55 protein-coding genes (1 of these 55 cut by a window edge) are annotated in these 55,366 nt (G+C 72.0%); 24 read left to right on the forward strand and 31 right to left on the reverse strand.

All coding sequences use genetic code 11. The features are described 5' to 3' along the window. Positions 1 to 49: 49 nt before the first annotated feature. The 14 genes from ACH4E8_RS18745 to ACH4E8_RS18810 form a co-directional block, all read right to left on the reverse strand. Positions 50 to 1,042, reverse strand: a complete 993-nt coding sequence (locus ACH4E8_RS18745) for an acyltransferase domain-containing protein (RefSeq protein ID WP_398449489.1) — start codon at positions 1,040 to 1,042, stop codon at positions 50 to 52. Beyond that, a complete protein-coding gene (locus tag ACH4E8_RS18750; protein WP_398449491.1) occupies positions 1,039 to 2,010 on the reverse strand; it encodes an ACP S-malonyltransferase in 972 nt (323 codons plus the stop codon). The genes ACH4E8_RS18745 and ACH4E8_RS18750 overlap by 4 nt, the downstream gene beginning before the upstream one ends. A gap of 103 nt (positions 2,011 to 2,113) precedes the next feature. After that, entirely contained in the window at positions 2,114 to 2,332 is a 219-nt protein-coding gene (locus ACH4E8_RS18755) for a ferredoxin (RefSeq protein ID WP_398449493.1), read from the reverse strand. Continuing rightward, on the reverse strand, positions 2,329 to 3,513 hold the full coding sequence (locus ACH4E8_RS18760) for a cytochrome P450 (RefSeq protein WP_398449495.1): 1,185 nt from the start codon (positions 3,511 to 3,513) through the stop codon (positions 2,329 to 2,331). The genes ACH4E8_RS18755 and ACH4E8_RS18760 overlap by 4 nt, the downstream gene beginning before the upstream one ends. Before the next feature lie 29 nt (positions 3,514 to 3,542). Then, entirely contained in the window at positions 3,543 to 3,803 is a 261-nt protein-coding gene (locus ACH4E8_RS18765; protein WP_398449497.1) for an acyl carrier protein, read from the reverse strand. A 77-nt stretch (positions 3,804 to 3,880) separates the two neighbouring features. Next, positions 3,881 to 5,086 (reverse strand): ketosynthase chain-length factor, encoded by a 1,206-nt coding sequence (locus tag ACH4E8_RS18770; RefSeq protein ID WP_398449499.1) that lies wholly within the window; start codon positions 5,084 to 5,086, stop codon positions 3,881 to 3,883. Further along, a complete protein-coding gene (locus ACH4E8_RS18775; protein WP_398449501.1) occupies positions 5,083 to 6,354 on the reverse strand; it encodes a beta-ketoacyl-[acyl-carrier-protein] synthase family protein in 1,272 nt (423 codons plus the stop codon). Before ACH4E8_RS18775 ends, ACH4E8_RS18770 begins: the two co-directional genes overlap by 4 nt. A 109-nt stretch (positions 6,355 to 6,463) precedes the next feature. Continuing rightward, positions 6,464 to 8,029: an FAD-dependent monooxygenase gene (locus ACH4E8_RS18780; protein WP_398449503.1), complete on the reverse strand. Its 1,566-nt coding sequence runs from the start codon at positions 8,027 to 8,029 to the stop codon at positions 6,464 to 6,466. Beyond that, the gene (locus ACH4E8_RS18785) at positions 8,026 to 8,973 is read right to left on the reverse strand and encodes an aromatase/cyclase (RefSeq protein WP_398449505.1); all 948 of its coding nucleotides are present in this window, start codon (positions 8,971 to 8,973) and stop codon (positions 8,026 to 8,028) included. Before ACH4E8_RS18785 ends, ACH4E8_RS18780 begins: the two co-directional genes overlap by 4 nt. Positions 8,974 to 9,005: 32 nt before the next feature. Then, complete coding sequence (locus tag ACH4E8_RS18790; protein ID WP_398449506.1) at positions 9,006 to 9,254, reverse strand: acyl carrier protein; 249 nt, start codon at positions 9,252 to 9,254, stop codon at positions 9,006 to 9,008. Between the two features lie 14 nt (positions 9,255 to 9,268). Then, positions 9,269 to 9,595, reverse strand: coding sequence for a TcmI family type II polyketide cyclase (locus tag ACH4E8_RS18795; protein ID WP_398449508.1), 327 nt, complete (start codon positions 9,593 to 9,595; stop codon positions 9,269 to 9,271). A gap of 88 nt (positions 9,596 to 9,683) precedes the next feature. After that, complete coding sequence (locus ACH4E8_RS18800) at positions 9,684 to 11,270, reverse strand: FAD-dependent monooxygenase (protein WP_398449510.1); 1,587 nt, start codon at positions 11,268 to 11,270, stop codon at positions 9,684 to 9,686. After that, on the reverse strand, positions 11,267 to 11,836 hold the full coding sequence (locus ACH4E8_RS18805; protein WP_398449512.1) for an NADPH-dependent FMN reductase: 570 nt from the start codon (positions 11,834 to 11,836) through the stop codon (positions 11,267 to 11,269). The genes ACH4E8_RS18800 and ACH4E8_RS18805 overlap by 4 nt, the downstream gene beginning before the upstream one ends. A gap of 63 nt (positions 11,837 to 11,899) precedes the next feature. Then, positions 11,900 to 12,223, reverse strand: coding sequence for a darcynin family protein (locus ACH4E8_RS18810; RefSeq protein WP_398449514.1), 324 nt, complete (start codon positions 12,221 to 12,223; stop codon positions 11,900 to 11,902). 228 nt (positions 12,224 to 12,451) lie between these two features. Between ACH4E8_RS18810 and ACH4E8_RS18815 the strand changes: the two genes are divergently transcribed. Continuing rightward, positions 12,452 to 12,961, forward strand: a complete 510-nt coding sequence (locus ACH4E8_RS18815) for a MarR family winged helix-turn-helix transcriptional regulator (protein ID WP_398449516.1) — start codon at positions 12,452 to 12,454, stop codon at positions 12,959 to 12,961. Positions 12,962 to 13,021: 60 nt separating this feature from the next. Here the strand turns inward: ACH4E8_RS18815 and ACH4E8_RS18820 are convergent, their stop codons facing one another. The 3 genes from ACH4E8_RS18820 to ACH4E8_RS18830 form a co-directional block, all read right to left on the reverse strand. After that, positions 13,022 to 13,807: an SDR family NAD(P)-dependent oxidoreductase gene (locus tag ACH4E8_RS18820; RefSeq protein ID WP_398449518.1), complete on the reverse strand. Its 786-nt coding sequence runs from the start codon at positions 13,805 to 13,807 to the stop codon at positions 13,022 to 13,024. 337 nt (positions 13,808 to 14,144) lie between these two features. Further along, entirely contained in the window at positions 14,145 to 15,341 is a 1,197-nt protein-coding gene (locus tag ACH4E8_RS18825) for a DegT/DnrJ/EryC1/StrS family aminotransferase (RefSeq protein ID WP_398449520.1), read from the reverse strand. Then, a complete protein-coding gene (locus ACH4E8_RS18830; RefSeq protein WP_398449522.1) occupies positions 15,338 to 17,074 on the reverse strand; it encodes a carbamoyltransferase in 1,737 nt (578 codons plus the stop codon). Before ACH4E8_RS18830 ends, ACH4E8_RS18825 begins: the two co-directional genes overlap by 4 nt. A gap of 314 nt (positions 17,075 to 17,388) precedes the next feature. Between ACH4E8_RS18830 and ACH4E8_RS18835 the strand changes: the two genes are divergently transcribed. Continuing rightward, positions 17,389 to 18,447 carry a radical SAM protein gene (locus ACH4E8_RS18835; protein WP_398449525.1) on the forward strand — a complete coding sequence of 353 codons (1,059 nt, stop codon included), beginning with the start codon at positions 17,389 to 17,391 and terminating at the stop codon, positions 18,445 to 18,447. Positions 18,448 to 18,546: 99 nt separating this feature from the next. Next, the gene (locus ACH4E8_RS18840; RefSeq protein WP_398449527.1) at positions 18,547 to 19,623 is read left to right on the forward strand and encodes a methyltransferase; all 1,077 of its coding nucleotides are present in this window, start codon (positions 18,547 to 18,549) and stop codon (positions 19,621 to 19,623) included. Positions 19,624 to 19,672: 49 nt separating this feature from the next. Here the strand turns inward: ACH4E8_RS18840 and ACH4E8_RS18845 are convergent, their stop codons facing one another. Continuing rightward, positions 19,673 to 20,200 (reverse strand): hypothetical protein, encoded by a 528-nt coding sequence (locus tag ACH4E8_RS18845; protein WP_398449529.1) that lies wholly within the window; start codon positions 20,198 to 20,200, stop codon positions 19,673 to 19,675. Continuing rightward, a complete protein-coding gene (locus tag ACH4E8_RS18850; RefSeq protein ID WP_398449531.1) occupies positions 20,197 to 20,835 on the reverse strand; it encodes a transcriptional regulator in 639 nt (212 codons plus the stop codon). Before ACH4E8_RS18850 ends, ACH4E8_RS18845 begins: the two co-directional genes overlap by 4 nt. A 711-nt stretch (positions 20,836 to 21,546) precedes the next feature. Here ACH4E8_RS18850 and ACH4E8_RS18855 point away from each other — a divergent pair. The 7 genes from ACH4E8_RS18855 (at position 21,547) to ACH4E8_RS18885 (ending at position 30,944) form a co-directional block, all read left to right on the forward strand. Next, a complete protein-coding gene (locus ACH4E8_RS18855) occupies positions 21,547 to 23,448 on the forward strand; it encodes a KedN5 family methylcobalamin-dependent radical SAM C-methyltransferase (RefSeq protein ID WP_398449533.1) in 1,902 nt (633 codons plus the stop codon). 23 nt (positions 23,449 to 23,471) lie between these two features. Then, entirely contained in the window at positions 23,472 to 23,756 is a 285-nt protein-coding gene (locus ACH4E8_RS18860; RefSeq protein ID WP_398449535.1) for an acyl carrier protein, read from the forward strand. Beyond that, positions 23,753 to 24,736 (forward strand): glycosyltransferase family 2 protein, encoded by a 984-nt coding sequence (locus ACH4E8_RS18865; protein ID WP_398449537.1) that lies wholly within the window; start codon positions 23,753 to 23,755, stop codon positions 24,734 to 24,736. The genes ACH4E8_RS18860 and ACH4E8_RS18865 overlap by 4 nt, the downstream gene beginning before the upstream one ends. Next, entirely contained in the window at positions 24,733 to 26,421 is a 1,689-nt protein-coding gene (locus ACH4E8_RS18870) for a beta-ketoacyl synthase N-terminal-like domain-containing protein (RefSeq protein ID WP_398449539.1), read from the forward strand. Before ACH4E8_RS18865 ends, ACH4E8_RS18870 begins: the two co-directional genes overlap by 4 nt. Then, positions 26,414 to 28,147 carry a B12-binding domain-containing radical SAM protein gene (locus tag ACH4E8_RS18875; RefSeq protein ID WP_398449541.1) on the forward strand — a complete coding sequence of 578 codons (1,734 nt, stop codon included), beginning with the start codon at positions 26,414 to 26,416 and terminating at the stop codon, positions 28,145 to 28,147. The genes ACH4E8_RS18870 and ACH4E8_RS18875 overlap by 8 nt, the downstream gene beginning before the upstream one ends. 82 nt (positions 28,148 to 28,229) lie before the next feature. After that, entirely contained in the window at positions 28,230 to 29,966 is a 1,737-nt protein-coding gene (locus tag ACH4E8_RS18880) for a B12-binding domain-containing radical SAM protein (RefSeq protein ID WP_398449543.1), read from the forward strand. Between the two features lie 3 nt (positions 29,967 to 29,969). Further along, on the forward strand, positions 29,970 to 30,944 hold the full coding sequence (locus ACH4E8_RS18885) for a Gfo/Idh/MocA family protein (RefSeq protein WP_398449545.1): 975 nt from the start codon (positions 29,970 to 29,972) through the stop codon (positions 30,942 to 30,944). A 346-nt stretch (positions 30,945 to 31,290) separates the two neighbouring features. On the opposite strand, the gene ACH4E8_RS18890 is transcribed toward ACH4E8_RS18885, so the two are convergent. After that, entirely contained in the window at positions 31,291 to 32,073 is a 783-nt protein-coding gene (locus tag ACH4E8_RS18890; protein WP_398449547.1) for an alpha/beta fold hydrolase, read from the reverse strand. Positions 32,074 to 32,264: 191 nt separating this feature from the next. Here ACH4E8_RS18890 and ACH4E8_RS18895 point away from each other — a divergent pair, with 191 nt between their 5' ends. From ACH4E8_RS18895 to ACH4E8_RS18910, 4 genes are all read left to right on the forward strand, one after another. Then, positions 32,265 to 33,485: a bis-aminopropyl spermidine synthase family protein gene (locus ACH4E8_RS18895; protein WP_398449549.1), complete on the forward strand. Its 1,221-nt coding sequence runs from the start codon at positions 32,265 to 32,267 to the stop codon at positions 33,483 to 33,485. Between the two features lie 122 nt (positions 33,486 to 33,607). Next, positions 33,608 to 34,030, forward strand: coding sequence for a GNAT family N-acetyltransferase (locus tag ACH4E8_RS18900; protein ID WP_398449551.1), 423 nt, complete (start codon positions 33,608 to 33,610; stop codon positions 34,028 to 34,030). Continuing rightward, positions 34,027 to 35,109 carry an HAD-IIIC family phosphatase gene (locus ACH4E8_RS18905; RefSeq protein WP_398449553.1) on the forward strand — a complete coding sequence of 361 codons (1,083 nt, stop codon included), beginning with the start codon at positions 34,027 to 34,029 and terminating at the stop codon, positions 35,107 to 35,109. The genes ACH4E8_RS18900 and ACH4E8_RS18905 overlap by 4 nt, the downstream gene beginning before the upstream one ends. Then, a complete protein-coding gene (locus ACH4E8_RS18910) occupies positions 35,106 to 35,375 on the forward strand; it encodes a phosphopantetheine-binding protein (protein WP_398449555.1) in 270 nt (89 codons plus the stop codon). Before ACH4E8_RS18905 ends, ACH4E8_RS18910 begins: the two co-directional genes overlap by 4 nt. Before the next feature lie 406 nt (positions 35,376 to 35,781). Here the strand turns inward: ACH4E8_RS18910 and ACH4E8_RS18915 are convergent, their stop codons facing one another. The 3 genes from ACH4E8_RS18915 to ACH4E8_RS18925 all read right to left on the reverse strand — a co-directional run bounded on the left by ACH4E8_RS18915 (position 35,782) and on the right by ACH4E8_RS18925 (position 38,992). Then, positions 35,782 to 36,183 (reverse strand): S-adenosylmethionine decarboxylase family protein, encoded by a 402-nt coding sequence (locus tag ACH4E8_RS18915; protein WP_398449556.1) that lies wholly within the window; start codon positions 36,181 to 36,183, stop codon positions 35,782 to 35,784. 89 nt (positions 36,184 to 36,272) lie between these two features. Further along, positions 36,273 to 37,730, reverse strand: a complete 1,458-nt coding sequence (locus tag ACH4E8_RS18920; RefSeq protein ID WP_398449558.1) for a class I adenylate-forming enzyme family protein — start codon at positions 37,728 to 37,730, stop codon at positions 36,273 to 36,275. Next, complete coding sequence (locus ACH4E8_RS18925; protein WP_398449560.1) at positions 37,730 to 38,992, reverse strand: aspartate aminotransferase family protein; 1,263 nt, start codon at positions 38,990 to 38,992, stop codon at positions 37,730 to 37,732. Before ACH4E8_RS18925 ends, ACH4E8_RS18920 begins: the two co-directional genes overlap by 1 nt. Before the next feature lie 306 nt (positions 38,993 to 39,298). On the opposite strand from ACH4E8_RS18925, the gene ACH4E8_RS18930 reads away from it, so the two are divergent. Together ACH4E8_RS18930 and ACH4E8_RS18935 are read left to right on the forward strand one after the other, a co-directional pair. Further along, a complete protein-coding gene (locus ACH4E8_RS18930; RefSeq protein WP_398449562.1) occupies positions 39,299 to 40,126 on the forward strand; it encodes an SDR family NAD(P)-dependent oxidoreductase in 828 nt (275 codons plus the stop codon). 64 nt (positions 40,127 to 40,190) lie between these two features. Continuing rightward, positions 40,191 to 40,862 carry a histidine phosphatase family protein gene (locus tag ACH4E8_RS18935; RefSeq protein WP_398449564.1) on the forward strand — a complete coding sequence of 224 codons (672 nt, stop codon included), beginning with the start codon at positions 40,191 to 40,193 and terminating at the stop codon, positions 40,860 to 40,862. Positions 40,863 to 40,972: 110 nt separating this feature from the next. On the opposite strand, the gene ACH4E8_RS18940 is transcribed toward ACH4E8_RS18935, so the two are convergent. After that, the gene (locus ACH4E8_RS18940) at positions 40,973 to 41,719 is read right to left on the reverse strand and encodes an SAM-dependent methyltransferase (protein ID WP_398449566.1); all 747 of its coding nucleotides are present in this window, start codon (positions 41,717 to 41,719) and stop codon (positions 40,973 to 40,975) included. Positions 41,720 to 42,199: 480 nt separating this feature from the next. Here ACH4E8_RS18940 and ACH4E8_RS18945 point away from each other — a divergent pair, with 480 nt between their 5' ends. Continuing rightward, positions 42,200 to 43,576 carry an MFS transporter gene (locus ACH4E8_RS18945; protein WP_398449568.1) on the forward strand — a complete coding sequence of 459 codons (1,377 nt, stop codon included), beginning with the start codon at positions 42,200 to 42,202 and terminating at the stop codon, positions 43,574 to 43,576. Positions 43,577 to 43,591: 15 nt separating this feature from the next. Here the strand turns inward: ACH4E8_RS18945 and ACH4E8_RS18950 are convergent, their stop codons facing one another. Further along, the gene (locus ACH4E8_RS18950; protein WP_398449570.1) at positions 43,592 to 44,065 is read right to left on the reverse strand and encodes an RrF2 family transcriptional regulator; all 474 of its coding nucleotides are present in this window, start codon (positions 44,063 to 44,065) and stop codon (positions 43,592 to 43,594) included. 149 nt (positions 44,066 to 44,214) lie between these two features. Between ACH4E8_RS18950 and ACH4E8_RS18955 the strand changes: the two genes are divergently transcribed. After that, complete coding sequence (locus ACH4E8_RS18955; RefSeq protein WP_398449572.1) at positions 44,215 to 44,961, forward strand: SDR family oxidoreductase; 747 nt, start codon at positions 44,215 to 44,217, stop codon at positions 44,959 to 44,961. Between the two features lie 296 nt (positions 44,962 to 45,257). Then, a complete protein-coding gene (locus ACH4E8_RS18960; protein WP_398449574.1) occupies positions 45,258 to 45,899 on the forward strand; it encodes a hypothetical protein in 642 nt (213 codons plus the stop codon). A gap of 99 nt (positions 45,900 to 45,998) precedes the next feature. Here the strand turns inward: ACH4E8_RS18960 and ACH4E8_RS18965 are convergent, their stop codons facing one another. Continuing rightward, on the reverse strand, positions 45,999 to 46,472 hold the full coding sequence (locus ACH4E8_RS18965) for a carboxymuconolactone decarboxylase family protein (RefSeq protein ID WP_398449576.1): 474 nt from the start codon (positions 46,470 to 46,472) through the stop codon (positions 45,999 to 46,001). Between the two features lie 184 nt (positions 46,473 to 46,656). Further along, a complete protein-coding gene (locus ACH4E8_RS18970; protein ID WP_398449578.1) occupies positions 46,657 to 47,574 on the reverse strand; it encodes an oxidoreductase in 918 nt (305 codons plus the stop codon). A 92-nt stretch (positions 47,575 to 47,666) separates the two neighbouring features. On the opposite strand from ACH4E8_RS18970, the gene ACH4E8_RS18975 reads away from it, so the two are divergent. From ACH4E8_RS18975 to ACH4E8_RS18995, 5 genes are all read left to right on the forward strand, one after another. Beyond that, positions 47,667 to 48,311: a TetR family transcriptional regulator gene (locus ACH4E8_RS18975; protein WP_398449580.1), complete on the forward strand. Its 645-nt coding sequence runs from the start codon at positions 47,667 to 47,669 to the stop codon at positions 48,309 to 48,311. A 266-nt stretch (positions 48,312 to 48,577) separates the two neighbouring features. After that, positions 48,578 to 49,567, forward strand: a complete 990-nt coding sequence (locus ACH4E8_RS18980; protein ID WP_398449582.1) for a siderophore ABC transporter substrate-binding protein — start codon at positions 48,578 to 48,580, stop codon at positions 49,565 to 49,567. 88 nt (positions 49,568 to 49,655) lie between these two features. Then, the gene (locus ACH4E8_RS18985) at positions 49,656 to 50,618 is read left to right on the forward strand and encodes an iron chelate uptake ABC transporter family permease subunit (RefSeq protein WP_398449584.1); all 963 of its coding nucleotides are present in this window, start codon (positions 49,656 to 49,658) and stop codon (positions 50,616 to 50,618) included. Beyond that, positions 50,611 to 51,639, forward strand: coding sequence for an iron chelate uptake ABC transporter family permease subunit (locus ACH4E8_RS18990; RefSeq protein WP_398449586.1), 1,029 nt, complete (start codon positions 50,611 to 50,613; stop codon positions 51,637 to 51,639). Before ACH4E8_RS18985 ends, ACH4E8_RS18990 begins: the two co-directional genes overlap by 8 nt. Then, on the forward strand, positions 51,636 to 52,394 hold the full coding sequence (locus tag ACH4E8_RS18995; protein WP_398449588.1) for an ABC transporter ATP-binding protein: 759 nt from the start codon (positions 51,636 to 51,638) through the stop codon (positions 52,392 to 52,394). The genes ACH4E8_RS18990 and ACH4E8_RS18995 overlap by 4 nt, the downstream gene beginning before the upstream one ends. Before the next feature lie 82 nt (positions 52,395 to 52,476). On the opposite strand, the gene ACH4E8_RS19000 is transcribed toward ACH4E8_RS18995, so the two are convergent. The 4 genes from ACH4E8_RS19000 to ACH4E8_RS19015 form a co-directional block, all read right to left on the reverse strand. Further along, a complete protein-coding gene (locus ACH4E8_RS19000) occupies positions 52,477 to 53,268 on the reverse strand; it encodes a class I SAM-dependent methyltransferase (RefSeq protein ID WP_398449590.1) in 792 nt (263 codons plus the stop codon). Then, complete coding sequence (locus ACH4E8_RS19005; protein ID WP_398449592.1) at positions 53,265 to 54,098, reverse strand: class II aldolase/adducin family protein; 834 nt, start codon at positions 54,096 to 54,098, stop codon at positions 53,265 to 53,267. The genes ACH4E8_RS19000 and ACH4E8_RS19005 overlap by 4 nt, the downstream gene beginning before the upstream one ends. After that, positions 54,095 to 55,048: an aromatic prenyltransferase gene (locus tag ACH4E8_RS19010; RefSeq protein WP_398449593.1), complete on the reverse strand. Its 954-nt coding sequence runs from the start codon at positions 55,046 to 55,048 to the stop codon at positions 54,095 to 54,097. Before ACH4E8_RS19010 ends, ACH4E8_RS19005 begins: the two co-directional genes overlap by 4 nt. 206 nt (positions 55,049 to 55,254) lie before the next feature. Next, positions 55,255 to 55,366, reverse strand: partial view of a helix-turn-helix domain-containing protein gene (locus ACH4E8_RS19015; RefSeq protein WP_398449756.1) — the final stretch only. The gene runs 689 nt beyond the window's last position; the window shows 112 of its 801 coding nt (coding positions 690–801); the start codon falls outside the window, past its right edge; it ends in the stop codon at positions 55,255 to 55,257.

The following is a 55,366-nucleotide window of genomic DNA, read 5'->3' on the forward strand; positions in this document are numbered from 1 at the left end:
ACGAGCACAGCGGCCCGGGAAGCCCCGGTCAGGGGGCTTCCCGAACCGCTCACGGCGCGGGCTGCGGCACCGACCCCGCCAGCCGCTCGACCGCCCCCGTCCACACGGGCCAGGGCTCGCGCGACGCGGGCGCCAACAGCGGTACGACGGAGCTGCGGCCGGCGCGCACCGAAGGGTGCCGGCGCGCCAGGGTCGCCAGCGCCCCCGCGGGGGCGGCGTCGACCACCGTGTGCGCGGCACCGTCCAACACGGTGCACAGCGCCGGCCAGAACCGCACCGGCAGCGCCATCTGATCGGCCCAGAAGTCGGGCCGCACCGCTTCCGCGTCCGACACCGGGCGAGCGGTGCGGGTGGACACGATCGGTATCCGCGGCGGGCTCAGCACCTCGGCGGCGACCGCGGTGCGGAACCGGTCCGCGGCCCGTCGCATCGCCGGGGCGTGCCACGGCTCCAGCGCCCGCACCCGGCGCGCCGTCAGCCCCTGCTCGCACAGGGTCCGTTCGGCCGCCGTCAGCGCCGGCTCCGGGCCGGCGAGCACCGTTTGCGCGGGCCCGTTGTGCGCGCCGAGCGCCACGCCCGTGCAACCGTCCCCGGCCCGCACCCGCTCCAACACCGACTCCGGCGCCCCGGCCACGGCCAGCATTCCGCCGGCGGGCGCGGCCGCGAGCGCCGCGCAGCGCGCCGCGAGGATCCGGGCCGCCGCGGCGGGGGAGAACACCCCCGCGAGCGTCGCCGCGGCCAACTCGCCGACGCTGTGCCCGATCAGCACGGCCGGCCGCACTCCGCGGGCCGCCAGCGCCTCCCCGATGCCGTACCCGATCAGGAACAGCAGGGGCTGCGCGGTGGCGCCCCGGTCGGCGGGCGCGCCGTCGACCAGGCCGAGCCACGTCTGACGCACCCCCGCCCCCCGGGGCCCCAGCGCGGCCAGGAACTCGTCGGCGACCGCGGCGAACCGGGGCTCGCGACGGTACAGCTCCACGGCCATGCCGACGTGCTGGAAGCCCTGCCCCGGCAGGAGCAGGGCGATCGGCTGCCCGGTCACCGGACCAGGGTCCCGGGGGAGCGCACCGCGCCCAGCGCCGCCACGGCCTGCGCCAGCCGCGGGGCGTCGTTGGTGCGGTACACCTCCGCCTCCGGGGAGATCCGCTGGCACAGCTTGCTCAGCGCCTTGCCGGCGCCGACCTCCACGAACCGGTCGACCCCCGCGTCCGTCAGGGCGCGCACGGTGTCCGCCCACAGCACCCGGTTGGTGAACTGGCGGCGCAGACACTCCGCGGCCTGCCGTGCGTCGAGCACCGGGGCCGCGGTCAGCGCCGAGTAGATCGGGATCACCGGGTCCCGCAGATCGAGGTCGTCGATCGCCCGCGCGAACTCCTCCTCGATGCCCGACAGGAGGCTGCAGTGCGCCGGCCCGCCGATGTCCAGGGTGAGCACCCGCTCGGCGCCCTCGGCGTCCGCGTACTTGAGCAGTTGCGCCACCCCGGCGAGCCCGCCGGACACCACGATCTGCCGGTCCTCGTTGAGGTTGGCGATCTCCACGACCTCGCCGGTGTCGGCGGCGGCCCGGGCGCACAGCTCCTCCACCCCGGCGACCGGAATGCCGATCACGACGCCCAGACAGCCGGGCACCGTCCGGTTGACCGAGTCCATCAACTCGCCGCGCAGCCGCACCAGGCGCAGCCCGTCCCGCAGGTCGAGCACCCCGGCCGCGACCATCGCGGCGAACTCGCCCAGGCTGTGCCCGGCCACCACGTCGGGGACGACGCCGTGGCCGCGCAGCACCTCGTGGGCCACGACGCTGGTCAGGAACACCGCGGGCTGGGTGACGGGCATCGCCCGCAACTCCTGCGCCGGCCCCTGCCAACACAACTGCGTCAGCGGGATCCCGAGGATCTCGTCGGCGACCCGGTAGTGGGACTCGATCAGGTCCGGTCGGTCCGCGACCAGGTCGCGGCCCATCCCGACGCGCTGCGACCCCTGTCCCGGGAAGACGAAGGCGGTAGCACTCATCCCGGGCGTCACCCCCTTCTCCTCAGTGGCTTTCCTGCCTGGTTCGGTTTCGTGCGGCACCGCCGTTCCCGGTGGCGCGCAGGTGCGACGCCGCGGGCGGCGCTCAGGCGAACCTGAGCGCCGCGATGGGGCACGTGTGCACGGCGCTGAGCGCCGCCTCCCGCTGGTCCTCCGGCACGTCCCCGGCCACCAGCACGTTCGCGTGGCCGTCGTCGAGCAGGAGCAGTTCGGGCGCCTCCGCCTCGCACAGCCCGTACCCCTCGCACCGTTCGAGGTCGACGGTGATCCGCATCCGGTCGGTCTGCTCCTCGGCAGTGGTCACGTGTGCAGCGTGACCGGCAGCGAAGCGATGCCGCGGATCGTGTTGTGCAACCGCCAGGTGGGCTCGCCCACCTCGATGGAACGGACCTTCGTCGACAGCGCCTTGAGCAGGCTGTGCCCCTCCAGCCGGGACAGCGCCTGGCCCACGCACCCGTGGATGCCGTGGCCGAACCCGACGTGCTGCGCCACCGCGCGGCGGTGGATGTCGAAGGCGTCCGGCTCCGTCCAGTGGCGCTCGTCGCGGTTGGCCGAGCCGTACAGCAGCAGGACGCGCATCCCGGGCTCCAGCGACACCCCGCCGAGCTCCCGCTCCCGGGTCACCAGCCGGGTGAAGCCGCGCAGCGGCGACTCGATGCGGATGATCTCGTTGAACGCCCGCGGGATGTGCGACTCGTCCGCGCGGATCTCCTCCCACTGCTCCTGGTGCGTGCCCAGCAGCCACAGCATGCTGGAGAGCGCGCTGACGGAGGTGTCCATCGACGGGGCGAGGAAGTCGCCGAGCAGCCCCGGCAGCAGGTACTCCTCGATCTTGCCGTCCTTCGCGTCGGTCACCAACTGCTCGCCCCAGCTACCGGGCCGCAGATTGCCCGGCACGGACATCCGCGCCAGGAACTCCGACATCTCCTTCAGCAGCGGGAAGCCCGACATCGTCCGCTGGTTGAGCGGACCGAACGCGTTGAAGCCGGCGGTCGCCCACTCCAACAGGCGCTCCTTGCCCTCGTCCACCGGCCAGCCCAGCAGGTCGGGCACCACGGCCAGCGGGAACGCCTGCGCGAAGTCGGTGACCGCGTCGAAGGTGCCCTTCTCGATGAGCTGGTCGACCAGGGTGTTCGCCCAGCCCTCGATGTAGTCGTGGAACTCCTCCAGCGCCTTGGGCTTCAGATGGCGGGCCACCAGCCCGCGCACGTAGTCGTGGTACGGCGGGTCACTGGTGAAGCTGGACCCCTTCTGGGCCTTGTTGAGCGTCTCCGTCAGGCCCACGCCCGACGCCGACGAGAAGGTGGTGTGGTCGTGCAGCGCGTCGTACACCTCGCGGTAGCGCGCCACCGCGTAGACCTCGTGCGCCTCCAGCCACACCACCGGGCCCAGGTCGCGAAGGCGCCGGTAGTCCTCGTACGGGGAGAGGATCGACGTGTCGCTGTACGGGTCGATGTCACTGCGGGGAATGGTGCCGGTCGCCATGGTGCTCCGTCTCCTTGGGGGTCTTCGGGTCAGCCGCGCGGCGCGGCGGTCGACAAGTGGGCATTGACCACGCCGACCAGGTCGCGCGGGGTCTCGACGTCGGCGAACGCCGTGTCCTCGAACTCCAGCCCGTACTCGCGACCGATGCGGCTGCCGGTCTCCAGCAGCGCCAGGGAGTCGTACCCGAGGTCGTCGAAGCTGGCGTCGAGGATGTCGCCGTCCAACTCGGCGGTGGCGCCGGCTCCCTCCCGCAGGATGCGCTTGAGGTCGTCGATGGAGAAGCTGCTCATGTTCCGCTCCTTCGTGGCGGTCGTGCTGCGCCGGGGCGCGTGAGGGCCTGTCTTGCGGATCGGGCTGACGGCGGCGCTCACGCCGCCCGCACCACGACGGCCGAGTTGAAGCCGCCGTGACCGCGGGCGAGGACGACCGCGGTGCGCACCGCGGCCTGCCGCGGCCGACCGGTGACCAGGTCGATGCCGTACTCGGCGGCGCCCTCGACGTGCAGCGTCGGCGGGATCACCCCGTCGCGGATCGCCAGCAGCGCGGTCGCGACGTCCAGCGCCGCGGCGCCCGCGGTGAGCCGGCCCGTCATCGTCTTCGGGGCCGTCACCGGCACCCCGCCGCGGCCGAAGACCGCGTTGACGGCGTCGGCCTCGATGCGGTCGAGTTCGGGCACGGCGGCGCCGTCCGCGAAGACCACGTCGACCTCGTCGGGGCGCACCTCCGCGTCCTCAAGCGCCAGCGTCAGGGCCCGGCGCAGGCCCGGCTCGCGCCCGCTCCCGGGCCGCGGGTCCATCGTGGAGCCGTACCCGGCGATCAGCCCGTGGATCCGGGCGCCGCGCTCCCGCGCCGCCGCCACGTCCTCCACCACCAGGTGCGCCCCGCCCTCGCCCGGCACGTGCCCGCGGGCCCGCGCGTCGAAGGGCAGGTACGCGCGCTCCGGATCCTCCGACGTGCTCATCCGTTCGCCCGCCATCTGCGCCACCCAGCCCCAGGGACACAGCGAGCCGTCCACCCCGCCGGAGACCACCAACTGGGTGCCCTTGCGGATCTGCCGACGGCTCTGGGCCAGCGCGTCCAACCCGCCGGCCTGGTCGCTGACGACGACCCCGCTGGGGCCGCGCATGCCGTGCCGGATCGAGATCTGCCCGGAGTTCACCGCGTAGAACCAGGCGTACGACTGGTACGCGCTGACGTACTTCGGGCCCTCGCGCCAGAGGTTCTCCAACTCCCGCTGACCGAACTCGAAGCCGCCCGCGGAGCTGGCGGTGATCACCCCGGCGCCGAAGTCCGGCAGGTCCTGCGGCTGCACCCCGGCGTCGTCCAACGCCCACTGCGCCGCGATCAGCGACAGCCGGGTCATGTGGTCGGTCTGCGGGACGAGCCGGCTCGGCAGGTGCTCGGCCGGGTCCAGGTCGATCTCGCCGGCGAGCTTCGCGGGGTAGCCGGAGGCGTCGAAGCGGCGCAGCGGACCGATGCCGCTGCGCCCCGCCAAGGTGGCCTTCCAGTACTCCTCGGTGCCCTGCCCGTTGGGGGCGATGGCTCCGATGCCGGTGACAGCCACGGCCGTCATGCCGCGCTCCTCTCGGGACGGGACAGGACCATGGCGCTCTGGAAGCCGCCGAAGCCGCTGCCGACCGTGAGCACCCGGTCGGTGCGCCAGTCACGGGCGGTCAGGGGCACGTAGTCCAGGTCGAGTTCGGGGTCCTGGTGGTGCAGGTTCGCGGTGGGCGGCACCACGTTGTGCCGGATGGCGAGCGCGGACGCGGCGATCTCGATGGAGCCGATCGCGCCCAGCGAGTGCCCCACCATCGACTTGATGGAGCTGACCGGCACCCGGTAGGCGTGCGCCCCCAGGCTGGCCTTGAAGGCGGCCGTCTCGTGCCGGTCGTTCTGCTTGGTGCCGGAGCCGTGGGCGTTGACGTAGTCGACGTCCTCGGGCGCGAACCGGCTCTCGTCCAGCGCGGCGGTGATCGCCACCGCCATCTCGGCGCCGTCCGCCCGCAGCCCGGTCATGTGGTACGCGTTGCTGCGCGTGGCGTACCCGGTGACCTCGGCGTACACGGTCGCGCCGCGGCGCCGGGCCGACTCGTACTCCTCCAACACGAACACCGCGGAGCCCTCGCCGAGGACGAAGCCGTTGCGGGTGCTGTCGTAGGGGCGGGAGGCGTGCTCCGGGTCGTCGTTGTGGACCGTGGTGGCCTTGATCGCGTCGAAGCAGGCAACCGTGATGGGGGAGATCGGGGCGTCCGTGGCCCCGGTGACCATCACGTCGGCGCTGCCCTCGCGGATCAGCTCCACGGCGTGCCCGACGGCGTCGATGCCGGAGGTGCAGCCGGTGGAGACCACCGTGGCCGGCCCCTCCGCGCCGACCGCCCAGGCCACTTCGGTGGCGAAGGAACTGGGCACCAGGTAGTCGTACAGGTGCGGGGTCGCATAGGCGTGGTCGACGAGGTGCCTGGTGCCGTCGTCGCTGACGACCCGGTACTCGTCCTCCAGGCTGGTGGTGGCGCCGACGGCGCTGCCGATCGTGACGCCGATGCGGTGCGGGTCGACCTCGGGCAGCTCAAGACCGCTGTCGGCGACCGCCTCGGCGGCGGCGACCACGGCGAACTGCGCGGCCCGGTCCATCCGGCGGATCTCCTGGGCGCGCAGCCCGTGCTCCTCCGGGTGGAAGTCGACCTCGGCCGCGACCCGCGACCGGTAGGGGGTGGGGTCGAAGTGGGTCAGGGTCCGGGTGGCGGTGCGTCCCTCGCTGATCAGGGACCAGAAGTTCTTGGTGCCCACGCCGCCCGGCGCGAGTACACCGATACCGGTGATGACCACTCGCCGCCTCGTCATGATGTCCTCCACAGAAACGACAGGTTGGTGATCCGGAAGTCCGGAGTTCCGGGATGGCCGTTGCCCGCCCTCCGGACTCGGCTCGGGGCGGTGCGGCTGTTCATGTGCGTCAGTGCTGCCGGGGCCCACCCGGGTCGGCGGTGCCGAACCAGTCGGTGAGCGCGGTGCGCAGCGGGGTCGTCGTGCGGTCGGTCCACACGACGTGTCCGTCCGGGCGTACGAGGACGGAAGCGAAGGGCGCGCCGTCGGAGCCGGCCGTGGCGCGTACGGTACGGACCCGGTCGGCCCAGCCGTCGGCGTCGGCCGCGGTCGAGGCCGGTTCCGGCGCGAGGTCGAGCAGCAGCCCGCGGCCGTCGCGCAACAGCGCGTGGACCGCGGTGCGCTCGCCGGTCGAGCAGGTCAGCGCGAGGTCGGGGACGCGGGATCCGAGCAGCGGAGCCGGGGCGGCAGCGTCGTCGCCGGGCCCGTCGCCGCGTGCGTCACGGCGGACGTCGTAGCGGACGTCCAGGCCGGTGACCCAGGCCGCGATCCGGTCCCGGGGACCGGGGTCCGCCAGCACCCGGGCGAGCACCTGGCGCACCGGCGCGGTCTCCGCGCCGCCGAACAGCAACAGGCCCTGCGCCTGTACGTTGTCCAGCACCCGGCGCCCGATCGGATGCCGCTCGTCGTGGTAGCTGTCGAGCAGCCCGGGCGGGGCCCAGCCCTGCACCTGGGCGGCGAGCTTCCAGCCCAGGTTGGCCGCGTCCTGGAGCCCGGTGTTCAGCGACTGGCCGCCCACCGGCATGTGGGCGTGGGCGGCGTCGCCGGCCAGCAGGACCCGACCGCGCCGATAGGCCGCCGCCTGCACCCAGGAGTCGTCGAACGCGTCCCGCCACAGCGGCACGGCACCCTCGATGTCCTCCCCGGTGACGGTCCGCCAGGCCGCGGCGATCTCCCGCAGGGACGGCGGGCCCTGCCGGGTCACCGGCGGGGCGCCGGCGACCCGGACCATCACCCGGGTCACCCCGTCGGGGCGCCGGGCCGAAGCGGCGAAGCCCCGCTCCAGCAGTTGGAACCGTCGGTCCGGCACCTCGACGCCGGTGAGGTCGGCGCGCAGCAACTCGCGGCGCGCCGGGCCCGTTTCGACGGGGAAGCCGACGAGCGAGCGGACCGTGCTGTGCCCGCCGTCGCAGCCGACCGCGTACCCGGCCCGGACGGTGCGCGGCCCGCCGTCGGTGCGGAAGCGGGCGACGACGCCCGCGCCGTCGTCGGACAGTTCGTCCAACTCGTGTCCGCGCAGCAGCCGGGCGCCCGCCGCGAGGGCCCGCCGGGCGAGCACCGCCTCGGTGCGGAACTGAGGCACCTTCCAGTGGCCCGGATACGGGCTCGGCACGGCGGACGCGTCGAAGGAGAGACCGGCGAAGTGCCCGCGCGGCTCGGGGACGAGTTCGTCGCCGAAGTCCGCCAGCACTCCGCGCTGGGCCAGCACCTCCATGGTGCGCGCCCCCAGTTGGGAGGCGCGGGACTCGGTCATCGGCGCGCTCAGCCGGTCGGCGACCACCACGTCCACGCCCCGCTCGGCGAGATCGCCGGCGAGCAGCAGCCCGACGGGTCCGGCGCCGACGACGAGCACCGCGGCCTCGACGTCCACCGCGCCGGCCTCCGCAGCCCCGCCGCCGGCCGGCGCGGTCGTCAAGACCGGCCCTCGACGTGCGCCTTGGCGTGGTTGAGGGTGCTCAGGCTGTTGGTGCCCAGGGCGCCCCGCACCGCGGCGCGCGCCTCGGCGAGCCCCGCGCCGTCGCCCAGCACCTGGGCGATCTTCGACTCGTCGATGGCGACGGTGTGCCGCGAGACGGCCAGTACCCCGTCGGCGTTCTCCGTGAAGCTCCAGCGGCCGGTGTGCAGCGTCATCAGCGCCGGCAGCTTGATCTGCTTGTAGTGGATGGTGCCCGCGGGCCGCTGGCACACCCGGACGGACTTCGTGGTGTGGATCGAGCCGTCGGGGGAGCGGGTGTCCATCTCCAGGAGCTGGAGCCCCTCGGTCTCCTCTTCCAGGACCACGCGCGCCACGTGCGGCAGTCGCTCCTGCCAGAGCTGCGCCTGGTCGATGAAGGCGAAGACCTCCGCGGCGGTGCCGGCGATCTGGAGGCTGTCCTCGAAGGTGAACGGCTTCTGCGCGGCGTCGGGGCCGAGCTCCGCCGAGGTCTTGAGGGATGCCAGCTCCGCGTGGCTGTTGCGGTCCACGGCCTCGGCGATCCACTTCAGGGCCGCCGGGTCGTCGTCCACCGCGCGGTAGTCGTGCAGCAGCCGCACCCGACAGCGCTCGTCGCCCTGCGGTTCGACGACCCAAGCGCCGCCCATGCCGGCGACCGGCGCGCTGGACTTCTCCTGGCGGAACTCGATGACGCCCTCGGCGGGCAGCAGCCGGCGGATGGACGTCCAGCTCTTCGCCGCGCCGTTGGCGGTCGCGCAGATGCGGATGCGCTCGTGCTCGCCGTCCTGCTCCAGGCGCTCCACGTGCACGCTCGGCGGGAACATCGCCGGCCAGTCCTCCACCTCGACCAGCAGTTGGTAGACGTCCTTGGCTGGCGCGTCGACCGTGATCTCGTGCTCGACTTCGCGGACCTCCGGTCCGGACATGGCAACTCCGTAAGTGTCGTGGGGCGGGCGGCTCACGCCGCGTTGACCAGCTCGATGAAGCCGCGCGGGGTGGTGATGGCGGTGACGGCGTCGTCCACCAGCTCCACGCCGTACTCGCGGGAGACCACGGCCGCGGTCTCCAGCAGGGCCAGTGAGTCGTAGCCCAGGTCGCTGAAGAAGGTGTCCAGGATGTCGCCGTCCAGGTCGACGGACTCGTCGGCGCCCGCGGCGTCGACGAGGATGCGCTTGAGCTCGGTGAGGGTGAACGTGTCGACGGGCATGGGGCGTCCTCTCGTCAGTCCTGCTGCCAGTGGTAGAAGCGCTGGGCCATGGCGTCGGCCGGCGAGCGCCAGGTGTCGGGGTCGTACGCGGTGATGTGCTGCTTGAGGTCGTCGCTGATGCCGACGAACAGCGGGTGGGAGCGGGCCTCGGAGATCCGCTCGCCGCCGTCGTCGTCCGCGAAGTCCTGGAGGTGGAAGTAGAGGCCCTGGTAGCTGAAGAGCTGACGGCGCAGGGTGCCCATCCGCTCGGGCATGTCGGTGCGGTCGAAGGCGGCGAAGAGTTCGCCGACGTCGCCGACCGAGTCCGGGCGGAGCCGGGCGACGATCAGGGTGCTGTGCATGGTGAGTCCTCGAAGTCGGGTGTCCGAAGGTCCGGGCGATCGGATGTACACGTGTCCACGGTTGGGGCCGGGCGGGCGGGTGCGGTGTTCACGCCGCCGCGGGCAGCGGGTCGCCGCCCGGTTCGCCGAACCACCGGGTGAGGGCCGCCGCCAGGTCGCCGCCGTCGGGTGCCACCCAGGCGACGTGTCCGTCCGGGCGCACCAACAGCGCGCGTACGTCGTCCAGTTGGTGATCCCCGCCCTCGCCGAGCAGGGTCGCCGTGACGACGTCGACCCGGTCGGCCCACGGCGCCGCGACGCCCTGGAGCGAGCCGGAGCCGTCGAGGTCCAACAGCAGGCCCCGCGCGGAGTGCAGCAGTTCGATGCCGGTCGTGGTCCCGTCGGCGGTGCGCAGGTCGCACGGCGGCAGCCGACGGCCGAGCAGCGGATGCGTGCCCCCGCCCGTCTCGTACTGCACGTCGAGCCCGCTGACCATGCCGGCCAGCCGCTTCAGCACCTCGTCGTCGGCCATCAACTCGCCGAAGACCGCCCGCAGCGGGTCGACCTCGGTGCCGCTGAGGTAGAGGATGCCCTGCGCGCGGGTGTTCGTCAGCACCCGCTCGCCGACCGGGTGGCGCTCCTGGTGGTACGTGTCCACCAGCGCGTCGTCCGCCCGCCCGGTGACCACCGCGGCGAGCTTCCAGCCGAGGTTCACCGCGTCCTGCACTCCCACGCTCAAGCCCTGGCCGCCGGCCGGCAGGTGGATGTGGGCCGCGTCGCCGGCCAGCAGCACCCGGCCGCGCCGGTAGGCGGTGACGATCCGCGAGGCGTCCGTGAAGGAGCTGACCCAGCGCGCCTCGCCGTGGCCGATGTCCTCGCCGGTGAGCCGCTTCCAGGCGGCGGCGACCTCTTCGTACGACGGGGGAGCGGTGCGCTCGCCGGGCGCGGTGCCGCGCTCGCAGACGATGACCCGGTCCAGCCCGTCGCTGAGCCGCGCGGCCATGACCATGCCACCGGCCACCCGCTCGCCGATGAAGCGGGGCCTGATGTCCGCGCCGGCCACGTCGGCGAGGAACATCTCGCAGGTGGCGTCGTGGCCGGGGAAGTCGAAGCCGGCGGCCTGGCGCACGGTGCTGCGGCCGCCGTCGGCGCCCACGAGGTACGAGCAGCGCAGCACCACCGGTCCGGTGGGCCCGGTCGCCGAGACGACGACCTCGTCCTCGCCCTGGGCGATCGCGGTCACCCGGTGGCCGCGCCGGATGTCGGCGCCGAGTTCGGCGGCCCACGCGGCGAGCACCGCCTCGGTCTCCGACTGCTCGACGTTGCGCACGCCGAAGTGACCGCCCGGCAGGACGGAGTAGTCCATCGGGATGCCGCCGAAGTGGCCCTTCGCGCTGATCTCCGCGTTCTCGAAGCGCTCCAGGAGGCCGCGCTGGTCGAAGACCTCGGTGGCGCGGGCGGTGAAGCCGAGGCCGCGGGACTCGGTGACGGGCTCCGCCAGCCGGTCGAGGACGATCACCTCGGCGCCGCCGAGGCGGAGTTCGCCGGCGAGCATCAACCCGGTCGGTCCGGCACCGACCACGATCACCGGAGCGTCGAGGGCCTCACCCGTCGCGTTCGTCGTCTGGTGCACCTGATGCGGCTGCGTCGGCTGTGTTGGCTGTGTTTTCTGCGTGATCTGCGTTGAGCCGCTCATGACGCCGCCTTGCGACGCACGGGCGCCAGCGCCTCGCTCCAGGCCACGACCTGGTCGAGCACGCTGCCGACCAACTCCGCCTTCTCGGCGCTGGGCCGGAACTCGCTGCGGTCCACGAAGTCGGTGTCGAAGGTGAGGGCCACCTGGGCCCGTACCGTCGCGACCTGGAGTTCGGCCATGACCAGCCGCAGGTGCTCGACCGCGCGGACGGCGCCGACGGGCCCGTACCCGACGAAGCCGGCGGCCTTGTCGTTCCACTCGGCGAACAGGTAGTCGATGGCGTTCTTCAGCGCGCCGGGCACCGAGTGGTTGTACTCGGGGGTCACGAAGACGAACCCGTCCAGGGCGGCGATCCGCTCCGCCCAGGCCAGGGTGTGCGGCTGCTGGTACATCCCGGCCAGCGGCGGAATGGGCTCGTCCAGCAGGGGCAGCGCCAGTTCGGCGATGTCCACGAGTTCGTACTCGGCGTCGCCGCGGCGGACGGCGATGTCGTGCACCCATTCGGCGACGGCGCCGCCGTTGCGCTGGGGTCGGGTGCTGCCGAGGATGATGCCGATTCTCGTCATGGTCGCTCCGGTGTCGTGGTGGGGAGTTCGGCCCCCGATGACGGGTGCGTCACCGGGGTGCGGTCACGCGCTGTCATCGGCCCCGAACGGCTGCTCGATGCCGATGGCGTTGTCGGTGACGGTCACGTACCGGCGGGCCGCCAGCGGCGATTCCCGCAGGTCCTCGACGAAGGCGTGGTACTGCGCCACGTCGTCGAAGCCCACGATGAAGAAGTCCGTGTGCCGGGTGGAGAAGCCGGACGCCCGGAAGGGACGGATGTCGAGGACCGAAGCGTGCTTGCCCAGGATCGGGAATACGTGCTCGGCCTCGAATCGGTCGCGTTCGGCCGGCTCCAGCAGGAACCATTCGGGCTCGAACCGAACCCCGAGAAATGCCGTGTACTTCATGTGCTGATCTCCTTCTGGGGCCGCCGAGGGCAAGGAACACTCGGTGCGAAATTTGAAGAAAGTGGGGCAATCTGCCCGACGGAGGTCAGAGTTCCGCGGCGCTCACCCGCAACCGTGGCGCCCGATCGTGGGGATCGCTTTGCCGTGGAGTTGTAACGCCGTGATATATCCTGATGGAATAAGGAGCCGCAGGAATTCCGGCGTGCGATGCTGACGAGGAGCGGACGAATGAAAGAGCCCGACACTGCGCAGATTGCGGAGCAAGGGGGCCGCATCGTGGACGAGCTGCGTTCCTGGGGAGCCAACTACACGGAATTCACCCGGCGCTTTGCTGCCCAATTGGGACTGCATTCCACGGACGCCGCCGCCCTGGTGGAGATCCTCTACGCGGAGGACCAGGGCCAGCCGCTCTCCCTGGCCCGGCTGGGCGAGCGCGTCTCCTTGACCTCGGGCGCGACGACCGCGCTGGTGGACCGGCTGGAGAAGGCCGGCCACATCGTCCGCACCCGCGGCGAGCACTCCGACCGTCGGGTGGTGACGTTGCGCAGCGGGCCGGAGATCGGCAAGGCCGCCACCGCGTTCTTCACGCCCTTCGCGGACCGGATGACCACCATGATGTCGGCCTACCCGCCCGAACTCATCGGTCAGTTCGAGGAGTTCTTGAAGGACATGCGGCGCACGCTCACCGCGCTGCTGGCCGAGGAGTACCGGGAGAACCGGCCCCGCGAGCGCGGCTGAGGCGTGCAGGGCGACTGAGTCGGCTGAGGCGGTGCGGCGGGCGGTGCGGGCGGTGCGGGCTCAGAAGTTGCCCAGACCGCCGCAGACGTTGATGGCCTGCGACGTCACCGAAGCGGCCGTGTCGCTGACGAGGTAGCCCACCATCCCGGCGACCTCGGTCACCGTCGAGTAGCGCCCCAGGGGGATCTTCGCCTGGAACCGCTCCAGGATGTCGTCCTCGGTGGTCTCCCACGCCCGTGCGTACCCGGCGCGCACCCGCTCCGCCATCGGCGTCTCGACGTAGCCGGGGCAGACCGCGTTGACCGTGATCCCGGTCTTCGCCAACTCGTTGCCCAGGGACTTGGTGAAGCCCACCACGCCGTGCTTGGACGCCGAGTAGGGCGCCGCCAGCACGACGCCCTGCTTGCCCGCGGTGGAGGCGATGTTGACGATCCGCCCACGGCTCTTTTCCCGCATCCCGCCGACCGAGAGCACGTCCCGGGTCACGTAGAAGACGCTGTTCAGATTGGTCTCGATGACCTGGAGCCAGGCGTCGTCCGTGAGGTCGGCGGTCACCCCGCCGCCGCCCGTGCCCGCGTTGTTGACCAGCACGTCGATGCTGCCGTACCGCTCGACCGCCGCGGTCACCATGGCCCGTACGTCGGACGCGGAGCGCACGTCACAGGCGACGCCGTCCACGTCGTGGCCCTGCTCCCGCAACTCCGCCACGGTCTGCTTGACCCGGTCGGCGTCCCGGGCGCAGAAGAAGACCCGGTGGCCGAGTCCGGCCAGGTGCTGGACCACGGCCAGCCCGATGCCGCTGGTCGCCCCCGTCACCAACGCGGTCCTGCCGGCGCCGTTCGTCATGGTCCCTCCCCAATCCCGCGCCGCGGCCCCGCTCGGCCGTCGGCGCACACGAAGAAGCGGCCCGGACGTGGCCGGACCGCTGAGAACTCGCTCGCTGTGGTCGTTCGCTGTGGCTACTCGATGTGCCAGGGCTCGCTGCGAAGCCCGGTGACGTCATGTGGCGTGAAGTCGCCTGCTGTGGAAGACCGTTGCGCCGACGTCGAGTGCGTCCCGTCAGGGGTCCGGAGCAATCGAGCCCCGCCCGCTGGGCACAACCTTTCCAATGTGATGCATATGTTCTTCATCCCAGGTCGGCTTGTCAAGCCCCCTCGGGAGCCAACCAGTTGCAGCCGGCCCCTCAGCCGCCGCCCCCGCGCACGTCGGCGGCGGTCTTGTGGAGCGCGCTGACGACCGCGTCCACGTCGTCGTCGGTCATCGCGGCGCCCAGTCCGATCGTCACGGAGCGGCCGAGGAACGCCTCGCTGATCCGGTGGCGCTCCGGCCGCTCCCACTCCACGCCCCACGGGGTGCGCCCCTCCCGCACCGCCCGGTGCGAGGTCACCGTCTGGCCCTGGTAGAGCGTGTACGCCGGCACCCCCGCCGCCCGCAGCCCCTCGACGAACCCACGCGCCGTCAGCCGGGAGTCCAGCAGCAGCGTCAGATCGCCGCCCGACCCCTCCTCGTCCGGCAGCCTGCGCCAGTCGAGCGCCAGGTCGGCGGTCTCGGCGCGGACCCGCCGGGCCACGTCCCGCAGCCGTTCGCACATCGGCGCCAGCCGGGGGAGCTGCACCAGCAGCACGGCCGCCGCCAACTCCGTCATGCGCAAGTTGGTCCCGACGAACGCCGGACCGTCGCCCGCGCCGCGCACCGCACCCTTGGACGTGCTGAACTGCCCGCCCTGGTCCTGGTAGCGCACCATGCGTTCGTACGCCCGGGGATCCCCGGTGACGACCGCGCCGCCCTCGCCCGCGGTGATGTTCTTGTCCAGTTGGAAGCTGAGCGCGCCCGCGTCCCCGAGCCCGCCGACCGGCCGGCCCCGGTAGGCGACGCCCGCGGCCTGCGCCGCGTCCTCGACCACCCGCAGCCCGCGCCGCCGCGCGATTTCCACGATCGGGTCCATGTCGGCCGCCGCGTTGTTCAGGTGGACCGGCATCACGCCCCAGGTGCGCTGGGTGATCCGCTCCTCAAGCCGCCGCGGATCCAACGTCAGGGAGTCGTCGACCTCGGCGAAGACGGGGATGCCGCGGGCGGCGACCACCGCCCCCACACTGGCCACGAAGGTCACCGCGGGGACGATCACCTCCGCTCCGGCCGGGATGCCGAGCCCGATCATCGCGGTGGTCAGCGCCGCCGTTCCGGACGATACGGCGACCGCGTGCGGCACCCCCGTCAGCTCGGTGAGCCCCTGCTCCAGGGCGTCCGTGCGGTGCGTCAGACCGGGGCCGTAGTAGCGGAACGGGGAGCGCGACCGGATGACCTCGACGGCCGCCGCCTCCTCCTGCTCGCCCCAGAGCGCGAGCCCGCGCCAGGTCTCGTAGCGCATGCCGTTCGTCACGACGCGCCCCCCGCGCCCGGTTCGGCGGCCGGCTCCTCCGGGAGCAGCGCGTCCAGGTCGGCCGCCGCGTGCGCCACCACGAAGTCCTCCAGGAAGAGGTAGTCGAGCTGGCTGGGGCCGAAGAAGGCCAGCGCCTGCTGCGGGGTCTCCACGATCGGCTCCCCGCGGTCGTTGAAGGAGGTGTTCAACACCACCGGCACGTTCGTCAGTTCGTCGAAGCGGGCCACCAGGTCGTAGAACGCCCCGTTCGCCTCCGGCGTGAGGGTCTGTACCCGGGCGGTCCCGTCCACATGGGTGATCGCCGGCACCTCGGACCGCTTCTCCTCCCGGACCGGCGCCACGATCAGCATGTACGGCGACTCGATGGCCAACTCGAAGTAGTCGGCGGCCCGGTGCGCCAGCACCGCGGGGGCGAACGGCCGGAACCACTCGCGGTGCTTGACCTTGCTGTTGAGCACGTCCTTCATCTCCGCCCGGCGCGGGTCGGCCAGGATGCTGCGGTGCCCCAGCGCCCGCGGCCCGAACTCGCTGCCGCCGGTGAACCAGCCGATCAGCGCCCCGCCCGGCAGCACCTCGGCGGCCAGCCGCGCCGCGTTCGCCACCCGTCGGTACGGCAGCCCGGAGGCGTCGAGGGCGGCCCGGACCTCCTCGGTGTCGTAACGGCGACCCAGGTAGGTGTGGCGCTGCGGACGCGGCGCGGCGCCGGCGGCCTTCGGAGGACGCGGGCGCGGATGCCCGCCGATGACGTGGTAGCCGTAGTACGCACAGCCGACGGCGCAGCCGTTGTCGCCAGCGGCGGGCTGCGCGAAGACGTCGGTGAACGGCGTCTGCCGCAGCAGCTTCCCGTTCGCCACCGAGTTGAGCACCACGCCGCCGGCCAGGCACAGCCGGGACAGCCCGGTCTCCCGGTGCAGCCAGCGCGCGGCGTGCAGCACCGCGGTCTCCAGCAGGTCCTGCGCCGCCCACGCGAGGTCGGCGCCGCGGGCGAAGCGCTCCTCGCCCTCCAGCCCGGTCAGGGCGCCCTCGACGAAGGACAGCAGCCCGCCGTCCTTGAGGTGCAGTGAGAACCGACCCTCGGGCAGCAGGTCGAGATGGCGGTGGAAGTCGGCGCGGTAGCGGTCGCTGCCGTACGGCGCGAGCCCCATCGTCTTGCCGTCCTCCGTCAGGTACCAACTGCCCTCCTCGTAGAGGGTGAACCCGACGGCCCGGCTGACGGCCTTGTACATGAAGCCCAGTGAGTGGTCGCTGTCCCCGGCCTGGTACACCCGGTCCGCGCGCAGGCCGTCGGTGCTCCAGTTCGTCCCGTACACCTTGGACAGCTCGGTGATCTCCGTGCCGCTGCCCACCCCCAGCGTCAGGGTCTCGATGCCCTTGCCGTCGAACAGGCTGCCCGCCCCGTCGACCACGAGGACCGCGGCCTCCGGAAAGGGCGAGGGGTGGAAGGCGCTCGCGGCGTGCGCCATGTGGTGCCGGATCAGGGTCGTACGGCTGCGGAAGGGGAAGTAGCAACTCGGCAGCAGGGTGTCGTCCGCCACCACCACGTCCACGTCCGCAAGCCGGGCGCCGTGGGCCTTGAGGCAATACCGCCAGCACTGGTTGGCCAGCGAGTTCACATTCACTGAGTACTTGCGGCGGGTCAGCCGCTCTTCCTCGATGCCGACGGCTATCTCGCCGTTTTCGACCAGGCACGCGGAGAAATCATGATTGGAACCGCCGAGACCCATGGCGAGCATGCAGCGTCCTTACTCCCAGTTCAGACATGCCGATTTGGTGAGTACAGCACGCAACGTTACCGCGGGCCCTTGAGCGGGTCCACAGGCCAATCCAAGCCATCCACCCCGGGGATCATGGCTCTTGGCGAACGGAGGGTAAATTCTGACCCATCCGCCATTGCCTTGTATAGATCGAAATCCTAGACTCTTCCACTCGACGGCGAAGTCCTGCGCAAAAACGACCTGGGTGCGGTGATGCGGGCGTGACGCTGAAGGATCACTTACGCGATGCGGTGTTCGCCGACCGAGACGGACAGGATCGTCTCAAACTCCTGATGAATGACATGGTAATCGAGGAACAGTTGTGTCAGATGAGGTGCTCCTACTGCCTCACCGAAGACTTCAACCTCCTCATGAACGTCCCGGACGCCCGACTGCGACTGACCACCGACCGCCGCGCCGACTGGCACGAGATCCTCGACGCCTACCACCGCCACGTGGACAGCCCGATCATGCGACTGTCCGGCGGCGAGTTCTTCTGGCTGAAGGGCTCCACCGAGTTCGTCGCCGAGTGCAGCGCCCGCTACGAGGTCGTCCAGGTCATCACCAACGGCGTCTTCCTCACCCCGCCCCGGCTCCAGACCCTGGCCGGACTCGGCAACGTGCAACTCTGCCTGTCGCTGGACGGCCACACCCTCCAGATGAACAGCCACCGGCTGCCGCCGAAGCAGCACCGGCTCTTCGACGTCATCATGAAACACCTGGACCACGCCGTCGAGCTGGGCATTCCGATCGAGATCCAGGCGGTCCTCACCGATGCGAACGTCACGGCGCAGGCCGACTTCGCACAGTTCCTGCTGGAGCGCTACGGACAGGGCGTGATGCTCTACTTCTTCCCGGTGCGCGGCGAGACCCGGGCCTCCCACGCGCCGCCGCTCGGCGACCACTTCGCCCCCCTGGTGGAGCGCTACGACGAACTGGAACCGGTGCTGCCGCCGCGGGCCTTCATCGAGCACATCGGGAACCAACTGAAGACCGGCGTCCGCACCCTGCGCTGCTACGCCACGGCCACCATGGTGCAACTCTTCGGCCAGGGCGACGTCTCCTGCTGCCCCTATGCATGGCTCAAACCGATGGGCAATATCAAGCAGCAGCCCGAGCTGATCCACGAGCAGTTCGGCAAGCACCAGCATTACGAGATGTTCATGCAGTCCCGGCCCCGCTTCCCGTTCTGCAAGAGCTGCACCGGTCCCATCGACGTGGTCAACCTCTATCTGTTCGGCATAATCTCCGAAACGGAGATCGCCCGCTGCGCGCCCTACGCCGGACCCCGCGCCCTCGCGCGGCTGCGCGAGTTGAAGGCCACGTTCGAGCCGGCCTACGCATCAGACTGACCACGGCGTGAAAGGCGTCCTTGCGGTGCTGTGAACGCCGAGTGCATTGCAGCGTCGAACCATCGAATCCACCGTGTGCACGGCGTCAAGGAGACCCGATTGATTTCCGCGGACGGCTTTTCTTCCACCGACGAGACGAATTCGGCGCTGCGCCGGCTGCGGGCCCTGCCGCAGCACGATCTGCTGACCATGGCCGGGGACTGGCTCGGTGAGCTCGCACCCTGGCGCAGCGCCGAGACCCTGGGGGCGATCGCTGCGCTGCCGGCCGAGACGGTCCTCGCCTCGCTGTTCGTCTTCGGCGAGCAGGTGACGGAGTCCGAGGCGCGCGAGGACGTGCCGGGGCCGCTGATCGACCTGCTGCTGGACGCCGGGGTGCTCACCGAGTCGTCCGGCAAGCTCTCCGCGGAGTACTGCCTGGTCCGGGTGGACGGCATGGCACTGATCACCTCCTGGCGGGCCGCCGGGCGGGACCGGGGCACGTACGGTCCGTGGATCTGCAGCGACTCGCTCACGCTGGCCCGGATCATCGCGTCCCGCCGGGACGTCCGGCGCTGTCTGGACCTCGGGTGCGGCACCGGCGTCCTCGGCCTGGTAGCCGCGCGCAACGGCGCGGCCGCGGTCGGGGTGGACGTCAGCCCGGAGTGCGTCGCTGCCGCCCGACTCAACGCGCACGTCAACGGGTTGGCGGACCGGCTGACCGCGCAGGTGGGGGACATCCTCTCGCTGTCGGTGGGGGACCGGTACGACCTGGTGGTGTCCAACCCGCCCTGCCTCCCGCTGCGCCGCGGCGCGCTCGGCTGGCTGGCGGGGGAAGCGGGCCTGGACGGGCTGGACTTCTTCTGGGAGCTGGTCAGCCGCCTACCCGCCCTGCTCACCGAGGACGGGGAGGCGCTGATCCAGGCCGCCGCGTACGGGGACGAGCGGGGCCCCTTCCTCGTACCGAGGCTGACGGAGGAGTTGCGGCGGCACGGACTTGCGGGCCGGCTGCTGGTGCGGCCCACCACGCCGGTGCGCTGGCCGGCCTTCGCCTCGCGGGACGAGAACCAGCAACTGACGGGCCCGCTGGGCGAGGAGGTGCGGGAGTACGTGGCGCGCATCGGAGCCACGCACTACTACGGCTTCGTGCTCAGCCTGCGCCCCGGTGACCCCGGACTGGCGGTGGGCCGGTTCCGGTGACGACGGGGGCGACGGGCCGGGCGGGGCGGCCCGGCGAGCGGGGCGGGCGTCAGACCGGGGCCGCGATCCACCGCGGTCCCAGCGTCGCCAATTCCAGGGACGCCACCGCGTCCGTCGCCTCCTTGAGCGGTAGGTGGGTGGTGTCCACCAGCCGGATCCCCGGCACGTCGGGCACCTCCGCGTCGAGATGGCGCTCGGCGAGCCGCCCCTCGATGAAGTGCTCGCCGCCCGGGTCGCCGGTGATCCGGGCGGCCAGCGCGTCCGGCCCGGCCCGCAGGCCGTAGTAGACGGAGTCCACGCCCAGTTCGTCGAAGACGGTGCGGAAGCGGTCGTACACCCGGCCGGCCAGCACCACCCCGCTGATCACCACGACGCGGGCACCCCAGTCGCGGTAGACCGGCAGGGCGGCCCGCACGGTGGATGCGGTCAGCTCGTAGAGCTCGGGCTCGCCGGCCCACGGATAGACCACCGGGTCGCAGTCCATGGCCGCGGTCGGCACCACGTAGCGCGCGGCCAGTTGCTGGCTCAGCCGGGTCTTGCCCACGCCCGGGGCGCCCGTGATGACCACCACCCTCATCGGACCACGCTCCCCTCGACGGTGCCCACCAGGCGGAAGCCGAGGTGGGGGACCTTCAGGAGCTTCGCGCCGGACTCGATGTCCAGCAGCTTCTGCTTCAACACCGAGGTGACCCGGTTGACGTCCTCGCCCCCGGTCGCCCGGGTGAGGTCCTCCCGGGACACGATCTGGCCGGGGCGGTCGGAGAGCAGCCGCAGCAGCCCCGCCTCCGCTTCGGTGACCGGCACCGACTTCGCCGCCGACCACAGGGAGCCGTGCCCGTCGAGGGTGAGGACCTGGGTGTTCTCCGGCGGTGTGACGTTGCGCAGATAGGTCAGGGTCTCCACCAGCCGGGGTCGGCGCAGCGGGCTGGCCAGGGTGAAGCCGTAGCCGCTGGAGACCGCGGCGAGGACGTCCGTCGCGGATATCCGGTCCAGCACGGCGACGGTGTAGCCGCCGAGTTCCTTCAGTTCGGCCACGGACGGCTCGTCCGGACCGGCGCCGGCGACCCGGTGGAAGGCGACCAGCAGCGAGTCGGGTGCTTCGGAGCGGCGCTCGTCGGGAGCTGACTCCCGCAAGGTGATCCCCAACTCCGCGCACGCCTCCGCCAGGACCGCCAGGTCCGGGGGAGTCAGGGACTGGGCCAGGACGTACATGGAAACCCCTTCGCATCACAGCGGATTGCCGTGGCGGGCGTCGGCACGGGCTGCTCGACGGGACCGCCGGGAAGTGAGGTGAGGTCAGATGCTCTGTCGCCGGGTCCGTGCGGCGGAGGGGCGACGACCGCGTGCGCCGTTCGGTCCTCGAAGGGAGATGCCGTCACACGGGGCGGGGCGGGCGGCATCATGCATCGGGCATATTCCGTCATGCAACTCCGAGCAGAGCAGGGCGAAAAGGCGCAGTGCAATACCTCGGCAGTGTAGCCAGCGGCCCCTCTTCGCTTTGCCGAAAAAGTCGGAGAAAGGCAAGAAACGGCGGGCCGGGTGGCCGAAACTCAGCCATCCAGGGGATGGGTTCACCAGTGCGATTCATCGAACCTATCCCCCCGTTCGCGGGCACGTCGTTCTGGCCAATCATCCGCCCTGCTGCGGGCTCGTGCGTTTGATCAAGAAATGCCGGTGGTGAGAGATCGACTTTCCGGTCCCGGCGGGAGGCTTTCGCACTTCGGGAACCCCGTGGTGACACCGGGAGAGGCGCCCGGCCAGGTCTCCCGACGGCCCGTCAGGTAGCGCTCGATGCAGGTCGTCACCGGTGAATCGGCCATGGTTCCGAACCGCTTTCGTCGGGCACATTGCTTCGTAAACGTGCTGCTGTAGCCTCAGAGGGCGACTTGCCTGTGAAGCGATCAGGGGGAGCGAGCCGAACGAATGAAGACTCGTGTGCTACTGGTGCAGCAAGGAGTCTGGGGAAATTCCGCGTCCTCCATGCCGCTGGCCGTCGGCTATCTGAAGTCCTATGCCGAAGCGGACGCCCGGGTCCGCCGGTCCATGGACATCACCATCCGGAACTATCCCGGCGACGCCGGGGTGAACGCGATGGCGCGCGACCTCCTGCGGGACGGCAGCCCCGACGTCCTCTGCTTCTCCGTCCTCGGTTGGAACTACCGCCCCTTCGGGGCCATCGCGGAGACCTTCAAACAGATCAATCCGCGCGGCTGGGTGATCTTCGGCGGCAACCACGTGGCACACCAGGGCGAGCGGGTCTTCCGGGAGTTCCCGCAGGTCGACGTGGTGGTCAACGGCGAGGGGGAGCTGGTCTTCCGGGAGTTGATGACCGGCTACCTGGACGGCGCCCACCCCCGCGAACTGCACGGCGTGAGCGGCATCTCCTTCCTTGAGGAGGACGGCAAACAGATCACCACCCCCGAGCGCGAACGCATCGACGACCTGGAGATCCTACCGTCCCCCATTCTGACCGGAGCGGTGCCCCTGCTGGACGCCAACGGTCGTTTCGCTTACGACTACGCACTGATGGAGACCAATCGCGGCTGCCCCTACAAATGTTCCTTCTGTTACTGGGGAGGCGCGACCGGACAAAAGATGCGGGCGTTCTCCAGGGAAAGGCTGCGCGAGGAGTTGGAGTGCCTGGGTCGGGCAGGCGCAGAGGTCGTCATGCTGGCCGACTCGAACTTCGGACTCATGCGCCAGGACGAGGAATTCGTCGACGACCTGCTCCGGGTCCGCAGTCGATACGGATACCCGAAGCGCATCGAGACCTCTTGGGCAAAGAACAAGTCAGCAGGTTTTTACCGCATCATGGACAAGATGAAGCAGTCCGGGATGCACAGCGCCTTCATCCTGGCACTCCAGACCATGGACGAGAACGTGCTCGACCTGATGCAGCGGCGCAACATGAAGCTGAACGAATGGGAGAACCTGGTCTCCTGGCTGATCGAACACGACATCAACCCCTATCTGGAACTGATCTGGGGAGCGCCGGGCGAGACGATCGATTCCTTCCTGCGCGGCTACGACCGGGCCGCGAAACACACCCCCTTCATCGCCGTGCACCCCCTGATGCTGCTGCCCAACACCGAGTACCACAACAAGCGGGAGGAGTACGGTCTGGTCACCGTCCGCGGGGAGCGGGACGACTTCGAATACGTCCTCTCCCACGACACCATGACGCTCCAGGAGAACGAGCGGATGCTCCGCTTCATCTGCTGGAACCGCGTCCTGGCCCGGAGCCTGTGGCTGCACAACGTGTGGATCGCGCTGCGCGAACTCGCCGGCGTCTCCCAGTCGAGCGTCATCCTCGCCTTCTCCGACTGGATGGAGACCACCGAGGACCCCGATGCCCGTCAGATGCACGCGCTGGCCCGGCCGACCAACTCCGCCAGCGAGATGACCGACGCCCGCGTCTGGCAACTGCTCACCACCCGGCTGCTGCACCGCTGGTGGGCGGAGGCCATGCGCCCCCGAGTGCCCGAGGCGCTGCGACCGCTGCTGGACGAGGTCTTCCGCTACGACCTGATGTGCCACCCCGTCCGCCCGGAGGAGACCGGGTCGGACGCCGGGGACCGGCTCCCGGTCGTGGAGCGGGGCGGCGAGCAGTGGTACCTGCGCTCCGACGTGACCTTCGCCTATCCCGTACCCGAACTGGTCGCCGCCCTGCGAAGGGGCGAGGAGGTGAGCACGGAGCCCGCGCTCCACACCACGACCTTCTACTACCGCACCGGATTCGGCGGCGACCTCCAGCACTACTTCCGGATGGACCGCTTCCGCGGGCTGACGGAGCAGCAGCTCGCCGATCAGAGCACACCCGTGTGACCTGGGAAGGAAGGGACGACACGATGGATCGAGACGGTCTCATCCACGAACTGCACGAGATCGCCGCCCAGATGACGAAGGCGGAGCGGCTGCGCACCGCGCCGGTGGACCCCTCGGGCGACGCCAGCCTGGTCGACCAGTACGGCTTCAGCTCCCTGGACGCCCTGGAGTACCTGCTGATCCTGGAGGAGAAGTTCGACGTCGTCTTCGAGGACGAGGAGCTGACGGAGGAGACCCTCTTCTCCATCCAGGGCCTCGCCACGTACATACTCGACCAGAAGGCCGGCCAGAGCCCGTCCATCCCATGACGCCGACGCCGACCTCCCCGTCCCCCGGCCCCCCGGGCAGCGGCACCGAACCCGTGGGCTTGAGCGTCGTGGTGCCCACCCGGGACCGGACCACCCGACTGCTGCTGACCCTCACCGCGCTCGGGCAGCAGACGCTGCCGCCCGAGCGGTACGAGGTCGTCCTGGTCAACGACGCCGCGGACGCCGCCGACAGGTCCGATCTGGCGCAGGTCCTCGCGGCCGTGCCCGCGCACCTGCCGCTGCGGACGGCCGCCACCGGCGGGCGCGGCCCGGCCCGGGCCCGCAACGAGGGCGCGGCCCTGGCCCGCGGCGACGTGCTGCTCTTCCTCGACGACGACACCGTGGCGACCCCCGGGCTGCTCGAAGCCCATCTGCGCGCGCACGACCCCGGGGGCGCCCTCGTCGTGCACGGCGCCGTCACCGACCTGTCCGCGTTCGCCCTGACCCCCGACCCCGCCGTGCTGCGACCGGCCCTCGTCGGCGCCCGGGGCCGCAGCATCGACGCCGCGGCGCTCGTCGACCTCGCCGAGCACGCCCGCCTCTTCGGCCCCCGCCGCTCCTTCATCGAACGCACCGCCAGGGCCGTGCTCGACGCCCCGGGGCACGAACCGCTGCACTGGCTCGCCTGCATCGGCACCAACACCAGCGTGCGGCGCACCGTCTTCGACCGGGCCGGCGGCTTCGACGAGCACTACGGCGAACGGTGGGGCGGCGAGGACCTGGAACTCGGACTGCGACTGAAGGCCACCGGTGCCACCTTCGCGCTGCTGGACGCCACCGCGTACCACCTCCCCGGGCCGCGCCGCGACGCCGCCGACCTGCTGGCGACGTTCTGGCGGCTGGTCGCCGAGCGCCACGGTGACCCGCGCCTCGCCGAGGTCGGCGCCTTCCTCGCCGGTCGGCTCCCGCTCGCCCGACTCGCCGACCTGCTCGCCCCCGCGGCCGCCTCCGCCGCCGTCCCCGGCAGGGCCGGGCCGTGAGGGGTGCGCTGGAGGAGTTGGGCGCCCGGCGGCGGCGGGCCGCGCCGATCGCCGGCGGTGCGCTGTCCACTTCCTTCGTCGAGGTGCTGACGGCCGCGCTGGCGCAACTGCCCGCCACCGCGCGCGCCACCGCCCCCGTCATCCTGGCGGCCGCCGACTACAGCGTGGAGACCACGTCCGGATACGTCGACCGCTGCACCGATGCCGAGTCGGGCGGGCGCCGGCTGCGCCCGTCGGAGGCCATGTCGCCCGAACCCGCCCAACTCCTCCAGCACCTCGCCGCGCCGGGCGACTGGCGGGGGCCGGGATACGTGCTGATCAGCCCGGGCACGGCGGCCGAGCAGGCGGTCCGCTGGGCCCGGGCCGCGGTCGCCACCGGGCTGCACCCGGCCGTCGTCGTCTGCGAGGTGGTACGGGACGCGGCCGCGCCCGGGTTCCGGGTGGCGGCCCTCCCGGTGACCCCCGACGGCACCGCCCCGCACCGCCGCGCCCCCGCGGACGCGGTCGTCATCTCCGGCACGGGCCTGGTCACCGCCTTCGGCGCCGGCACCGACGCCTTCTGGCGGGCGCTGCTCGACGGCCGGCGCGCCCTCGGCGAGTTGACCCGGTTCGACGCGGCCCGCTTCCGCAGCCGCACGGTCTGCCAGGCCGGCAGCTTCGACCCCGGGGCGGTCGAAGGCCCCGTGCGCCGGGCCTTCGCCGACCGGGCGGGCGCCGAGGCGCTGCGGGACGCCGGCATCGCCGAACTGCCCGCCCGGACCCTGCTGGTCGCCGCCGGCGTGGTGCCCCACCTGCCGCGGGTCGCGGGCGCCCCGCGGATCGAGGAGATCGCCCTGGAGCCGGACTGGGCGGGCGAGGGCTTCGGCATCCCGGCCGGTGCCGGCAGTGCTGGTGCCGCAGACGCGGCCGTGGTCGCGCACGCCTGCGCGTCCGGCGCCTTCGGCCTCGCCATGGCCCGGGAGTGGCTGCTCGGCGGCCTGGCCGACGTCGCCGTGGTCACCGGGGTGTCGGCGCTCAACCCGTACGACTACGCCTGTCTCGACGTGCTGCGGGCCACCAGCACCGACGCCGCGCGCCCCTTCGACGAGCACCGCTCCGGCGTCACCGTCGGAGAGGGCGCCGGCGCGATCGTGCTGGAGCGGGCCACCCGCGCGGCGGCCCGCGGCCACCCGCCCCGGGCGACGATCGCCGGCATCTCCTGCCGTGTCGCCGGCCAGGGCATCAGCCGGCTCAACGCGCACATCAGCGCCGACTGCATCCGCACCGCCCTGACGATGGCCGGCCGCACCGCCGTCGACTACGTCCACGGCCACGCCCCCGGCACCCGCCAGGGCGACGAGGCGGAACTGTCGGCCCTCGACGCGATCGGCGCCGAACACGGCTGGCGGGACGTGCCCGTCAGCTCCCACAAGGGCGCCGCCGGACACCTGCTGCACGCGTCGGCCTTCCCCGCCGTCGTCGCCGCGGTCCGCGCCCTGCGGCACGGCGCGCTCCCGGGCACCCCGGGGCTGCGCACCCCGCTGCCCGCCCGGCACGTCCGCGTCCTGCACACCCCGGAGCCCTGTCCGGGCATCCGTTCCGCACTGGTGAACAACTTCGGTTTCGGCGGCAACAACGCGGCGCTCCTGCTGACGGGAAGCACGAGCGCCCCGGACGGACGCCTGGAGTGGAGTACACATGGCTGACGCGGTGCTACTGACCCCCCGCGAGATCCTCACCGGATTCTCCAGCGTCAACAACCAGAACGTGCTCATCAACGACGACGAGTACCTGCGCCTGGACCCGGCGATGCGGCTGTTCTACGAGAAGGTGCGGGAGAACCTGGGGGTGGCGTGCATCGCCGGCCACCTGCGCTCCTGCGGCTACTCGGTGCGGGCGTTGAACCTGCACGGGCGGCACCCCAGCGACGAGGCGATCACGGAGTTGGTGCGGCGCGAGCGGCCGAGTTTCGTGGGCATCAGCATCATGTACGACCTGCACATCATCGATGCCGTGCGGTTGCTGCGGTGCGTGCGCAGGGCGGATCCGTCGGTGTTCGTGGCGATCGGCGGCGCGTTCTGCACGTACAACGCGAAGCTGATCGCCGAACGCATCCCGGAGGCCGACTGCGTGGCGTTCGGCGAGGGCGAGATGACCGTCGAAGGGCTGATGGAGTGCCTGGCCGCGGGGCGCGACTGGCGGAAGGTGCCGGGGCTGTGGTTCTGGCAGGAGGGGCGGGTGCGCAGCAGCGGCCCGCCGAAGCTCCCCGACCTCGCCAAGGAGTCCTGGCCGGCCCGTGACCTGCTCGTGCACCACCGCGAAACCGGCATCCCCACCCCCGTCGCCTCCACCTACACCAGCCGCGGCTGCCACGCCAAGTGCACCTTCTGCTACGTGCCGCGGGCGCCGGGCGTGGCGGTCGGCAACGCCTGGCGCGTCCGCTCCCCCGTCGACGTCGTGGACGAGATCGAATACCTCCAGGTGGAGTTCGGCACCCGCTTCCTGTGGTTCAACGACGACAACTTCGGCGGCGCCTTCGCCGAGGGTTACAGCCACGCGATCGGCTTCGCCGAGGAGATCCTGCGGCGCGGGGTGAAGATCTCCTTCCACTCCGAGTTCCGGGTGGACACCGGGCTCATCGACCGCGAAGCGCTCCACACCCTGCGCCGGGCCGGGATGCTCTCCGCGCTGCTCGGCATGGAGACCGGCTCGCCCACCATGGCGAAGCGCTTCCGCAAGGGCACCACCGTCGAGTACAACTTCGACGCCGCCCGGCTCTTCAAGAAGGAGGGCATCGAGCTGGAACCCGGCTGGATCATGATCGAGCCGGGCACCACGATCGACGAGCTGTGGCAGAACCTCGTCTTCATCGTCGCCGCCGAGATCGCCCCCAGCGAGAACCCCTTCTCCTTCATCAGCCGCGCCATCGCGCTGCGCGGCACCGAGATGTACGACAAGGTCGTCGACCCCGGTCCGCCCGAGCTGCCGGACGTCGAGGGCCCCGCGAAGGACGTCCTGCTCGAAGCCCGCCGCGAGTACCGCATCCCCGACGCCCGAGTCGAGGACGTCTGGGCGGTCTGGAGCAGCGTCAGCGGCGAGGTCAGCGACCGCAAGGAGGAACTGCCCTTCCTCGCCCAGCTCATCGCCGACGCCACCAGGGCCCGCCGGGCCCGCAGGGAAGCCGGGCTGCGCCCGCTGCTGGGCCGGCTGCGCCGCTGGGTCGAGGGGCTGCCGAACCTCCTGATCGCCTTCCTCAACGTCGGGCTGCTGCTCGCCGACGAGGATCCGCCGCAGCTCGCGGCGCGACTGGAGGACGAGTTGCGCGCGCTCGTCGACGCGTACGACCGAGAACACCTGGGCCGCACCTACCCGGACTTCGTCGCGGACACCAAGAGGCGGTGTGCGGAGTCGGAGCGCGCCATGGCCGGCTGAGCGGGTCGGGAAGGCCGCGCGGGGCCGGGCGCCGCGCGGGGCCATGTGAGGAACGTCAGCGAAGAGGAAAAGGAGACGGGTCGTGTCGGATGTGCTCCTGCTGACCCCCCGGGAGATCCCCACCGGTGCCGCGAGCCTGAACAACCAGAACGTGATGATCAACGACGAGGAGTACCTGCGCCTGGACCCCGCGATGCGGCTGTTCTACAAGCGCGTCCGGGAGAACCTGGGGGTGGCGTGCATCGCCGGCCACCTGCGCTCCTGCGGCCACACCGTACGGGCGTTGAACCTGCACGGGCGGCACCCCAGCGACGAGGCGATCACGGAGTTGGTGCGGCGCGAGCGGCCGAGCTTCGTGGGCATCAGCATCATGTACGACCTGCACATCATCGATGCCGTGCGGTTGCTGCGGTGCGTGCGCAGGGCGGATCCGGCGGTGTTCGTGGCGATCGGCGGGGCCTTTTGCACGTACAACGCGAAGCTGATCGCCGAGTTGATCCCCGAGGCGGACTGCGTGGCCTTCGGCGAAGGGGAGATGACCGTCGAAGGGCTGATGGAGTGCCTGGCCGCGGGGCGCGACTGGCGGAAGGTGCCGGGGCTGTGGTTCTGGCAGGAGGGGCGGGTGCGCAGCAGCGGCCCGCCGAAGCTCCCCGACCTGACCAAGGAAGCCTGGCCCGCGCGCGACCTGCTCGTGCACCACCGCAAGACCGGCATCCCCACCCCCCGCGCCTCCACCTACACCAGCCGCGGCTGCCACGCCAAGTGCACCTTCTGCTACGCGCCGAGGCAGCCCGGAGTCATCGGCAGCTACTGGCGCGTGCGGCCCGTCGAGGACGCCGTCGACGAGATCGAGTACCTGCAACGCGAGTTCGGCACCCGCTTCCTGTGGTTCAACGACGACAACTTCGGCGGCGCCTTCGACGCGGGCTACCACCACGCCGTCGGCTTTGCCGAAGAGATCCTGCGGCGCGGCGTGAAGGTCTCCTTCCACTGCGAGTTCCGGGTGGACACCGGGCTCATCGACCGCGAGGCGCTGCGCACCCTGCGCCGCGCCGGCATGGACCTGGCGCTGCTCGGCATGGAGACCGGGTCGCCCGGCATGATGAAGCGCTTCCGCAAGGGCACCACCGTCGAGTACAACTTCGACGCCGCCCGGCTCTTCAAACAGGAGCACATCGAGCTGGAACCGGGCTGGATCATGCTGGAGCCCGGCACCACGATCGACGAACTCTGGGAGAACCTGAAGTTCATCGTCGCCGCCCGGGTGCACGAGAGCGAGAACCCCTTCTTCCTCATCAACCGCGCCATCGCGCTGCGCGGCACCGAGATCTACGAGAAGGCCACCCGCTACGACCTGCCCGACATCCCCGGCGTCGACGGGCCGGCCCGCGAAGTGCTGCTCCAGGCCCGCCGCGACTACCGGATCGAGGACGAACGCGTCGAGCACCTGTGGACCGCCTGGAGCCGGATCTCCTCGGAGATCAACGACCGCAAGGAGAACGAGGTCCCCTTCCTCGCGCAGAGCATCGCGGACGCCGTCCGGGCCCGCCGCGGCCTCGACGCCGAGTCGCTGCGCCCGCTGCTGGGCCGGCTGCGGCTGTGGGACCAGGGCCTCACCGGGCTGCTGGTCGCCTTCCTCAACGCCGGGCTGCTGCTCGCCGACGAGGACCCGCCGCACCTCGTCGAACGGCTGGAGGACGAACTGCGCACCATGGTCACGGCGTACGACGTCGAACACCTGGGGCACGCCTTCCCGGACTTCGCCGTCGAGGTAGCCCGGGCCTGCGGCGAACACACCCTCGCGCAAGTGCGGGGCTGACCCGTGACCCCCGCCGCCGAAACGCCCCGCGGACGGCGCGTCCGCTTCGCCGCCGTGGGCTGCGGACGCGTCTTCGAGCGCTACCACCTGCCCTGCGTCGACGCCCGCGACGACGTCGAACTCGTCGGCGCCGTGGACACCGACGTCGAACGGGCCCGCGCCCTGACGGCGGACCGTCCCGCCGTGTGGACCGGTGACTCGGTGCAACGGCTCATCGCGGCCACCCGGCCCGACGCGCTGAGCGTGTGCACCCCCAACGACGCCCACGCCGAACCCGTGATCGCGGCCCTGGACGCGGGCGTCGCCGTGCTGTGCGAGAAGCCCCTCGCCGCCACGGCGGCCGCGGCCCGGCGCATGGCGGAGCACCCCGCGGCCGCCCTGCTCTCCGTGAACCTGCCCTTCCGCTGCCACCCGCTCGCCGCCCCCCTCGCCGCGGCGGCGGGGGCCGGGGCACGGCACGTGACCGCCGCCGTCGCCACCCCCGGCAACCGGGTCTGGCGGGCGTACACCCCCTGGTACGGGGACCGGGCGCGGGCCGGCGGCGGCGCTCTGCTGGACCTGGGCCCGCACCTCCTGGACCTGTTGGTCACCGTCTTCGGCGCGCCCGAGGTCCGGGAGTGCACGGTGGACGCGCCGGACGTCGAGGAACGCGCCCGGGTGGAACTCGCCTTCCCCGGCGACCTGCCGGCGACCCTGCGGATCGACCGGGCCGCGCGCCGGCTGGAGACCTCCGTCACGCTCACCACCGCCGACGGGGACCACGTACTGGACCTGCGACGGAACGAGTTCCGCCACGCGGACGGCACGGTCACCCCCGCGGTCGGCCGACCGGAACTCGCGGCCGTCACCGCCTTCTTCGACCGACTCACGGGCGTCGACGCGGCGTTCGCGCCGCCCGCGGGCGCCAAGGAAGCGCTGGAGGTGCAACTGCTGGTGGAGTCCGCGTACGGCTGCGCACGAACGGCCCGCCTCCCGTAAGCGCCCCGACGGCGCGCTTTCCTGTGCGTGTATGCACGTAGCCGCGGTTTCCCTACGGGTGGATTGGTCTCTGCGGCCCGTCTGTGGCTGTTCGCGCAGTTCCGCCCCCTACGCCCGAAGGGCGTGGTGATACCCCCAGCGCCCCCAAACACCTTGCCCTCAGCCCGTAGACAACGTAACGGGGCAGCGAAACAGGGGCGCTCGGGGTCCCCCCGTGCCCGCAGGGCACAGGGCGCGGAACTGCGCGACAAGCCCACCACCGGCCGGTGGAGACCAGCGCTCCCGCAGGGAAACGGCGGCCGTGTCCCGAGGCACGGAGACCCGCACGGGACCTTCCGGGCACGGCCTACGCCAGGAACGCCAGCACCTCCGCGTCGAAGCGTTCCGGTGCGTCCCGGTGCACGTAGTGCCCGGCGTCGACGGCCACCATCCGTCCGTGCGGCACGCGCGCGGCGACCTCCGCCAGCAGGGGCCGGGGGACCGGGCTCGACAGACCCCCGCTGATCACCAGCGTGCGCGCGGTGACGTCCGGCAGCCGGCGCCACCACTCGCCGTCGGCGCGCCGCAACTCGTCGATGATCGGGCGCACCGCGGCGGCGTCCAGCCCACCGGTCCGGCGCAGCGCGCGGAACTCCCGGTAGAGCGCGACCACCTGCGCCCGGCTGCCGTCGCCCGTGCTCCGCGCGGCGAGTTCCGCCTCCGCAGCGGCGTCCCTCGGCGGCGGCGGGGTGTCCTCGATCACCAGCCGGCGGACCCGCGAGGGCTGGCGCTGGGCGAGCAGCCAGCCGACGTGGCCGCCCATCGAGTGGCCCACCAGGTCGATCCCGGACAGCCCGTGGGCGTCGAGCAGCGCCACCACGTCCGCGTACAGGGCGGCGAAGGAGTAGCCGGGCGACCGCGGGCTGAGGCCGTGGCCGCGCAGGTCGGGGACGTACAGCCGGCGCCCCCCGGCGGTCAGTTCGGCCGCGAGCCGGTCCCAACTGGCACCCGTCTCGCCCAGGGCGTGCAGCAGCACGGTGGGGCGGCCCGACGGGGCCGAGATCCGGCAGTGCAACGGCAGCACGGCCTCCCACGCCCCGGCCGACGGACCCGCCCCGCCCCGCGTTGTCTGACCACCGTCACGCAGCACTCCGCGATGGTATCCGCGGCGCCGTAGGATGCACACGGCGTCAGGGCCCCGCGGCCGAACCGCGCACCCGCCGTGCACCCGCCGCCGGGCGCACGGCGACCGTAGCGACGAGCACGGTGCGTGACGACCGCCCCTCAAGACGCTGAACAGCACGACGCACGCGAAGAAGTTGCCGACACGGTGAGGACGTCATGGTGAGCAAGGCCGCCCCACAACTGCGCCCGTCCCCGGGGGCAGTCCTGTACGAGGTCGCCGACGCGGTCGGCCTCCAGGAGGGCGCCCCCGGAGTCCGCGGCGTCCTCGCCGCCTTCCGCCGCCTCGGCGCCCCCGCGGTGCGCGACGTCAGCCGGGCCACCTCGCTGCCCGTGCCGCTGGTCGCCGCGGTCGCCAACGAGTTCCGCAAGCGGGGGCTGCTCAGCAAGGAGCGCCCCTCCCGGCTCACCCCCGAGGGTGCGGCCCTGACCGCGGAGCTCGGGATGACCCTGGAGCTGTCGGCGCTCTGCGCCACCTGCGAGGGCACCGAGTACGTCATCCCCGACCGGCTCCGGGGCGCGGTCGAGGAACTGCGCGAGATCATGGCGGCCGGCCCCGCGGTGGACCTCGCCCTCGACCAGTCGCACTGCACCGCGGAGACCAAGGTCCGCCGCGTGCTCGCACTGATCGACGCCGGACTGCTGCCCGGCAGCTCCCTCGTGCTGATCGGCGACGACGACCTGGTGTCCCTGGCGATCGGGGTCGTCGGCAGGGCCCTCGGCATCCAGCTCACCTCCCGGCTGGCCGTGGTCGACATCGCCCCCCAGTTCCTGGACTTCATCGCGGACACCGCGACCGGCCTGGACCTGCGCGTCGACCTCACCCAGCACGACCTGCGGAACCCGCTGCCGCAGCGGCTGCGCGGCCAGTACGACGTGGCCATGACCGACCCGCCGTACACCGCCGAAGGCGCCCGGCTCTTCCTGTCCCGGGCCGTGGAGGCGCTCGCCGACGGGCCCGCCCGCAGCATCTTCTTCTCCTTCGGCGCCAAGGGCCCCAACGACATGTTGGACGTCCAGCGGGAGATCATGGACCTGGGCCTGGTCACGCACTCCTTCATCCGGAACTTCAACGCGTACGAGGGCAGCGGCATCCTCGGCGGCACCGGCTTCTTCCAGCACCTGCTCACCACCGACGCCACCGGCCTCGCCGACGTCGACGAGTACCAGGGCCCGCTCTACACCCGCGACAAGCGCCGACGGGCCCGTGAGTACCGGTGCACGGAGTGCGACGCCCGCTACGAGGTCGGCCCCGGCGCGCCCCACTCCTCGGTCGCGGAGCTCCAGCGGGCCGGCTGCACCGAGTGCGGCGGCACCCGGTTCCGGCCGGGAACGCTGGTCGCCGAGGCCCCCGAGGGCACCGCGACCACTGAGGGCTGACGTCACTGGGGACCGGGGCCGCCGCGGCGCCCCGGTCACCGACGGCTACAATCGAGGGCATCATGCAAGGTGATTTTGGCGGTATCACGGTCCGCAGGGCCGACGAGCACGACATTCCGCGGATGGCCGAATTCGAGGTGGAGATCGCGAAGATCTCCTTCGCCGACGAAGCCATCACGGACCCCGAGGTGCACGCGAAGAAGCTCCTCAAGGCGATGACGCGCACCCGCGACGGAATGCTGGTCGCGTGCCGCGGCGACGGGCCGGCCGACGGCTGGCTGTGGATTACGGTGAACACCAACGCGATGAGCGGCGCCCGCTACGCGAACTTCCGCTCGCTGGCCGTCGCGGACGTCCCCGAGCGCACCGAGATCGGCGAGCTGCTGCTGGCGAAGGGCCTGGAGTTCGTCCGGTCCGAAGGCGTCGAGGAGGTCGTGGGCAAGGTCCACGTCCGGAACGTGCGGATGCGCACCCTCTACCGCAAGTTCGGCTTCGAGTCCACGCACCTGACCATGCGGCTCCCTTCGGCGGGCACGCAGCAGTGATCCCCGACGACGCGGTGGTCAAGTGCGTCGTCTGGGACCTCGACGACACCCTGTGGGACGGCATCGCCCTGGAGTCCCCCGACGACACCCTGCCGACGCCCCGGCCCGAGGTGCTGGCGCTGATCGACGGGCTGGCCGCCCGCGGGGTGCTCAGCAGCGTCGCCAGCCGCTCCGGGCCCTCCGTGCTGGAGCGGCTACGGGCCGACGGCGAGCTTTCGGGGCGCTTCTTCGCGCCGCAGGTCGCCTGGCACGACAAGAGCGAGTCGCTCCGCCGCATCGCCGGTGAGCTGGGCATCGGCCTCGCCTCCCTGGTCCTCGTCGACGACAGCCCGTACGAGCGGGCCGAGGTCCGCGCGGCGCTGCCCGAGGTGCTCGCCCTCGCCCCCGAGGAAGCCCCCGGACTGCTGGCCCTGCCCGCGCTCGACCCCGCCGGTCTCACCGACGAGAGCCGCGGCCGGGTCGCCCGCTACCGCGACGAGGCGCGCCGCAAGGAGGCCGAGGAGACCTTCGCCGGCTCCCGGGAGGACTTCCTGCGGTGGTGCGGGATGCGCGTGCGGCTGCGTACCGCACACCACGCGGACGTGCCGCGGATCGTGGAGCTGGCCGCCCGCACCCACCGACTGAACTCCAGCGGCATCGAGCTCGACGCCGCCGCGGTGCGGTCGATGGTCGACTCGCCCGACTGGTCCCTGCCCGTGGTGGAGCTGACGGACCGGTTCGGCACGTACGGCATGGTCGGCACCGCGGTCGTCGCGCTGCCCGACCCCGAACTCGGCGCCGGCGGTGCCTGGGACGTACGGCTCCTCACGCTGTCCTGCCGGGTCGCCGGCCGCGGGGTGTCCGCCGCCTTCCTGCGCTGGCTCCTGGAACTGGCCGGGGCGGCGGGCGCACCGACCGTGCGCACCCCCGTGCGCATCGGCGCGGACAACATGGAACTGCGGCTGCTGCTGCGCCAGTTCGGCTTCCGCGCCGAGCAGGACGGCGCCGCCGCACCGCTGGTCACCTTCGCCCGTGCGACCGACGGGCCCCTGCCTGAAGCCCCCGCCTGGATCGAGTGTGAGTACGGAGCCGCGTCATGACGTCCGCTGAGCAAAGGGACGCGCTGGAGCAGGAGATCCGCGGGCTGATCGCCCGGGCCGTGGGCGTCGACCGGGTGCGGATCGACCCGCTGCCCGCCGACACCCCCCTGTTCGGCCCCGAGGTGGGCCTGACCTCCCTCGCCGGCATGACGCTGCTGGCCCTGATCCTGGACCGGTACGGCGTGGACGTCGCCCTGGAGGACCTGAACCTGGACGCCCTGGAGTCCATCGCAAGACTCCGCGACTTCGTCGCCGACTACCGCTGACGCCGCGCCGCGGGCTGGCGCCTTCGGACACCGGCGCCGTTTCCCTGCGGGTGCGTTGGTCCCCGCGGCCCGGTGGGTGGCTTGTCGCGCAGTTCCCCGCGCCCCTGATTTGCTCCCCCCGTCGGTCACCTGCGGATTGCTCTCACAGGTGGTGCCGGGGCCCGCCAACGCCCGAAGGGCGTGGCAATCAGGGGCGCGGGGAACTGCGCGACAAGCCACCCACCGGGCCGCGGGGACCAACGCTCCTGCGGGGAAACGGCGAGATGGTCCCAGGAGGCGCGGGGGAGGGAGGGCCATCACCCACGTCCTCGGGGCACCGAGGGCAGGACTGTGCGACCAGCCTCAGGTGGGCCCGCAGGCACGCGGCGGGGGAGTGGACCCGTACCGCCGACCGAAAACGACCGCGTTAGTGGACCGCGCGGTGCAGCCGGGAGATGTTGATCCGCTCCGGCTTCAGCGCCGCCTCGATCTCGGAGATCATCAACTCGCCGTTGAGCCGCCCGTAGGCCAACAGGTCGATGTTGGCGAGCCTGAACTCCGGCCAGGTGTGCACGCACAAGTGCGACGCGGACAGCAGCAGCATCGCGGTGACCGCGCCGTTGGGGAAGACGTGCGACGACTCGTCGAGTACGGTCGCGTTGCCCGCGTGGGCTGCGTTGCGCAGGATCGACCGGAGCGCCTCCTCGTCGGTCAGTACGGCGGGGTCGGTGACCCAGACCTCGACCGCGTAGGAGCAGAGTTCGCCCTGGATGATCTCGACGACGTCGCTCGACGAACCGTTGACGCTCGTACCGTGCTCTGTGGACATCGCGCCAGACTACCGGCGGGCGCCAACTCCGCACAGCAACAGGGGACATGAAGATCGGCTCGGTTCGCAGAGCGCGCCGGGCGCGCCCCTCAGACGGCGCTTCCCGGCGCGCCGACCGGAGCCGGTCTGATCACCTTCCCGGTCTCGGTGGTCGCCAACTCGGCCACGGCGCGGTAGAGGTGGGGGACCCGGGCGTCGGGGAGCCGCTCCCGGCAGAAGCGGTCGAGGGCGGTCAGGTCAACGGAGTCCGGGGTGACCGTGGCGCTGATGCGCTGTCCGAGCACCGGGTCGGCCACCCCGGCCACCAGGCAGGAGGCCACTTCGGGGAAGGCCAGCAGCACGGCTTCGACCTCCTCCGGGCTGACCTTGTCGCCGGCCACGTTGATGCAGGTCGACAGGCGTCCTTCCAGGACCAGCGCGTCCCCCTCCCAGCGCGCGAGGTCACCGGTGGTGAAGCCGTCGCGCACCGGGGCCGCGTCGATCGTGCCGCCCTGTGCGTAGCCGAGCATCATCGACGGCGATCGCACCGTCACCAGCCCCGCCCGGCCGCCGTCGGCCCGCCGGCCCGGGGGCGGCGCCAGGGTCACGGTGACCCCGGGGAGCGGCGCGCCGGGCGCGGCCGTGCCCGGCTGCCACGGCCGCGGCGGCCGTACGCAGATCGGCCCGGTCTCCGTCGTCCCGTAGACCTCGCCGACGCGGCCGCCGATGCGGGTCGCGATCGACGCGGCGGTGTGCTCGTCGAGCGCCATGCCGGCGGAGAGGAAGCCGACCGCGCGCCCGCCGGCGGGGTGCGCGCCCGGGCGGCTCGCCTTGGCGAGCATCCGCAGCAGCGGCGGCACGCCCACGAACAGCGTCACGTCGTCGGCCGCCGCCGCCCGCAGCAGCACCCGCGGCCGGCCCGCGTCCACGCAGCGCACCCGCGTCCCCGCCAGCGGCGCCGCCAAGGCGCACAGCCCGAAGCCGTACGCGTGGTGCAGCGGCACCGGGGAGAGCAGGACGTCGCCGGGGGCCAGCCGCAGCGCCGTGCGGTAGTTCTCCGCCTCGGCCAGCAGGGCGGCGGCGGGGCGCAGCGCGAGCCGGGCGTTGCCCGTGGTGCCCGAGGTCAACTGGGCCGTGGCCGCTGGTTCGTAGGCTGGTTCCGGCCGCCCTGCGCCCCGGCTCACGGTCCGCCCCGGCCGCAGGGGCGCGGGGGAGCGCAGGGTCAGGGGCGAGTCGTCGGGGGCCGAGAGCCACGCCAGCGGCGCTTGTGCCTGGAGCCGTGCCAACTGCCAGGGGGTGCAGCGGCGCGACAGCGGCACGGCCACCGCCCCGACGGCGACCGTCGCGAGGACGTCGGCGACGAACGCGGCCGGCGGCCAGGCGACCGTCCCCACCAATGCGCCAGGGCCGACGCCGTGCACGCGGAGCGCGGCCACGGTGCGTTCGACGAGGGCCAGCAGCTCACGGGCGCCGGTGCTGCCCGACTCGTCGCTGACGAGCGGGGCGTCCCCGACGGTGGCGGCCCGCTCGTGCAGCAACTCGATCGGCGCGGTGCGCTCCGGCGTCATCAGAGCGCGGCGAGGGCGCGGCGCAGGGCGCCCGTCGCCTTGTCGACGACGTCCCGGGTGTGGGCGGTGCTCAGGAACCAGGGCTCCAGCGCGTTCGGGTGGAAGTACAGGCCCTCCTTCTGCGCCAGCATCTGCAGTTTGCGGTGCCCGGAGGAGTCGACGGCGGCGGCGAGCGAGCGGACGTCGCCGGGGTCGTCGACGGGGGACTTCAGCAGGGCCACCGACAGCAGGCTGCCGACCCTGGTGATGTGCACCGACCGCCGCTCGGTGGCGAAGACCTCGTTCAGGCTGTCCTGTGCGTAGGCGCCGACGGCTTCCAACTCGTCGTACAGCTCGGGCAGTGACCTGATCTTGGTGAGGTTGGCGACGACCGCGCGCAGCGCGGCGTGGTTCCCGGCGTAGACGCCGGCGTGGTACGCGTCGTTGCGGGCGAGCATCCGCATGGCGTGGGCCCGGCCGCCGAAGGCGGCGACGGGGAAGCCGCCGCCCATCACCTTGGACAGCACCGTGAGGTCGGGCTCGACGCCGTAGCGCTCCTGGGCACCGCCGCGGGCCACTCGGAAGCCGGTGATCACCTCGTCGAAGACGAGCATCGCGCCGTTGGCCAGGGTCAGTTCCCGCAGGAGTTCGAGGAAGCCGGGCGCCGGGGGGATCACACCGGCGTTGACCAGGACGGGCTCCAGGATGACCGCGGCGATCCGGTCGCCGTCGCGGGCGAAGAGCCGACGGACGGCGTCGGCGTCGTTCCAGGGCAGTTGGGCGGTGTGGGCGAGCGCTTCGGGGATCATCCCCGGGGCGCCGGGGACGACGTCCGACGGGGTGCTGCCGGCGGTGGCGAGGGTGGACTTGCCCGCGCGCAGGACCGTTTCGCTCCAGCCGTGGTAGTGCGCTTCGAAGGTCACGACGAGGGGGCGTCCGGTGGTGGCGCGGGCCAGCCGCAGGGTGGAGGCCACCGCTTCCGTACCGGAATTGGCGAACCGGACCATGTCGACGCCGGGCACCAGGTCGGCGATCAACCGACCGGCCTCGAAGTCCAATTCGTGGGGGAGGCCCGTCATGTGCCCCTTGGTGAATTGATCGGCGACGGCGCCGAGGACGTCGTGGTCGGCGTAGCCGAAGATGTGGGGTCCGTAGCCCATGTTGACGTCGATCAGTTCACCGTCCTCGACGTCCCTGAGGAAACAGCCCTCCGCACTGCGGACGACCAGGGGCACCGGTATGGCGGCGGCACGGAGACTGCTGCTGACGCCGCCGGCGATCACGCTCCTGATGCTGTCCAAACACTCGGCATTCGATGATCGAACAACGTCCCCGGTGCTCACAGAGAACCTCCGACCTCGACGCATGTGGGGACCACAGAGTCCCGCAGACCCCTGAAGAGCGACAGGGCGCCCGGTCGGAATGGCCGAATTGCAGGGGGTGGTTCGCCGCGGGGGCGACTGGCACGATCTTCCGCGTGGATTGTGCGAAACGGGAGAAGGCAGTGAAGGTCGAGAAGGCGGCGAAGATCGGGATGGTGGGGAAAGCAGTGGGGGCGGAGCGCGGCGATGAGTGAAGGAGTCGACGGGATGGACGGGGAAGTCGGGGAAGTCGGGGAAAGCGCGGGGACGAAGGGGGAAAGTCATGACAGCGGGAAAGCCGTGACCCCGGCCCGGCCCGTCGCGGTCGTGACCGGTGCGGGCTCGGGGCTCGGGGCGGCCGTCGCGGTGCGCCTCGCCGCCCGCCACGACCTGGTCCTGACTCACCTCGAAGCGGACGAGGGCCTTGCGGACACCGTCGAACGGGCGACGCGGGCCGGTGCGGACGTCCTCGCCGCGGTCGTCGGCGACTTGACGCACCAGGAGACCGTGGCCGCCTTCGACCGGGCCGTCCGCGTGCATCGGGAGCGGCTGGAGGTGCTGGTGTGCAATGCCGGCGCCTATGAGTACCGGCCCTGGTCGCAGACGACCGGGGACGACGTGCGGCGTGCCGTGGACGTGAACTTGATCGCGCACATGGCGTGCGTCCGGTCCGTCTCCCCGCATTTGGTCGTGCGGGGCTTCGGCCGTATCGTCGCGGTGTCCACCGTCCTGACCCGCACCGGTCGAGTCGAACTCGTTCCGTACATCGCGGCGAAGGGCGGCCTTGAGGCGTTCGTCCGGGCGCTCGCCCGCGAACTTGGTCCGCATGGAATTACGGTTAATTCGATTCGTCCCGGCTCCATCGAGTTGAGTTCTGACCAAAGGTCCCATCCGGATTATCCCGCCTGGCGGAAACGCGAGTTCGCACGCCAGTGCATGCAGCGGCACGGCAGTCCGGACGATGTGGCGGCGGCGGTGGAGTTTCTGGTATCCCAAGATGCCGGGTTCATCACCGGTCAGAGCCTTGCCGTCGACGGCGGTTGGCATCTCGACTGAATGTCGGTGCCGGAATCCCGGACCCCCGAGATCCGTACGAGCAGATAAAAGGAAGAAAGTAAGAATGCCGCACGACCATGAATTACCGACCCGCGTAAGACTGGTACGACACGGACAATCACACGCCAGCGTGCAGCGGATCGTCGCCGGGGGCGACAACTGCGCGGGGCTCACCGACCGCGGCCGGGGCGAAGCGGCCCGGCTCACCGTCCGGCTGCGGCTGGAGCACGATCCGCCGGGCACCCTGCTGACCAGCCCGATCCTCCGGGCCCGCCAGACCGCCGCCGTCCTGGCGGACGGCCTCGGGCTCGGTGAACCGCTGGTCGAACCGGGCGTGCGGGAGCTGGACTTCGGCGCCGCCGACGGGCTCACGACCGAGGAGTACGCCCAGGTCCACGGCGTCTTCGACATAACGGTCCACCGCGACCGGCCCTTCGCCCCCGGGGGCGAGAGCTGGTCCGCGTTCACCGGTCGGGCGCGTCTGGTGATGGACGACCTGGCCGCGCGCCACCGGGGCGACGACGTCATGGTGGTGTGCCACGCCGGCTTCGTCGTGGCCGCGACCGTCGGACTGCTGGACGTGCCCCCGCCGGCGCTCTTCTCCGACACGTCGCCGGCGACCACGTCGATCAGCGAGTTCGTCCACGACGGCGGGGAGTGGAGCCTCGTGCGGTACGACGACGCGGCCCATCTCGCGGAACCGTCCCTGGAAGGCTCGTGCGGCCCTGCCTCGTAGTGGAGTCGTAGCGCGGCGAGCCCGTGGACGAAGGGGGGCCGCATCCGCCCCGGCGGCGGATGCGGCCCCCCTTCGTGCCCCTGCGTCCGTGGCGCTTCCCGTACCTGTGTTCAGCGGGCCATCAGGGCGAAGACGCCCCAACCGAGGTACTCGCGCTCGTGCTGCACATAGCTCGCGGGGTCGGTGCGCAGTTCGTGGCGCACCTGCTCCGTCAGTTCGTCGTCCGGGTTCTCGTCCAGCCAGCGGCGCAGGTTGAACCACTGCGCCGCCCGGTACCTGTCCCAACTGTCCTGGTCGGTCAGCACCATCTCCACCACGTCGTGACCGAGTTCGCCGAACTGGCCGATCAGCCCGGCCAGTGACAGGTAGTCGGAGCGGTCGGCAGCGTGGCACCCCTCCACCGTGGCCCGGTCGGGCGGGTCCAGCCGCCAGTACGGATGTCCGAGCAGCAGCAGGCCGCCCGGGCGCAGGCTGCGCCGGAGCAGGTCGACCGTGCCCGGAACGCCGCCCCCGATCCAGGTCGCACCCAGGCACGAGGCGAGGTCCACCGGCTCGTCGGCGACGTACCCGGCGGCGTCGTCGTGGGCGAAGTCGACCCGGTCCGTCACGCCCAACTCCACGGCCCGCGAGTGCGCCCGGGCGGTGAAGACGCTGCTGATGTCCACCCCCGTGCCCCGGACGCCGAGGTCGCGCGCCCAGGTGCAGAGCATCTCCCCGGAACCGCTCGCCAGGTCGAGCACCCGTGCTCCCGGCCTCAGCCGCAACGCCCGGCCGATCGTCGCCAGCTTCTCGGCGGTGATCGGGTTGTGGATGCGGTGGCTGCTTTCGCGGATGGTGAAGATGCGCGGCAGATCCACGTGACGTGTCCTAACGGAGGTGTGGGGTGTGGGGTACATCCGTAACACATGGGATGTTCCGGGCGGGGTCTCACTCGCGGGTGGCGCGCTGACGCCGGGCCGTTTCGGTGCGGGGCGCGGGCGGCGTGGACCGCGGCCCGCGCCAACCGCGCCCCGCGCCGTCGCCGCCGGCGTACGAGTACGGCGGCCCGCCCGGCAAACCTGACGCGGCCGTTCACGCCCCCACGCCGCCCCCGCTCGCCCCTGTGGGCGCCCCGACCGCCCCCGGGCCCGTAAGTCCGCGACTTCCGTACGCCGTTGGGGCCGTCCCGCCGTCGCCCGGGTTGACCGGGCGTTGGTTGGGGGTGCTCGGGAACGGGGCCGGGATCGGAGGGTCAAGTGAACGGTCGATAACGGAAGGGGCGTTCCGTGCGGTCTCCGGGGCCGTGGTTACTGGTGATTCACTTCACCGGAATCGGGCCACGTCCCAGGGAGGCATCCATGGCGATCGATCAGCATGCGGCACCCGGCTCCGAGCCCCACGCGTCCAAGGCGGTGGACCGGGGCTCGGCCGCCCACCGCCGCAAGGCGTGGATCGTGCTGGCGCTGCTGGTGGGGCTGATGCTCGTCAACTTCGCCGACAAGGTCGTGGTCGGCCTCGCCGGCGTCGGGATGAAGCAGGAACTCGGACTGGACGACCGCGACTTCGGCTTCATCCAGAGCAGCTTCTTCTGGCTCTTCTCCCTCGGGTCCGTGCTCGGCGGCTGGCTTGGCGGAAAGGTGCGGGCGCGGTGGCTGCTCGCGGGCGTCGCCGCGCTGTGGGTGCTCAGCCTGGCGCCGATGGCCTTCCAGGTCGGCTTCACCACCATCGTGGCGTGCCGGGTGCTGCTCGGCTTCGCCGAGGGGCCGACGACCGCGCTCGCCATGCAGGTGGCGCACTCCTGGTTCCCGGCGCACCAGCGGGCGGTGCCCAGTTCGATCGTGGTCGCCGGCGCCGGCCTCGGCCCGCTGATCGCGGCCCCCGTGCTGACCTGGGTCATCAGCGAGCACTCCTGGCACGCGGCGTTCGGGGTGCTCGCGGTCTTCGGTGCGGTCGTGGTGGTGCTCTGGCTGTTCGGCGGCGACGCCGGCCCCGAGTCCGCCGCCGGGGAGGAGGGGCCCGACGGCGGGCCCGCCGCGGTGGTGCTGCCGCCGCGGGTGCCGCTGGGGAGCCTGTTCCGCACCGGCACGTTGATCGGCGCGATGCTGCTGTTCTTCGTCGCGTACGCCAACACCGCCATCAAGGTCAGTTGGCTGCCGCTGTACCTGGAGGAGGGGCTCGGCTACGACGCGACGACCGCGGGAAACCTGGTGGCCCTGCCCTACCTCGGCAGCGCCACCGCGGTGATCTCCGTCGGCTTCTGGTCCCGCTCGCTGACCCGACGCGGCGTCAGCAACCGCATCACCCGGGGCGTGCTGCCCGCCGTCATGGTCCTGGGCTCGGGGACGTGCGTCATCGCCTTCTCCGCGCTGGACCGCGGCCCGCTCCAGCTGGTGCTGCTGGTGCTGAGCGCCTGCCTGAGCGCGGCCGGCTTCGGGGCCGGCTTCGCGGGGCTGTCCGACGTCGTCCCCGCCCGCCAGCGCGGCGCGGTCTTCGGCGTCGTCACCGGCTTCTACAGCGCGGCCGGGATCGTCGCCCCGATGGTGATGGGCAACATGGTGGCCGCGGGCCAGACGCGGGCGGCCGGCTACGGCGACGGCTTCCTGCTGCTCGGCGCGTTCATGGCCGTCGGCGCGGTCGTCGCGCTGCTGCTGATCCACCCGGACCGGGACGCGCGCAAGCTCGCCGAGTTGGGCCGCGGCGCGAAGATCGGCCACCCGCGGCGCCCGGTCGGTTGAGCCGCGCACCGCACGTCACGACGGCTTCGCCAGCAACCGCTGGGTGCGGGCGGGCAGGTGCGGCGGCAGGGTCGCGACGACGTCCGTCAGCGTCGTCGCGGCGAGGGAGGCGCGCCACGCCTCGTGCGCCTCGGCCATCTTCACCGCGAGGATGCACTTGGCGCGGCACGCCTCCGGCGGCGCCGCGCCCCGCCCCTGTTGTCGGATCTCCCGGCACTCGTACGGCGACGACGCGCCGTCCACCGCCTCGACGACGTCCAGCAGGGTGATCTGGTGTGCGGGCCGGGCCAGTCGGAACCCGCCCCGCGGGCCGGTGGCCGCGGTGAGCACGCCCGCCCTGACGAGCGTCTTGAGCTGCTTGACGAGGTACGGCGCCGGCAGGTCGTAGTGCGCCGCCAACTGCACCGCCGACACGCTGGCGCCCGGTTCGAGCTGCGCCAGGGCGGTGGCGCAGTGCAGAACCCACTCAGTACTCACAGGCAGCTTCACGGAAACGATTCTATCGTGGACATTAGAGGTCCATATAGTCTTGAATGGCTTCGCGTTCCGTCAGCCGTCAGCCGTCTGTCGTGCCGTCAGCAGCGCCGGTCGCCGTGCCCGCGCGTCCTGTCGGCCGAACCGAAGGAGAGACTCGCGCCATGAAGATCGCCGTCGCCGGTGCCACCGGCAACATCGGCTCCCTCACCGTCGCCGCCCTCGAAGGCCAGGGCCACGAGGTCGTACGGATCAGCCGCTCGCTCGGCGTGGACCTGACGACCGGCGCGGGACTGGACGACGCCCTCGTCGGCGTCGCCGCCGTCGTCGACGCCACCAACTGCGGGGCGACCGACCGGGACGAGGCGGTCGCGTACTTCGGCACCACCACCCGCACCCTGCTCGCCGCCGAGGAGCGCGCCGGCGTCCGCCACCACGTGCTGCTCTCCATCGCCTCCCTCCACCGGGCCGAGGGCAATGCGCACTACGCCGGCAAGCGCGAGCAGGAGCGGCTGGTCGCCGCGGGGCCGGTGCCGTGGACGATCGTGCCGTTCACCCAGTTCCACGACTTCGCCGAGATGGTGGCGGGGTGGGCGGAGCAGGACGGCGTCGCGCAGATCGCACCGCTGCTCATCCAGCCCGTCGCGCCCGCGGACGTGGCCGACGTGCTCGCCGAGATCGCCGCGGGCGAGCCGCAGGGACGGTACGTGGACGTCGCCGGGCCCGAGACCCAGGACCTGGTGGACATGGCCCGCCGCACCCACCAGGCGCGCGGCCGGACGGTGAAGCTCGTGCCGACCTGGTCGGGCATCTTCGGCGTCGGCCTGGCGGGCGAGGTCATGCTCCCGTCCGCGGACGCCCGCATCGCACCGACCGCCTTCGACACCTGGCTCGCCGAGCAACGGCCGTAGGCCGTGCCCGCGGTCCTGTTCGCGGCACGTCTGGACGGTGCTGCCGTTTCCCTGCGGGAGCGTTGGTCTCCGCGGCCCGGTGGCGGACGGGGTTGAGGGGCGCGGGGAACTGCGCGAACAAGTCCCACCGGGTGCAGGTGCCGTGACCGCGCACTTCGCACGGCGCCGCCGCGTCCGCCACGGCAACCGAACTGGCGGAAGGGCCGCGCGGGCGCGTCCTCGGCGTGGGGGTACTCAGGGTGGGATGAGTACGCGCGCGCACGCGCGGCCGCCGGGGCGGATCGTACGCTCCGGGCATGTCGACACCGCCGTCACCCTTCCCGCCCGGCCCCGGCTGGCCGCCGCAGCCCGCTCGCCCGGCCGGGCGTCCGTCGCTGCGGGCGGTCCTGTGGAGCGCGGGGGCCCTCGCCGTCGTCGGGATCGTCGCGGCCGGGTCCTTCCTCTGGCGCGGCGCCGCCTACCCCGAGGTGTCGCCCGACGAGGTCGGCACCCGGCTGCACGAACAGGCCGTGCAGGCGTACGACGACATGGCGCTGCCGGGGACCGCGGTCGACCCGACCGCGCGTGCGGGCACTTGCGCGTACCGCGGGCTGCGCGGGCTCGTCCGCATCGAGGAGGACCAGCCCGGCGTGCGCAGCTTCAACCTCACCTGGCGGGCGCTGGCCACCTCCCGCGAGGACGCCGCCGCCGGGCAGCAGCGGGTGCGCCAGCGGATGGAGCGGGCCGGGTGGGAGCTCATCAGCGACGGCGTCGCATCGGAACTGAGCATCCGCTACCGGGCTCCGAAGACCGACGACACCCTCGACGTCACCTGGCACGGGCAGACCGGCATCCTCACCGTCTCCGCGTCCTCCCCGTGCGGTCAGGTGCCCGAGGACTTCGATGCGCAGCGCTGGACCGAACGGGCGTGGGACCGGGGCGTCCAGGGCGGGCGGTGAGCGATGCCTGTGCAAGCCCCGGTCCGATGACAGGCCCCGGAGCGTGAGCGCTGCGGCCGGTGCTTCAACGGCGCCGGCCGGTCACGTGGGACGCCGCGGTCACCCGAACTGGCCGACCTTGTAGCTGCCCGCGGGCTGCTGGACGATCACGTTCAACCGGTTGTAGGTGTTGATGAGCCCGATGAGGGCGATCAGCGAGGAGAGCTGCTCCTCGTCGAAGTGCTCGGCGGCCCGCGCCCACACCTGGTCGCCGACGCCACCGGAGGCGTCGGCGATCCGGGTGCCCTCCTCCGTCAGCTCCAGCGCGGCGCGCTCGGCGTCGGTGAACACCGTGGCCTCCCGCCAGGTCGCGATGAGGTGGAGGCGCGTCGCGGTCTCGCCGGCGTGCGCGGCCTCCTTGGTGTGCATGTCGGTGCAGAAGCCGCAGCCGTTGATCTGGCTGGCGCGGATCTTCACCAACTCCTGGGTGGCGGCGGGCAGGGCCGAGGTCTCGATGACCTTGCCGGCGGCGTAGACGTGCTTGAAGACCGCGGCGATGGTCGGGTTGTCGAAGAGGTTGAGACGTGCGGTCATGGCGTTGCTCCTGGGTCGTGTGCGATGCGTACACCCCTATGACCCGACGGCCGCTCCCGTTGTGACACCCGAGGCTGTGACCTGCGTCTCAGCACCTTCGGGCGGGCTGCGCCACGTGTCCGACGGGCCGAGGGGGAGGGGCGCGACGCCTGGGCGCCCGGACTCGGGGGAGCCCGCGCACGTCCTACGCGTCGCCGGCCGTCAGCCGTTCCGACACGCGCCACAGCCGGTCGCCGGTCTCGGCGTCGGTGGCCCGCGGCGCCAGCCGCACCCGCTTGGGCGCCCCGCGCAGCTCGCCCGCGCCGCCCGGACCGTACAGCTCGCCGCCCCGTACGCCCGGCGCGGTCGCCGCATACAACTGCGGCAGTGCGCCCCGGTCCGCGGACTGGGCGAGCGGCAGCAGGAGCCCGCCGAAGAGGAACCGCACCCGGCCGACGGGGTCGCCGCTCTGGAGGTTGGTGGCGGCGTAGCCGGGGTGGGCCAGGACGCTGCGCACGGGGCTGCCGGCCGCGGTCAACCGCCGGTGCAGCTCCCAGCCGAAGACGGCGTTGGCCAGCTTCGACTGGTCGTAGTGGCCCATCGGCGAGTACGACCGCTCGCCCGACAGGTCGTCGAAGGCGATCCTGGCCCGTCGGTGGTTGGTCGAGGTGACGGTGACCACGCGGGGGTCGTCGCCGCCCGCCAGCAGGCCGAGCAGCACCTCGGTGAGGGCGAAGTGCCCGAGGTGGTTGACGGCGAACTGCACCTCGTCGCCCCGGGCGGTGAGCGTACGGGGCGGTGCCATCACCCCGGCGTTGTTGATGAGCACGTCCGGGCGGATGCCGTCGCGGCGCAGCCCGGCGGCGAAGGCGCGGATCGACGCCAGGTCCGCCAGGTCCAGTCGGCGCACGTCCAGCCGGGCGCCCGGCTGACCGGCCCGTACGCGGGCGGCCGCTTGACGGCCCCTCAGCTCGTCGCGGACGGCGAGTACCACGTGGGCGCCCTTCGCGGCGAGCGCCCGGGTGGTGGCCAGCCCGAGGCCGCTGTTGGCTCCGGTGACGACGAAGGTCCGCCCGTGCTGCTCCGGCATCTGGTCGGTCGTCCAGTGCTTCTGACTCGTCATGCGGCCCACGGTGGCGCTCGTGGCACCAAGTGTCAATATTGCCGCGTGATGCCATCGATGGCATCGAACCCTTCGGGCCCTACGATGGGTCGATGACACCCCGACCGGCAGGGACCCTCGCCCAGCGCAAGCGTCAACTGGTCGTCGACGAACTGACGCAGGCGGCGCTGGGGCTGCTGGTGCGCGACGGCTTCGACGCGGTCACCGTGGACGAGATCGCCGCGGCCGCCGGCGTGTCCAAGCGGACCTTCTTCCGCTACTTCGCCTCCAAGGAGGACGTGGTCGTCCAGCTCCTGGCCGACCTCGGCGTCGGCATGCGGGACGAACTGGCGCGCCGGCCGGCGGAGGAGTCGCCGTCGACCGCCCTGCGCCATGCGGTGTGGTGCTCGGTCGACGCCTGTGCGGATCACGGGGACCGTGCGTTGCACGTCGTCCAACTGATCCTGCGCACGCCCGCGTTGCTCGCCCGCTTCTTGGAGCGGCAGGCGCAGTGGCGCGAGGAGTTGGCGGAGGAGTTGGCCCGTCGACTCGAACTCGACCCGGCGGACGAGCTGTATCCGCAGTTGGCGGCCGGGGCGGCCCTGGCGGCGTTCCACACCGTGTTGCAGCGGTGGAGCGACAGCGGGGGCGCCGCGGACGCGGCCGCCCTGACCGATCGCGCCTTCGCCGTCATCGCGCCGGCGCTGGACGCGGTCGTACGCACCGGCGTGAGCAATGGAGGCCCGGGCGCGACCTGAAGGGTGTGCGGCCCCTTCAGCCGATCCGGCGCCGTTCGTCGAGGTCGGGGCGGTGTGGGGATCGTTGGGGTGGGCATTGATCCCGAAAGAACTTAGGTTAGGCTAAGCGAAGTCTTAAGTGCTTCGCAGTCCCGTCACGCGTCCTGACGTGCGTGCCGTCGCCACGCCCTCGTCGTGGTGCCGTCATGCCCTGCCGCGCGACGTCGACCGCCCTTTGATGTCCACTTTGACCAGTTAGGTCACGTTAGTTCAAGGAGCTCGCCGCCGTGCGTTCCGCCCGACTTCGCAAGTCCATCGTCCTGACCTCCGCGGTCCTGTGCACGGGTCTGGTGCTGAGCGCCTGTGGTGAGTCAGACAAGTCGTCGGGCTCCGGCAAGAGCCAGGGCGACGTCAAGGTCGCGACCGCCAAGGGCGAGGTCGAGGTGCCCCTCAAGCCCGCCCGGGTCGTCGCCCTCGACAACACCTCCTTCGGCACGCTCAAGGCGCTCGGCGTCAAGCCCGTCTCGGTGCCCAAGCAGCTGCTGCCGAAGGAGGGCTACGACGACTGGAGAAACGATTCTTCGATCCAGGACGCCGGCATCCACCACGAGCCGAAGTTCGAGGCCATCAACGCCGCCGAGCCGGACCTGATCATCGGCGGCTACCGCTTCGCCGAGCACCACGACAAGCTGTCCAAGATCGCCAAGACGATCGACATCGCCCCGTCCGACGAGGCCAAGGGCGGCTACGTCAACTCCCTGAAGGGCCAGACCGAGACCCTCGGCAAGATCTTCGGCAAGGAGAAGGAGGCCAAGGAGATCGTCGCCGCCCTGGACAAGGCCCAGCAGTCGGCCACCGGCGCCACCAAGGGCGAGAAGGTCTTCCTCGGCGTCGCCAGCGCCGGCAAGGTGGACAACGGCGCCAGCCGGATCAGCCGTCTCACCCAGCCGCTGAACCTGAAGAACGTGCTCAGCGCCGAGGGCGAGAAGAGCACCTCCGTGCACGACAACTCCGGGCTGGCCCCCGAGACCATCGCGAAGCTCAACCCCGACTGGGTGATCCTGCTCGACCGCGACGCCGCCGTGGGCGCCAAGGAGGGCGCCACCGCGGTGCCCGCGAAGAAGGTCGTGGAGAGCATGGAGGCGTGGGAGAAGACCACGTTCCGCACCAAGGACCAGGTCATCTACCTGGACAACGACTTCTACCTGACCGAGGGCATCCAGGCGTACACCGAGGCGTTCGGCCAGGTGGCGACCGCCTTCGGCAAGGCCGGCTGACCCCTTCCCGTCGGTGCGGCAGCGTCCCCGACCACCTCGCCGTGGTCGGGGGCGCCGCCGCGTCACCACCCACCCGTCCGGAAGTCCGATGCGCCGACTCCCCCTGCTGCTGGCCGCCCTCGGCGTGCTGGCCCTGGTCACTGCCTCGCTGTTCGTGGGCAGTTACGACATCGACCTGCACGCGCTGTTCACCGACCCCGACGCGCGGAACATGTTCCTCATCTCCCGGGTGCCGCGAACGCTCGCGCTGGTCCTCGCCGCCGCCGCGATGGCGGTCTCCGGCGTGATCATGCAGATGCTCGTCCAGAACCGCTTCGTCGAGCCGACCACCACCGGCACCAGCGAGTGGGCGGCCCTGGGCGTGCTGCTGCTCACCCTGCTCGCCCCGACCGCGTCGCCCCTGGTCAAGATGGGCGCCGCCAGCGCCTTCGCGTTCGCCGGAGCGCTCGTCTTCCTGGTCGTGCTCAGCCGGATCGCGCTCAAGTCCCAGGTCATCGTGCCGATCGTGGGCATCATGCTGGGCGCGTTGATCAGCTCGTTGACGCTGTACATCGCGTCCTCCAACCAACTGCTCCAGACGCTCGCCACCTGGCGCTCGGGCGGTTTCAGTTCGATCGTCCGCGGAAACTACGAGCCGCTGTGGGTGGTGGGCGCCGTCGTCGTCGGGCTCTACCTGGCCGCCGACCGCTTCACCATCGCCGGGCTCGGTCGGGACACGGCCACGAGCCTGGGACTGCCGTACCGCAGCATCATGTTCGTCGGGCTGACCATGGTCGCCCTGGCCACCGGCGTGACCACCGTCGTCGTGGGGTTCATCCCCTTCCTCGGGTTGATCGTCCCCAACCTCGTCTCGATGGTCCGCGGCGACGACATCCGCCGCAACCTGCCGTGGGTGGTGCTCAGCAGCGTGGCGCTCTTGATCGCCTGCGACCTCGTCGGACGGCTCGTCGTCGCCCCGTTGGAGATCCCGGCGACGGTGGTGCTCGGTGCCGTCGGAGCGGTCGTGTTCGTCGTGATGATCTTGCGTCAGCGGGAGAAGGCCCATGTCTGAGACTCGACCGTCCGCACCCGCGGCCCCCGACGGCGGCCGGAGCGAGCGCAAGGGCGCCCGTCCCCGCGCGGGCCTGCCGGTCCCCGCCCGGTTCGCCGTGGTGGCGGTGCTCACCGCCACCGCCGTGGTCAGCTACCTCTTCCTCTTCATCCAGGGCTCCTTCGACTTCGCCTTCGAGCGGCGGCTGACCGTCGTCGGGACCATGGCGGTGGTCGCCTTCGCCCACGCCGTGGGCACGGTGGTCTTCCAGACCATCACCCACAACCGGATCCTCACCCCGTCGATCATGGGCTTCGACGCGGTCTACATCCTGATGCAGACCCTCCTGGTCTCCGTCTTCGGCGGCAGCGTGCTCGCCGCCACCGACGGGATGCCGAAGCTGATCACCCAGACCCTGCTGATGGTCTGCTTCACGATGCTGCTGTTCCGCTGGCTCTTCTCCGGCCGCGGCGGCAGCCTCCACGTCATGCTGCTGGTCGGCGTGGTGCTCGGACTGGCCTTCCGCAGCCTGTCGGACTTCCTCCAACGGCTGCTCTCGCCCTCCGAGTACGACGTGCTGGCGACCCGGCTCTTCGGCCGGCTCACCAGCGCGGAAGTCGCGTACCTCCCGGTCGCGGCGCTCGTCTGCCTGGTCACCGGCGCCGTCGTGTGGCACCGCTGCCACCGGCTGGACGCCCTGCTGCTGGGGCGGGACGCCGCCACCAACCTCGGCGTCGCGCACAAGCGCGAGCTGACCGTGATGCTGCTGCTGGTTTCCCTGCTGATCGCGATGTCCACCGCGCTCGCCGGCCCCATGACCTTCTTCGGCTTCGTCACCGCGATGCTCGCGTACCAGTTCACCGGCACCCACCGGCACGCCGCCGTCCTCCCGATGGCCTTCCTCATCGGGCTGCTCACCCTGGTCGGCGGCCAGTTCGTCCTGGAGCACGTCTTCTACGCCTCCGGCATGCTCACCGTCGTCATCGAGTTCCTCGGCGGGGCGGTCTTCCTCGCGCACCTCCTCAGGAAGGGCACCCTGTGATCGAGTTCACCGACATCCGCAAGGCGTACGGGGAGCACGTGGTGCTCGGCCCGGTCACCGGCCGGATCCCGGCGGGCGGGGTGACCTCGCTCGTCGGCCCCAACGGCGCCGGGAAGTCCACCCTGCTGACGATCGTCGGCCGGCTCGCGGAGCCGACCTCCGGCACGGTCACGGTCGACGGCATCGACGTGCACCGGGCGAAGTCCCGCGACGTGGCCCGGGTGCTGTCCATCCTCCGGCAGGAGAACCACTTCACCGCCCGCGTCACCGTGCGGGAACTGGTCTCCTTCGGCCGCTTCCCGCACTGCCGGGGACGGCTCACCAAGCAGGACGTCGCCCACGTCGACGAGGCCCTGGACTTCCTCCACCTCGGCGACCTCCAGCACCGCTACCTCGACCAGCTCTCCGGCGGTCAGCGGCAGCGGGCCTACGTGGCGATGGTGCTGGCCCAGGACACCCAGTACGTGCTGCTGGACGAGCCCCTCAACAACCTCGACATGAAGCACTCCGTCCGGATGATGGGCCAACTGCGCCGGGCCGCCGACGAACTCGGCAAGACGGTCGTCCTCATCGTCCACGACATCAACTTCGCCGCCACCTACTCCGACCGCGTCATCGCCCTGCGCGACGGCCGCATCGCGGCCTCCGGCACGGTGGACGAGATGATGCGCGCCGAGGTGCTGACCGAGGTGTTCGACACCCCGGTCCAGATCCACGAGGTGGACGGGCAGCGGACGGCGGTCTACTACCGCTGACCACCTCTTGCCGCGCGCCCTGCCGCCCGCGACCACGCCTGACCGGCCTGACCGGCCTGACCGACCTGACCGGCCAGACCGGTCAGGGCCTTCGGGCCGAGCACGACACCACCGTCCACGTCGGATGGCGAAAGTCCGGCCGGTCCATGCAGGCGACGCCCCGGGCGATCTGCGCGGCGCTCAACAGGCCCCGGGCGATCAGCTCCGGCGTCGCCCGGGCGAAGCAACTGCGCCAGTAGGCGTCCTCCACGGGATCCTCGCCGACCACCGCCGTGCGCCGGTGCACGGTCACGTCGGTGAGCCCCGCGGCCGCCAGCGCCGCCGGAACGCGGTCGGCCCACGCGTGGTCGGTGCCGTGGACGCGGCGCAGGAGTTCGGCGCAGCTCCGGAGCAGGGTGGCGAAGGCCGGGTGGCCGTCGGCGTCGAGATGGGCGTACGTGGGGTCTTCGACCACGAGTCGACCGGTGCCGGGCGTGAGCCAGCGGGCCATCCGCGCCACCAGCCGTTCCGGGTGGGGCAGATGGGTGAGCACGGCGCGCGCGTGGACGAGGTCGTACGCGTCGGCCGCCAACTCCGAGGCGGTGACGTCGTGCCGGACCACGCTGACGTGCGTCGGCCAGGAGTGGGCCCGCAGGAAGCCGGTGTCGATGTCCGTCGCCGTCACCCGGCCCCGGGGAAACCGGGCGGCGAGGTGGTGCACCAGGGCGCCGCTGCCGGCGCCGACGACCGCGCACGCCGCGTCGTGGGGGAGCGGCAGGGCGTCGATCAGGGCTCGGCTGGTGGGGTCGCAGGTGGCTTCCAGCAGCGCGAGCCGGGCGGCTTCGCCCGGCCGGCGGTGCCCGAGGACACCACCGGCGTACGACGGTTCGCTCATGCGGCGATCGCGGTCGAGGAGGCGGGACGGGGCGCCAGGTCGGGATTGCGGGCCAGCGTCGCCTCGTGCAGGGGCTGGTAGCTGTTCCAGCCCAGTAGGTGGGAGCCCAGCTGAGCGGCGGTGAGCCGCGCCACCTCGTCCGGGATCGGCCGGGGAGCGCCACCGGCGGCCGCGGCGGCGTCCGCGAGCAGTTGGACGTGACAGGAGGTGTCCAGGAGCGTGAACCACCAGGCCGCCGCGTCCAACGTCTCGCCCACCGTCACCAGCCCGTGGTTCTTCAGGATGATCGCCTTCCCGGAGCCGAGGGTGGCCGCGATGCGGCGGCCGTCGTCCTTGGCGAGTACGAGCCCGGTGAAGTCGTCGAAGACTTCGTGGTCCTCGAAGAACGGGCAGGCGTCCTGGGTGAGCGGCGGCAGCTTCCGGGCGAAGGCGGAGAAGGCGCGGCCGTAGACGGTGTGCAGATGGATGACGGCCCGGACGTCCGGGCGGGCCCGGTGGATCTCGGCGTGGATGTTGAAGGCCGCGACGTTCACCCGCCGCGCCCCTTCCACGGTCTCGGTGCTCTCGCCGTCCACCCGTACCAAGTGCTCCGGCGTGAGGGTGGAGAACGGCTGGGCGAGCGGATTGGCCCAGTACGTACCGGAGTGCTCGGGGTCCGCCACGGTGATCAGCCCGGCCAGGCCGTCCTGGTCGAAGCCGAGGCGGGCGAAGTGCCGCAGGGCGACGGCGTGGCGGTGCTTGAGGTGGGCGCGGTGCTCGGCGTGGGTGTCGAAGACCGGCGGGCGGGCGAAGTAGCCGTCGCCGGGCATGTTCGCCAGCGGGTCCGTCACGAGGTGCTCCCTTCGCCGGCCGCTGCGGTCGTGCCCGGGCGGGCGGCGCGGAGTTGCTCGTCCCGGCCGGACTGGCCGTGGAAGAAGCAGTTCCAGGAGGCCAGGACCTCGGTCATGTCGCCCGTGTAGCTGCGCTCCGCCTTGACGTAGTCGCCGCTGCGCCCGAAGGACCAGCCGATGACGTTGCACTCGTCCGCGTCGTGGCTCGGCGCCGCGTCCAGGAAGGCGCGGATCCGCCCGGGCACCCGCGGCAGCCGGTCCTTGGGCACACGCAGCGCGTAGAAGCAGACCCGCTCCACCGCCCCGCCCGCCATCGGCACGGTGACGGCGACGCAGTAGTCGTCCGGTACGTACGCGATGACCTCGGCGACCAGGTCCGGCCGGGGCGGCGCGCCGCCCGCCAGGGCGTGGATGCGGGCGAACTGCCGCTCGGTGAGCGGCCCTTCGGCGCGGAAGTAGAAGTTCGCGGTGCTCCTTCGCCAGTCGCAGGCCACGAACCGCAGGTGCGCCAGGCCCAGCGCCAGGAAGTCCGGCAGCAGGTCCCGCACCGCGGTGGGCACCTGGCGCCCGCCGAACACCTCCGCGGCCGGACGCAGCCCGCCGAAGTGCAACCACGTCTTGGCGAGTCCCCGCGCGGCGTCGAAGTCCCCGGACTGCACCGGGGCGCCGTCGTACATCTCGCTCCACGCCCGGACCGCGGGCAGCATCGGATGCGCCGCGTGGAGCAGGCGCGCCGCCACTGCCCGGCCGAGGGTGTCGGTCCGGGTCCGGGAGAAGAAGCGGTACGCCAGGTGGTCACCGGGGCGGCTGGTGGTCTTCCACAGGGTCGCTCCGCTGGCGAAGTTCTCCGCGAACGCGTCGATGACGGTGTCAATGGTGCGGTGGGAGACCGGCGCGCCGATGGCCCCGGCCGTGCTGATGATGTCCGCGCGAAACCGCCGGGTGGACAAAGTTGACAAACGGGATGGGAGGGGTGGTGCTGATGAGGCAGTTGCGTCGAAGGAGGAGGGGGGCATGGAACTCCTTGTCGACCGGTACGGCGAGATGTGTTCCCCCGTGCAACAACCACCCTCATGATCCGACCGTCCGGACCCGGGAACCAGGGCGCACGCCCCGGCTTGCGAGAGCACTCGTCACGTTCCCTCCACGCCTCCCGTCAGCGAGCCAGTTCGCGCAGCACCCGTGCGGTGGCCTCGTCCGCCGGGAAGAAGGTCTCCACGGCCAACTCCGACAGGGTCACGTCCGCCGGCGCGCCGAAGGTGGCGATC

The organism is Streptomyces sp. NPDC017979 (assembly GCF_044328175.1).
Taxonomy (GTDB): domain Bacteria; phylum Actinomycetota; class Actinomycetes; order Streptomycetales; family Streptomycetaceae; genus Streptomyces.

Bases quoted from the DNA above. Each gene is read 5' to 3' on its own strand.
- ACH4E8_RS18750 (WP_398449491.1), bottom strand. From the start codon at position 2,010: ATGAGTGCTACCGCCTTCGTCTTCCCGGGACAGGGGTCGCAGCGCGTC.
- ACH4E8_RS18760 (WP_398449495.1), bottom strand. From the start codon at position 3,513: ATGGCGACCGGCACCATTCCCCGCAGTGACATCGACCCGTACAGCGAC.
- ACH4E8_RS18765 (WP_398449497.1), bottom strand. From the start codon at position 3,803: ATGAGCAGCTTCTCCATCGACGACCTCAAGCGCATCCTGCGGGAGGGA.
- ACH4E8_RS18770 (WP_398449499.1), bottom strand. From the start codon at position 5,086: ATGACGGCCGTGGCTGTCACCGGCATCGGAGCCATCGCCCCCAACGGG.
- ACH4E8_RS18775 (WP_398449501.1), bottom strand. From the start codon at position 6,354: ATGACGAGGCGGCGAGTGGTCATCACCGGTATCGGTGTACTCGCGCCG.
- ACH4E8_RS18785 (WP_398449505.1), bottom strand. From the start codon at position 8,973: ATGTCCGGACCGGAGGTCCGCGAAGTCGAGCACGAGATCACGGTCGAC.
- ACH4E8_RS18790 (WP_398449506.1), bottom strand. From the start codon at position 9,254: ATGCCCGTCGACACGTTCACCCTCACCGAGCTCAAGCGCATCCTCGTC.
- ACH4E8_RS18795 (WP_398449508.1), bottom strand. From the start codon at position 9,595: ATGCACAGCACCCTGATCGTCGCCCGGCTCCGCCCGGACTCGGTCGGC.
- ACH4E8_RS18800 (WP_398449510.1), bottom strand. From the start codon at position 11,270: ATGAGCGGCTCAACGCAGATCACGCAGAAAACACAGCCAACACAGCCG.
- ACH4E8_RS18805 (WP_398449512.1), bottom strand. From the start codon at position 11,836: ATGACGAGAATCGGCATCATCCTCGGCAGCACCCGACCCCAGCGCAAC.
- ACH4E8_RS18810 (WP_398449514.1), bottom strand. From the start codon at position 12,223: ATGAAGTACACGGCATTTCTCGGGGTTCGGTTCGAGCCCGAATGGTTC.
- ACH4E8_RS18815 (WP_398449516.1), top strand. From the start codon at position 12,452: ATGAAAGAGCCCGACACTGCGCAGATTGCGGAGCAAGGGGGCCGCATC.
- ACH4E8_RS18820 (WP_398449518.1), bottom strand. From the start codon at position 13,807: ATGACGAACGGCGCCGGCAGGACCGCGTTGGTGACGGGGGCGACCAGC.
- ACH4E8_RS18830 (WP_398449522.1), bottom strand. From the start codon at position 17,074: ATGCTCGCCATGGGTCTCGGCGGTTCCAATCATGATTTCTCCGCGTGC.
- ACH4E8_RS18835 (WP_398449525.1), top strand. From the start codon at position 17,389: ATGAATGACATGGTAATCGAGGAACAGTTGTGTCAGATGAGGTGCTCC.
- ACH4E8_RS18845 (WP_398449529.1), bottom strand. From the start codon at position 20,200: ATGAGGGTGGTGGTCATCACGGGCGCCCCGGGCGTGGGCAAGACCCGG.
- ACH4E8_RS18850 (WP_398449531.1), bottom strand. From the start codon at position 20,835: ATGTACGTCCTGGCCCAGTCCCTGACTCCCCCGGACCTGGCGGTCCTG.
- ACH4E8_RS18855 (WP_398449533.1), top strand. From the start codon at position 21,547: ATGAAGACTCGTGTGCTACTGGTGCAGCAAGGAGTCTGGGGAAATTCC.
- ACH4E8_RS18860 (WP_398449535.1), top strand. From the start codon at position 23,472: ATGGATCGAGACGGTCTCATCCACGAACTGCACGAGATCGCCGCCCAG.
- ACH4E8_RS18865 (WP_398449537.1), top strand. From the start codon at position 23,753: ATGACGCCGACGCCGACCTCCCCGTCCCCCGGCCCCCCGGGCAGCGGC.
- ACH4E8_RS18875 (WP_398449541.1), top strand. From the start codon at position 26,414: ATGGCTGACGCGGTGCTACTGACCCCCCGCGAGATCCTCACCGGATTC.
- ACH4E8_RS18895 (WP_398449549.1), top strand. From the start codon at position 32,265: ATGGTGAGCAAGGCCGCCCCACAACTGCGCCCGTCCCCGGGGGCAGTC.
- ACH4E8_RS18900 (WP_398449551.1), top strand. From the start codon at position 33,608: ATGGCCGAATTCGAGGTGGAGATCGCGAAGATCTCCTTCGCCGACGAA.
- ACH4E8_RS18910 (WP_398449555.1), top strand. From the start codon at position 35,106: ATGACGTCCGCTGAGCAAAGGGACGCGCTGGAGCAGGAGATCCGCGGG.
- ACH4E8_RS18915 (WP_398449556.1), bottom strand. From the start codon at position 36,183: ATGTCCACAGAGCACGGTACGAGCGTCAACGGTTCGTCGAGCGACGTC.
- ACH4E8_RS18920 (WP_398449558.1), bottom strand. From the start codon at position 37,730: ATGACGCCGGAGCGCACCGCGCCGATCGAGTTGCTGCACGAGCGGGCC.
- ACH4E8_RS18930 (WP_398449562.1), top strand. From the start codon at position 39,299: ATGGACGGGGAAGTCGGGGAAGTCGGGGAAAGCGCGGGGACGAAGGGG.
- ACH4E8_RS18935 (WP_398449564.1), top strand. From the start codon at position 40,191: ATGCCGCACGACCATGAATTACCGACCCGCGTAAGACTGGTACGACAC.
- ACH4E8_RS18945 (WP_398449568.1), top strand. From the start codon at position 42,200: ATGGCGATCGATCAGCATGCGGCACCCGGCTCCGAGCCCCACGCGTCC.
- ACH4E8_RS18955 (WP_398449572.1), top strand. From the start codon at position 44,215: ATGAAGATCGCCGTCGCCGGTGCCACCGGCAACATCGGCTCCCTCACC.
- ACH4E8_RS18960 (WP_398449574.1), top strand. From the start codon at position 45,258: ATGTCGACACCGCCGTCACCCTTCCCGCCCGGCCCCGGCTGGCCGCCG.
- ACH4E8_RS18965 (WP_398449576.1), bottom strand. From the start codon at position 46,472: ATGACCGCACGTCTCAACCTCTTCGACAACCCGACCATCGCCGCGGTC.
- ACH4E8_RS18970 (WP_398449578.1), bottom strand. From the start codon at position 47,574: ATGACGAGTCAGAAGCACTGGACGACCGACCAGATGCCGGAGCAGCAC.
- ACH4E8_RS18975 (WP_398449580.1), top strand. From the start codon at position 47,667: ATGACACCCCGACCGGCAGGGACCCTCGCCCAGCGCAAGCGTCAACTG.
- ACH4E8_RS18985 (WP_398449584.1), top strand. From the start codon at position 49,656: ATGCGCCGACTCCCCCTGCTGCTGGCCGCCCTCGGCGTGCTGGCCCTG.
- ACH4E8_RS18990 (WP_398449586.1), top strand. From the start codon at position 50,611: ATGTCTGAGACTCGACCGTCCGCACCCGCGGCCCCCGACGGCGGCCGG.
- ACH4E8_RS19000 (WP_398449590.1), bottom strand. From the start codon at position 53,268: ATGAGCGAACCGTCGTACGCCGGTGGTGTCCTCGGGCACCGCCGGCCG.